This window comes from Zobellia sp. 1_MG-2023 (genome assembly GCF_030549125.1).
Lineage (GTDB): Bacteria > Bacteroidota > Bacteroidia > Flavobacteriales > Flavobacteriaceae > Zobellia > Zobellia russellii.
In genome coordinates, this window is sequence record NZ_JAUOSY010000003.1 from 461,371 (window position 1) to 519,041 (window position 57,671).

Consider the following 57,671-nt stretch of genomic DNA (forward strand, 5'->3'; position numbering starts at 1 on the left):
ACCTTGTTCACCACCCAATTTCTGAATAGCAGCTATACCGGCCGGAATGGATTTATGTTTCCAACCAGATGTTTTGGAAAAGACCAAAACTTTAGGCTTACCTTCTCTTTTTTGATTACCGTCACCACAACCGGCTAGAATCAGTCCTACCATCAGGACCAAAATGGATACTGTTTTTTTCATAAATGATATACTTGAATATGTTGGGTTAGTTTAGAAACAAGTTTTAAATGTAAGGATTAGCTTTCTAATCGCCCAAAAGGAAGTGTCAGAAATACAATTTTGGGATAAAATTAATACACTTTGACCTGAATTTTATAGTCATTGGAAATTTCGGATTAATTTCATGACAAAAAATACGATGAACGAACTGCGTACTTATTGGACACAACGTTACAAAGAAAACAACACGGGATGGGATATAGGCTACCCTTCCACCCCTATAAAAACATACGTTGATCAATTAACGGATAAAGACCTATCAATTTTAATACCTGGTGCCGGAAACGCCTATGAAGCCGAATATCTTTGGAAGCAAGGATTTAAGAATGTATATGTGATGGATATTTCCGACATTCCCTTGAAGAAATTTGAAGAGCGAAACCCTAAATTTCCAAAGAGCAATTTACTGCTTGAAAACTTCTTTCTCCACAAAGGACAGTACGACCTTATTTTGGAACAAACCTTTTTCTGCTCCTTTATTCCTACAGATGACAACCGCACATGCTATGCCCAGCAAATGGCCAGTCTTTTAAAACCTTTGGGGAAATTAGTAGGGGTTTGGTTTGATATTCCATTGACGGGTGACATGGAAAAACGCCCCTTTGGAGGTAATAAAGAATTGTATTTAAAATATTTGAGTTCGTTTTTCAAAACAAAAACTTTTTCAAAATGCCATAATTCTATACCGCCAAGGAGCGGTAATGAGCTATTTGGCATCTTCGAAAAAAAATAAGAGGTACTTTCTGTTAAGAATACCATCTTTTTGCCCTTATCCTGTCATCAATTGAAAAAAGGAACTATTTTTGCCCCATGAAGCAGTACGTAGTACTTTTCGTAACTTTTGTAATGATGGTCAAACCCCTTTGGCCAGTGGCCGAGTATATTGCCAACTACGATTATATTGTAAACGTACTCTGCGAGAACAAAGACAAACCAATGCTTAACTGTGACGGTAAATGTTATCTTGCCAAGCAGCTCGCCAAAGAATCCGAAGAAAATAGTAAAAACCCTTTTGGGGAAAAACAGTCAAAAGTAGAGATACAGACCGTTGTTTTCTTTCAATCTCTCCTACAAATAGATTTTGGTGTTGATACCTTTTACACACCACAAGGGAACTATAAAACTGAATCCAATTTAATTTCCCTTCTCTTAACTTCCGATATAGCCCAACCACCCGAGTTGGCTTAATCCATTTCTGCAGAATTGCTTTTATCCGTATTTTAAAAAACACGGATAAGCGCACATATTCAACATGCTTCACCTTTTTAGAATTGGAGCACCCCTTTCATAAACAATAATTCAAAAAAATCTATTGAATTCGGTTCCTGATGTAGAAAAAAATAGACTGCATTAGGAAAACCATTCAACATAATATATTTACCAATGAAAAAATCATTATTAGCCCTTTCAGTCATTTTCGCACTAGTTCTAACCTCTTGTTCAGACAATGATGACGTTAACGAGGAAACCCTAACCGGAAGTGGTGAAATATCTTTAAAATTTGACAATGGCTATAACGGCAACGACCTTGTCTTAGGGACTGCCAATACAGCTAATGCCAACGGCGAAGTAATTACCGTAAAACGTTTTAGCTACATTATAAGCAACATTAGTTTTATTAATAAAGACGGGGAAGAGTATATCTACGCTAAAGACGATAGTTATTTTATTATCAATCAAGAAACGGAAGAAGATCTAATTGCCCTTGCAGACATTCCTGCCGGCGAATACACTACCGTGAAATTTGGAGTTGGCGTTGACCAGGAAAAATATCTACAAGGTGCTGAAGGACAAGGTGATTTCTTAACGCTAGCCGAAGAAAACAATATGATGTGGTCTTGGCAAGCCGGCTACAAATTCTTGAACTTTGAAGGGACGTTTACCTCCGAGACTATAACCGAAGCCACAGAGTTTAAAATTCATATGGGAAGTCATGGGTCAAGTCTGGATAACTACAAAGAAGTTACCCTTGCACTACCGGAAAATGTAGTTGTTGGAGATGGAATAGATTCTAACATTCACCTAAAAATTGACGCCTCCAAAATATTGGTAGGTGGCACCAACAGTATTGAACTTACTGAAAAGCAAGTTATCATGGTTGATGCTGAAAAATCTCCTCAGATTGCCGTTAACACCTCTGAATTTTTTGTAGTAGACCATATTCATAACGGTAACGGTCACTAAAAAGGTCCTGCTATTACAGCAACAATAATTGGCAACCGGTTTTCGTATAGCCGGTTGCCTTAATTAGATTAAAATGCTTAAAACAATCCTATATACAGCATTACTATCGCTGGTTTTATATTCTTGTAGCGCTTCCAATGAAGATGAGTACCAAGCTATTAATGAACCATTGGAGTTCTCCGTACCTTCTAATTTTCCTGAGGCAACTTATAACTTGGAGGCCAATCCGCCCACCCAAATAGGCTTTGAGCTTGGAAAGAAGCTTTTTTATGATGGCCGCCTATCCAGCAATGGATTTATATCATGTGGTTTTTGTCACGAACAAAGAACTGCTTTTACGCATCATGGTCATCAATTTAGTCATGGTATAGATGATTTGGAAGGCGTTAGAAACACTCCTGCGATACAGAATGCCGCTTTTATGAAAGAATTTGCTTGGGACGGAGCCACAAATCATTTGGACTTGTTTCCTATCATACCCATTACCAATGAAGTAGAAATGGGTGAAACGGTAAGCAATGTCATAAACAAAATTAAAAGTGACGATGAATACAACCGTTTGTTTGCCTCCGCTTTTGAAGATGGGGAAGTAAACAACGAAAATTTCCTTAAAGCCCTTGCCCAGTTTATGGTTATGATGGTGTCCTCAAATTCTAAATATGATGCATACGTACGCCAAGAAGAAGGCGGGACTTTTACCGCGGAAGAATTGGAAGGACTATCCGTTTTTCAAAATAAATGTGTATCCTGCCACGCTACTGACCTTTTTAGCGATGATGCTTTTAGAAACAATGGTCTGCCTCCAAACCCTTCACTTAATGATATAGGCCGTGAAGAAGTTAGCGGAGATGCCGCAGATCGCTACAAATTTAAAGTGCCCAGTTTAAGAAATGTGGCCCTTACCGCTCCATATATGCACGATGGTAGATTTGGCACTTTAGAGGCGGTACTGGATTTTTACAGCGGGTCGGTTACTGATTCTCCTACTCTAGATCCTATTCTAAAACAAGACGGTATTTTGGGCATAGCCCTTACCGAAAACGAAAAAAATGTGCTGGTGGCTTTTTTAAACACACTAACCGATGAAACTTATATAAACGATGAACGATTTGCAGAATACTAAAACCTGGTGCCGGTTTTTAACTTGCCTATGTGTTGGCTTTTTTACGGCCATTTCTTACAGTAATGATAAAATTACAAACATAGACCCAACTCCAAACAATTGTGCTACCCACATACATTATGATGGTGAATATTTTGATTTTTGTGACACCTGCGGTTGCGGCAGTAGCGGAGGAAGTATGGGGTATGGCACCGGACTTAACAATAACTTTATAGGCATACGCTATATTGGGCAAGAATACCGATCTAGAGATGGTATTTTTGCTGATTCTCCTTGGATTACAGAAAACTTCAACACCATACAAGCATGGGCCAATATACCCATTACCAAGAGAGCCATCCTAAATGTCATTGTACCTTATCAATTCCACAACAGGGTTCTTCCGGATAATACGGAACAGAACATTAACGGTATTGGAGATATTAGTGTTCTAGGGTACTATAATTTACTAAAATCCACTCCGGACACTATCGTTTCCATTAAACCGGAACACTATTTTCAATTAGGAGGAGGTATTAAAATGCCTACCGGCAAATATGACAAAGACAATAATGAGGGGAGTGTTAACCCAAGCTTTCAACTGGGCAATGGTAGTTGGGATTATGTACTGGCCATGAATTACGGCTTCACCTATAGAAATTGGGGTATAAGCACTATGGCCAATTACACCATTAAGACCAAAAACCCCAAAGACTACCAATTTGGAAATCAATTAAATTTGGGAATTAACGCATTCAAAACCTATTATATCTCGGATTTCTCCATAACCCCAATTATTGGTGTGGCCGAAGAAATATATGGTACTAATAAAGAACTGGGATTTGATGTGGCGGATACCAAAGGTGATGTGTTCTTAGGAAAATTAAGTGTGGAAGCCAGTTACAATAGATACGCTTTGGGACTGACAGGAATGCTTCCTATTAGCCAGAATTTAAATAGCGATAAAGTAGAACTCCGAAATAGGGTCTCTGTTTACTTGAATATTAATTTATAGTTTATTTTTTGTTCCTAATCCTGCTTTCGGTATGTAGTAATCATTTGAAAGCAGGATGTTTTATTTATACATGGCAGCTACAACACCTCGGTAACAGGGCAAACCAAACTACATGAATTCCATTTTAAACGTACCACGTTTTATTTTTCCCTAACGTACACCTTCTCCTTAACACCCCTTTAAGAATTGAAACTCAAAGTTTTTGGTATATTTATGACTTTACCAAAAACTCAACATGTTTTCCAAGGAAAACCAAATCCCCGATTTTTAATGAAGCGAATTTTACTAAGTCTCACATTTCTATGTTCAATTTTTAGCAATGCCCAAGAAACTGGGGAGAACAGCCTAGGTAGTTGGCATATGTATTTTGGAACGAATAAAATATCTGAAAAACTCAGTATTCATACGGAAGGCCAACTACGTTATTACGAACAGGCAAAAAACTTCAATCAGCTATTATTGCGCACAGGACTAAACTACCATATTAACCCAAATGCCATAGCCACTATGGGTTACGGGTATATTACTACCGATGGCACTTTTGAGGAATTCCCGGATGAGACCAATTCCAAGGAACACCGTATTTTTGAGCAACTTATCCTAAAAAACAAGGTTGGCGATTTTCTATTTGAGCACCGTTATAGGCTTGAACAACGTTTTTTGGATTTTGGGGAAACTACGGATACCCAGCACAGAGCTAGATATAGATTGCAGGTCACCCTGCCCCTGACCAATACTTTTTTCCTGAATTTTTATGATGAGATTTTCTTGAATCTCCAAGATGAAGTTTTTGGGCAAAACCGCTTATATGCGGCCCTTGGCATAAATGTAACGCACAACCTTAGTGTACAGGCAGGTTATCTTAAAAATCACTTCCCTTCGGCAAATTTTGATAGATTGCAGATAGGTGTTTTCTATAATCCCGACCTAAGAGGTATATTCAATAAAAATGACAGTGGCAGTTTATAGCAAACCAAGGTGTCGTTTTACGAAAACAAGTGTAAATGAAACTTCAGAAGGTTACTTTTCAGAACAAAGACGGGCAGAGTCTAATAGGCAGGTTAGAATTGCCCGCCAACAGGCACCCGCATAATTTTGGCATTTTTGCGCATTGTTTCACCTGTACCAAAAATTTAGCTGCCGTACGTAATATAAGTAAGGCGCTTACCGCAAACGGATTTGGGGTTTTACGTTTTGATTTTACTGGTTTGGGAGAAAGCGAAGGAGACTTTGCCGACACTAATTTTTCCGGTAATGTTGAAGACCTTGTTGCCGCCGCGTCCTATCTAAAAGATAATTACAAAGCCCCTACCCTTTTGGTAGGCCATTCATTAGGAGGGGCCGCTGTTATATTTGCTGCCGATAAGATAAGTTCCGTTAACGCCCTAGCAACCATAGGAGCACCGTCTAAACCCGTTCATATAGAGCACCTACTGCAAAGTGGAATTCCAGAAATTGAGGAAACGGGAAAAGCGGTTATTAACCTTAGTGGTAGAGACTTTACCATTAAAAAACAGTTCTTGGACGACTTGCAGCACAAGTCGCTGCCACAAACATTGAGCAAACTCCGTAAACCTCTGCTTATTCTACATTCGCCCCAAGACAGCACAGTAGAAATAAAAAATGCCGAAGAAATATATGTAGCCGCCCACCATCCCAAAAGTTTTGTTTCCTTAGATGGCGCGGACCATTTGCTATCTAACAAAAAAGACTCGCTATATGCCGGTGAGGTCATTTCCGGATGGGCCAAACGATATCTAGAAATAGATACAGAGCGCGCTGAAGAACCAAAAACAAAACATCAAGTAGTGGCCAGTTTAGATTTTGATGATGATTTTTCCACTCAAATGAAAGTAGGCAACCATTTTATGCTGGCCGATGAACCTGTTGATGTAGGCGGTAACGATTTTGGACCTTCTCCTTACGAGTTGGTTTCTGCCGGTCTTTCGGCTTGTACGGCAATGACCGTTCAGATGTACGCCAAAAGAAAAGGGTGGAAAATAGACAATATAGAAGTGCATACTTCCTATAGTCGTAGTCACGCCGCAGATTGTAAAGATTGTGAATCAGATGCCGCAAAAATTGACACTTTTACAAGGGAAATAAAACTTACTGCCGATCTAGACGAAAAACAGAAATTACGTATTCTTCAAATTGCGGATAAGTGCCCCGTTCACAAGACCTTACATAGCAAAACACAGGTTGTAACCACACTTATAAAATGAGGCAAGAAATATCTTCTTTAAAAACTACGCACCCATTCAGTTTTATGTGTTAAAATCGTCTTGATCCTACCTTGGTTTCGCTCTAAGAATGATTAACTTTGATGCCAAACCTAAAAAATCACAGTGAACATGAAAAAAATTAAATTGATAGTCCTTGGACTACTGTTAGTTGGCGCTTTTAGCTGTAAAGAAGCTAAAAAAGAACAAGAGCAAAGTACCGAAGCACAAGCTGCGACAGAAACTTATAGCCTGGTACAGGACTCTACTAAGGTTAGCTTTACGGCCTATAAGACCACTGAAAAATTACCGGTTGGCGGCAAGTTCACAAAAATAAATATTACAAAAGCAGGCGAAGGTGATTCTCCTATAGCTGCTTTGGATGGTACGGAATTTAGCATTCCCGTAAGCAGTTTGTTTACCAACGACGCTACAGGCACGCGTGACCCAAAAATTCTGGAATTCTTTTTTGGAGTAATGGAGAACACTGAACTTATTTCTGGTGTATTCAATATTTCAGAAGATAACAATTACTTTATTGATGTTACACTTAACGGTAACACTGCAACTATTCCTTTGACTCATAAAGCCGTTTCGGATACCTCTCTAGTTTTTGACGGTGTTATGAATCTAGAAGAGTGGGATGCCCTAGATGCCGTTGCTTCCATCAACAAAGCCTGTGAAGCATTACATACGGGTAAGGATGGAGTTAGCAAAACATGGAGCGAAGTAGCCGTTCATGCAGAAGTATTGCTTCAAAAGAACTAAGAAATAAAAAGGAAGTACCTGAGTTTCCTTTAGTATCTCATAAAATTATCCTCTTACCAGTACTTATTTGGTAAGGGGATTTTTTATACCCTCTATTTTTTAACGCAATAAAAAAGAATCGTGCCGCATACGATTACGAAGGTTGAAAGCGCCCTAATTTCTTATTACATTTCAACTTAATCACAAAACATCAAGACAATGAAAAATATAAAACTAGGGGTTATAGCAATGCTTGCATTGACTATGATTAATTGCAAAGAGACCAAAAAGAATGCAGCAGACACATCTACAGATGGCATGAACAAAGGTGCAGAGCCAATGGAGAATAGTGCATCTGAAATGCAAACAGGGGACATGGACAATACACTAACCGTCATGATGACTTCTAAAAGCAATAGTAACATGAACGGTGAAATTACCTTTGTTCAAAATGGCGATAAAGTTGAAATGACAGCTAAATTTTCCGGTTTGGAAAAAGGTTCGCACGCCATACATTTACATGAAAACGCAGATTGTTCATCCGATGACGGTAAATCTGCTGGTGGTCATTGGAACCCTACTGACGAACCACATGGAAAATGGGGCGCGGACAAAGGATTCCATAAAGGTGACATAGGTAATTTTACAGCCGATGCAGACGGAAATGCTACCGTAGAGTTCTCTACCGATAAGTGGTGTATAGGTTGTGATGATGAAACTAAAAATATCATAGGGCGTTCGGTAATTGTACATAAAGGTCAAGACGATTTTACTTCTCAACCCAGTGGAGATGCAGGTTCTAGAATTGGTTGTGCCGGCATTACCAAATAATCGTATTAGTAGACTTTAACACCAAAAACCGCTGTTACCAGCGGTTTTTTCTATCTTTAACTCATTTACTATAAATTATGGATTTAGACACTTTGGTCGTTCGCTTCCAAAAAAAGGATATTCTGGCTTTTGAAAAGCTTTACGATATGTATTGGGAAAATATATGTGGCGTAATATACACTATTGTAAAGGATAGGGGCTTATCAGAGGAAATCTGTCAGGATGTTTTTGCCAAGGTTTGGAACAATTCGGACAGCTACAATGCTTCAAAAGGACGTTTTTTTACATGGATTTTGAATATTGCCCGAAATGCTGCCATCGATAAAGTGCGCTCAAAATCCTATAAAGACCAGAAAAAAAACCTATCGGCAGATTACTTCGTAGGTATTTTGAACAGAGCGGATAGTCCTGAAGAAAACAAAGAAGAGATAGACACTTCCGCGCTTAAAAAATTGGTTTTGAACCTTAAGGAAAAATGTCTGGAGATTATTGAAATGCTTTATTTCAAGGGTTACACCCAAACAGAAGCATCAAAAGAGCTGGACATTCCCTTAGGCACCGTAAAAACACGAAATAGAAGCTGTATTTCCCAATTACGGAAAAATGTTACATTAGAATGGAAGTAGACAAATATATAGCATCGGGAATTTTGGAACTCTACGTGGCGGGAGCGCTCACGGAAGAACAAAATATTGAGGTGTTTCAATATGCACGTGAGCATACTGAAATACGAGAAGAGATATTGGCTATAGAAGCATCTATTTTGGAGTTGACCAAAACCGTTGCTCCAAAATTGGCCAAAAGAAAAGGTTTTGATGATGTTAAGGTACGTATTGGTGAAAGAAAAGACACCAAAGTAGTTCAGTTTCCTAAGGAAAAATCCAATTGGAGCAGTTATACAGGTTGGGCCGCTGCCATTTTATTGGGTGTTGGTATGGCGTGGTTCTACAATGAAAATACACAACTTAAATCAGACATTAATGTTGTTGAACAACAGAACCAAATCCTGGAACAAGAAATTTTTGAAGCACGCGGGTCACTGGCCAATACCAATGAGTTGTTAACTAAACTTAGGGATAAAGACATTATCCTTACACCTTTGGGCGGTCAAGAAGTTTCTCCTACCTCCTATGCCAAGGCGTATTGGAACCAGAAGGAAGACAAAGTGTATATAGATGCGCAAGGTTTACCGGAACCTCCGGACGGTATGGTGTACCAAGTATGGTCTCTAAAACTAGACCCTTTAACGCCTACCAGCATGGGACTTCTAGAGGATTTCACCGAAGACGAAAACAAGATTTTTACTTTGGACAATCCAAACCAGACCGAAGCTTTTGGTATTACACTTGAGCCAGCAGGTGGTAGTGAATCACCTAATTTAGAGCAGCTCTATACATTAGGAGCAGTAGCATCTTCATAATAGATTATAACTCTGAGCTAAAAGAGCTTTGCCATTAACGGCAAAGCTCTTTTTATTCATAGGATTGTGCTATATACGCAAATAATTATCATGTCTTATGTTGATAGTCCCTATTAATAAGTGAATTGTGGACAAATTTTAGCCTATGGGAAGGAAGCCCCATTCTAAAGAGAATTACAAGTAATAGATTTGTTAGGTTTACGCGCAGGTAGGAGTTACTTTCATATTTTCTAGCAGAAACAATTAAATCACTGTTTACGATGGTGTACGGAATATGATTTTTTTTCATTCGTTTAAAAAATTCAAAATCCTCCATCAAAATCTGCCGCTCATTAAATTTGCCGAGCAGATCAAAAGTAGAGCGTTCTATAAAAAGGCATTGATCACCTCCACCCGTAAAGATGCCATCCTTACCGGTAAATGAAGCGTTAATATTCAATAAAAAACTCTTTTTATCAAACTGGTACGAGAAAAACCCAGCCTCATATTTTCCTCTCAATGCATTTTCTATATCACACAAAAATGTTTTGGGGGGTTTTACATCTGCATGCAAAAACGCCAAAATAGTCCCCTTTGCCAAAGCAGCACCCGTATTCATTTGTACTGCCCTACCCCTGTCTTTGCATCTAACAAATGAAATATGTGAAGAGACCTCCAAGTTCTCCGAGCCATCCATGCTATCACAAGAAAGCACCACAATAACCTCAAAAACAACCCCGTTAGAATTTAATTCAAGTGAAGGTAGTAGATGTAACAAATTCTGCCTTTCGTTGTGAGCAGGTATAACAATAGATATCATAGCGTTGTATAAGTTTTTTCAAGAGCTAATTTGTTAATCAATAAAATTGCTCTTACAAACCATATCTACGTAATTTTAAAAGAAAGGTTTCGCTATAATTAGCAACCAAACCTTTGGTTCCAATATTACGTAGGTAACAATAGTACAATTCTAAACAAGAACCCATGAACGGTATCCGATATAAAAGTCCTGTTATTTTATTATTCTTTATTTTGCTCATTGCCCCCATTTACGGGCAAACGGACAATAGCAAAATTTTAGACCTGAATATACTCTCGGAAACTTTTTTAACTAGGGTACGTAATAACCAGGAAACTAATGACATACAAGCCCAACTTTACAATACCACTTTAGAAAATCTGGAAGAAGGATTAAATACAGATGAAAAAAAAATAGCCTTTTGGGTCAATATTTACAATGCCTATATTCAAGTTATTCTATCCAACTACCCGGAAAAATATGAGAACCGAAGAACTTTTTTCAGTTCGGAACAAATACCCATAGCGGGCCGGCTGGTTTCTTTTGAGAAAATAGAGCACGGTATTATTAGAAAATCGCAGTGGAACTTGGGACTGGGCCTTATACGTAAATGGTTCCCGAATAAATTTGAACGGAAACTAAGGGTAGACCAAAGGGACTACAGAGTTCATTTTGCACTAAATTGTGGAGCAAAAGACTGTCCGCCAGTTGCGATATACAATCCGGACAAGCTAAACGAACAGCTCAACCAAAGTACCGCTGCACATTTAACAAAGACCTCTACTTATAACCAAAAAACCGGAGAAGTCGCTGTGACCACCCTATTCAGTTGGTTTAGGGGAGATTTTGGTTGTAAAAGTGGGGTGAAGGATATTTTAAAGGAATTTAATATTATTCCAACTACAAAAAATATTGATTTAAAGTATAAAGATTACGATTGGACCTTGGATTTAGATAATTGGACCAACCTTTAAACCCCGTTTCTAAAATGCTTCTTTTATCGTAAAATAGAAGTTACCTCCTTCGCTAGACATACCATAATCTGCGCGTATACGCACACCATCTCTCTTATTGATAATGTACCGGAGCCCAACTCCTGCCGCATTTTTATAGGCAGATGAAAACAGATTGTCAAACGAGGGCGCTACTGATCCAGTAGAACCAAAAACCGCTCCACCAAATCTTCCGGCAATTGGAAATCTATATTCCAAAGCCATACTCAATTCCGAATTATCCTGAAATCTTCTGTTATTGATACCTCGGGTACGCGGAGATCCCAAATAAAACAAATCGTAAAAAGGAGTACTCTTACTACTTCCCCCTAAAAAAACATTGGCAGCAACTACCTGTTTTTTTCCCACCTTCTGATAAAAGCGATTGTCCAATTGAAATTTAGAATACTTAAAGCTAGAACCCAAAATTTTACTAGAAGTATAAATGCTTCCCTGAATATAGAATCCTTTGGTTGGGAAAAAGATGTTATCCCGTGTATCGTAAAACGCCTGTATACCAATGTTTGATATTGTACCGTCTTTCTTTCCTGGAACATCCGAGGCTTCTAAAATTCCATCCTCTTTAATTTTCAGACTACTAAAGCTATCAAACTCATAACCCAATCCTATAGAAAAACTGGGAAGTACCTCACGCATCAAAGCCAAGCGCGCCCTAGGAAAGGTAACCTCATAGACTTCTTCGTCCTCCTCCTTACTATCAATTCCAACTCCATAAAAATTATAGAAGTACTTATAAAAACCCAATTCCCCTAAAAAACGCCATTTCTCATTATCCTTATAAAACTCAAAAGGCATATATAGTAAAAATTGACTTTTAGTAGTATAGCTTAGCCCCAACTGTATGGATGAAGGCCTCGTTTCTCTCTGTTCGTTTCTGAGCCAAAAATTGGCAATACCTATACCTCCAAACCCAAAAGCGGTTTCCGGTGTATAAAATGCTACGGGAAAAGCAGAAATTTTTAAATTCTTAACGATGGAGTCTTGACTACTTTGTTGCTGTTTTTGAGCAATTATAAAATTAAAGCTTAAGCAAAGTAACAAGGCGGGCAATATTCTCTGTATGTTGGTCATTCTTTGTTTTAAGATACCTTATGTTTTAGTAAAGTAATTGATTATCGTCTTTGAATGGGGTAATTTAGCGCTATAATTGTTCAGCAGATATTCCATATGCATAAATTACTTGCTTTAAAGAAAACCGTACTACTTGCCTTTGGTGTTTTGAGTGTTTTAGCGGCAATGTCTCTTAATGATTTAAAGTTCTCTTTTGATTTTAGTCAGTTTTTCCCACAAGGAGACCCGGACCTTGTTTTTTATAATGAATTTATTGACGAATTTGGTACCGATGATAATTTTCTACTAGTTGCCGTAGAAAATAATTCCGGTGTTTTTGAAGAAGAGTTTTTAGAACGTTTTCATGAACTATCAAAAGAATCCCGAAAGCTTCCGTACGTAACCGAATCCCAATCTCTTACAACTCTTTTTTATCCCTTAAAAACCTCATTTGGTTATACCAAATTACCCATTATCCATTTAGATGACCCTTCCCAGTATAAAACCGATCTAGAAAAAATACGGGAAGACAACCTATATGTTAATGCGCTAATAGATGAAAATGCCAAGTCTTTGGTACTGGCGTTGGAAACGGAGAACAAACTTGATTACGAGCAGAGCATTGTTCTTTTGACCGAAGTTAGAGCACTGTTGGCTAAATATGAGTTACCCGACCATCACCTTTTGGGCCGCGCCTATTTTTATGAGGCGTTGGTGGCCATGCAAAAACAAGAGGTCATAAAAACAAGTATCGCCTCCATTCTCTTGATATTCATTGTTTTACTATTGATTTACCGCAAAGTCATCATTGTTTTCATAGCCTTGTTTTCCATAACCATAGCGCTCTTGCTCTTTATGGGGCTATTGTCCGTATTAGGAAAGGAGCTTAATGCAATGGCTGCTTTCTACCCTATTTTAATGCTCATAGTGGGCACTTCTGATGTAATTCATATTGTAGATGATTATCTAAATAAACTTAAGACAGGGCTTTCCAAAGAGAACGCGTTATTATCTGCATTAAAAGAAGTAGGTACCTCAACGCTTTTAACCTCTGCCACTACCGCAATAGGGTTCGCATCATTACTAACGTCAAAATCCAGTAGTATTAGTGATTTTGGTATAAATGCTGCTTTGGGAGTCTTAACGGCTTTTGTTACAGTAATTTTTCTAACTAGTGCTCTTATATTACTACCAAAAAAAGAGCTATTATTACCTAAGGAGACAACATCTAACCTATGGCCTGGGCTACTGGGCAAGGTGAATGATTTCACCAAGAAAAGACACCGACCTATACTTTACGGAAGTTTTATATTTACACTAGTCTGTGCATTTGGAGTTACCAAAATAGATACCAACTATCAAATTAAAGAAAGCTTACCGACCAATAGCCCTATTGCCACAGATTTTCAATTCTTTCAAGACCACTATTCCGGTTTTAGGCCATTAGAAGTGGCTATCATGATCCAAGGTAGCAGCAAAATATCCGATTTTGATGTAATCCAACAAATTGAACTGGCAGAGCAACAACTGACGCAAGAGGCACCTATAAAAAACATACAATCCGTTACAACATTTTACAAAGCCCTTAACAAAGCTCACAACCTAAATAAAACGGAATATTTTACACTACCCCAAGACCATAAGACTTTTGACATTTATAAAAGAGACATCAAAAAAATGGCCCATAAACAGTACAATAAATATGTAAACGGAAACGAGACCAAAGCCAGAATAAAGGCGAGAGTACTAGATGTTGGCACAGATACTCTAAATCTACTATATAAAAGATTTGACAATTTTATCGCAAGTCAAACGGACTCCTCCAAAGTAAAATTTAAACTTACAGGAAGTGGGGTGCTCTTGGACAAAAACTCTTATTACATTCAAGATAGCCTCATATCCGGGCTTTTAGCAGGTTTACTGATTGTAGCTCTTATTATGACCCTTCTTTTCAGAAACTACAAACTGCTACTAATTTCATTACTGCCCAACCTAGTTCCCCTTTTGTTTGCAGGGGCTTTGTTAGGATATTTCGGTATTCCCTTGGAATCTACAATTTCCGTTGTTTTTGCTATTGTTTTTGGAATTGCCGTAGATGACACCATTCACTTTTTAGGAAGGTACAAGTTATGTAGAGATAGAGGGTTGGATAAAGAAGAAGCCCTAAACATAACTTTTTCGGAAACCGGTAGAGCGTTAATAATAACTACGCTTACCTTGTTCTTTGGCTTTTTAATCTTACTATTCTCAGCGCATGCCCCAAGCGTTACTATTGGTTTATTGGTAAGTGTAACCCTATTAACCGCACTGGTGCTGGATTTACTGCTATTGCCCGTTCTAATTAGATCTTGGTTGAAATAAGGACGGAAATGAGCAAAAACACAGCTTAAACAGAAAATACGCGTACAGTATCAACTTATGTTGTGAGTTCCAACAAAATGTAACTCTCCCGTCAATTCTGTATTATCGTAGAAAACGATAACGGTTATTTTTCAGTTTTAAGGGATTTTCTAAGGGCTCGTCGAGCTATTACGATGCGGTATAATAAAATAGACATAAATGAAAGCCAAGCGAAGAAAAGAATGTATTCCATAACACTACTAATTTTGGGGACTATTTAGGTTAAATCGTTCTTATTCAAGGTATAGTATAATACCATAGAATAGCATATGTGTAATTTGGAAGGTAAACATAATAATTAGTTTTGAAATTTCCTACACTAAAGTTAAAAAAAACACAATTAATTTGTTTTTTTCATTAAAAAAGGTGCCAAAACTACTGTTTTGACACCTTAAACAACAACTCTAATCTAAAAACCTCTATGAAAATCAAACAGTTGCGAAGTAAAACCTCAACAAGCCATTTATCTTTTACAAATTCATAATACTTTTTTCTGACGAAGGCCCTAATTCATAAACTGCACCAACCAATTCTGCTTTTATTTCTTCGGCCTTTTCTATCTGTCCGGTCGCCTTATAAATTTCAGCCGCATAAAGTAGTATACCGGGTTCAAAAGTTTTGCCTTCAATATACTCTTGAACAATTTCCAAGGCTTTCTCTTTATCTCCCTTTTTGAAATGACTATACGCTAACAAACTATAGGCTTCCGGAGTAGGTCTATTACCCACTTCCTCTCTTGAGAGCTGCAATGCTTTATCAAACTGGTCCGTACGATCTAAATAAAGTGAAACGTTATAGGCATTGTACATATCTCCATATGCCGGGTTTTTCACCATTTCAAAATATGCATCAAAATTGGATAGACTTTTTAAATCATCTCCCATAAAATCTGCAATCTCGGCCTTCAACAAATAATAATCCGGCGCTTTGTAAGTTTTTGTAACAGAATCAAGAATACGCATGGCTTCCTCTGCTTTTTTTTCGTGCGAGAACACGATCCATGCTATTCCTTTCTTGGCATATGCGTTACCAGGATCTAACTCCAATGCTTTTAAGTAGTGCTTGTATGAGTCTTCAATTCTTCCGGCATGACCGTAATAGTCTGCCAAATTGGTGTATGCCCATAGCCTTAACTCTTTATTTTTTGAATCATCGGCCTTTTGTTTTGCCTTTTCCATAAACCGTATGGTAGTATCCAAGTCGCCTTTGTAATCATTCCATTTTGCCAATCGAATGAGATATCCAAAATCGTTCATGTTCTTTAAACTATCCAAGTAACTTTCAGCTTTACTGTAGTTGCCCAGTTCCATATTCACATCAAACAAAAGCCCTAAAGTTTGGTCTACTCCACTGTTTACCGTTCGTGCTGAATCTGCAAGTTGCACGGCCTCTCTAAAACGGTGCTGCGATACATAATTTCTGGCCAAAGCCCTATAATAACCGGCCTTTCCTATAGCGGCTATATCTACCGCTTTTTTCAGAACCTGCTCGGCCTTTTTTAAGTATTGTATGTCTCCAGTATTTTTAAAATACCGGTTGTACTCCCCTCCTACTATACCAAAGCTCATAAGTTGCGAGCTATCCGGTTTTATCTTTGAATTCCAAAGTTCAAAATACTTTGAAGTTGTGTTGGCCGGTTGAGAGGTCAAATATTTATTATAATCTTCCTTATGTGTCAACAGGTCTTCTCCCTCGGTTTTACATGAGGAAAGAAAAAGCAACACAATGCATAGGGAAAGGGTAATGTATTTCATCTTCAAGTTTTTAAGGTTCGGAAATTATTGTTTTAAAAAAGGGAGGACGGGATTACCATCCTCCCCACTCCTTCTTTTTCATAGACTTGCGCCTTATTCAGGAGCTCCCAAATAAGGGAATGTACCTGTAGGTTGTGCAGTAAAAGCAACACCATCCGAAACTAATCTTGGAAAAGTACCTACACCTTCTACTTCTTGTCCGTTAAAACGTGCTCCATCACCTCCACCAAATAGTAGAATTAGAGAAACATCAATAACATCATCTTGTAACGTTCTACCCGTTAAACCAATAGCTCCTTCATAATTTGGAGCACCTGTACCCGGGTTAAAATAGGTAGTTGGCAAATCTGGAGCAACCTCCAGAACATCGTTCGCTAGAATTGTGGTTAAAAGTTCTGCACTCACAGGATTATCAGTAAAACCATCCTTATCAGGACCATTCAAAATATCTCCTAAAATATTAGGTTGATAATTAACGTCCTCCGGGTTAAGACCTAACAACTCTGCATACACATCATGCAAACCTTCCAATCTATTTTCAAAATCTTTTTGATAAAACTCAGCTATAGTAGATGGTACAGCTTGGTTGTAAGGATCTTTAAAATCAGGAATACTCAATACTGTATTGATTCCTGGTCTACCCATAAAATCTACTTGAGCGTAGGTTCCTGAAAAATCCGGAGGTGTAACCATCATTCCGTCACCACCATCTCCGTCACCGCCACCATCTTCGCACGGCTGACAAGAAGTACCACCACAATCTACACCGGTTTCGGTACCGTTCATAACACCATCCGTACAACTGGTCTCTACCATTTCTAAAGCGTCATCATCATCGCAAGCAACAAACATGGTAGCTGCACAAAGCGAGAGAAACATATATTTTAAAGTATGTAATTTCATTTTTATTGATTTTAAGATTAGTTATTATTGTTTTCTATTGGTAGTTACCCAAGTTTTGTACACTTTTAAACCTAATGCGTTAGTTGCCGTAGTCTCTCCTAGAATGCTATTAGGAATCTCCAACACCAAGGCCATTGTATTGGCTCCATCAAAAGTATCTACAGCCTCGCCCTCTGGTAAAAAACCTTCTGGTGCAGTACCGCCAATTACTTTATTGAATTGTCCAAAATCAAAAAAGAAAGCATCTTGTCTTGGTCCAGCAAAAAGAGAAACACCGTCTTCTGTAGTAGTCGTTAATGCACTTTCGCCAGATATAGCAACTTGCCCTAATGGAGTGTCAACCATAACACCACTGGTTTTTCCGGTTTCAGCAGGAACAACAGGACCAAAGAAATACATGGTATCTTTTCTAGGGATGGCCTGAATAACCAAATCCTCTATTAAGTCATTATTTGTATCAATATTGATTTCCGTTAATACATCTTCATCAAATGTTCCATATGCCAAATCAGGAAGTACGTTGGTCTGTAGATCTACAATAAATACCGTATTCTCTGGATTAGAAGGCGATTCAAATCCGTAGAAATCCGCAATATCCGCAGTATTGCCCGTTGTTCCTGGCGCATCAATATGATCCGCAGCCACTAGAACCGCACCAACAACGGCGAGGATTCCCATGCCAAATAAAAGTTTTGTCTTTTTCATTTTTAAGTTTTTAATGATTATTAATTCACCCCTACTTACGGGACTTTAGTAGCAGGGTTTGGTTTTAAATGTTAATAAAATGTTAAATGAAAAACAGCGGAAACATTTCCCTTAGAAGCCCTATTACTTTTTATACATAATTGAATCCTCTCATTATTAGTAATTTGACAATACCCAACCCCATATACACCTCGTTTTTAAAAATGGGCTATCTAAACATATTCTATTCCCAACGAGGATTGTTTTTATTCATTTTAGCGTAATTTGGCACTCTAAAAACCAATAAAACTATGAACCCTTCGGCTTCAGGTTGGATCAATAAATTCGGTTCGCTTGTAGAAAAAGAGCGAGACCGCTACTCTAGTTTTGATACACTCTACCGTGACTTAAGAAGCACCGGTTTCGTTTACGGTATCAACATGGGTATTCCACAATTCATTGTTGCCGAACATAAACTTTCCGAAGATGAGTGTGCAAAAATCAACCTTCTAAACGCACTCTACAGCACCTATACCCTGGAGACCAGCAAAACGGACTTCAAGGCTTTTCTAGAAGAAATTTTTCGGTTTTATAAAGAATTAGAGATTGGTCATATTTCTCTTCTTAGCAAAATACTTACCGGCTCACAAACGGCTGCGCATTTAGAAAAACTAATAGATTCTAGAGTTTCTCTTGGAGATAACTTAATTAGCAAGACATTCAACAGCATTATTACCAATTCATTATTGTTTATAGATGTCCTTCTATTTAAGCGGTACTTATGCAATTCTATAAATATAAGAGAGCAGGCACAATTGGTAGAGTACCTTACCATAAACATTACCTATCACGCCCTTAGCTCCAAAGAAAAGAACAAGAGCGATGAACGCTTGGCACAACTATTTGCGTCCTCATTGACCTTTATTGAAATTGATTCCCAAAATTTTGACGGTTCATACCGTGAAAAACTACTTGAGAACCGTTCCGAAATTGAAAACCGATATTTTTTAGATGTAGCCTGTTTAGCGGTATGGGAAGACAAGTCTTTAGAATACCAAGAATCAGAGTTTATATTTGGTCTTGGCAAGGACTTGAAATTAGCAGAAGAGGATATTCTTAATTCCCTTGAGGAAATTAAAATTTTCTTTATAAAAAATTCTAAAACTATACCCTTTTTAAAAGACACCAATCTAGCGATTCAGTTTTATGATAACATGTCCAAAATGGTAAATAAACTGATTTTAAGAAATAGCAAGCGCTTACAAAAAGAACTATCCGAAAGCAAAGAATTGGTCTACCTCATTTCAAAATCTACCTTAAAAGATCTTACCCCGGAAGAAAAGAAAAAGGTACAAAACCAACTGATCGATATTTTTAAAAGCATACCTTCCTTAGCTATTTTTATACTTCCGGGAGGTGCCGTGCTCTTGCCCATTTTTATAAAACTAATTCCAAAGTTACTCCCTTCGTCTTTTGATGAAAATCGTGTAGAAAAATAGATTTTTTTGCTAAAATACGCACTATAAGAAAAATCTATACAGACTATTAATAAACTTTAAATCAAATCATTAAATTAATTTACTCCAACCATAACTTAAAGTCTTTGACACGCTCCCTACTTACAATGACTTCTTGCTCATTAAAGTGATTTAACTTGATTTGAAGCCGAGAATTAGTGTAAGAAACAATGTCTTTTATATGATTTATATTGATGTAAAATTTGCGACTCACCCGAAAGAAAGTTTGAGGCTCCAATTCATTTTCCAGATTTTCCAAGGTGGTGTCCAAAAGGTAATTTCTACCATCCGAAGTTGCCGCATAAGTTCCTTTATTTTCACTATAAAAACTTTCAACTTCATCTGCATTGATTATTTTTAAGTGCTGCCCCACCCTTGCTGTGAATCGTTTTTTATATTCCCGCTCCAACGGGTTTACCAAGAGATTTTTTATATCATCAAAGTTGAGCGTCATAGGCTTGGTTTCAGGCCTTAAGGACCTATATTTTTCAACAGCCGCCTCCAGCTCCTCATCATCTATGGGTTTCAACAAATAATCAATGCTATTCAACTTAAAAGCTTGCAACGCATACTCATCAAAAGCAGTCGTAAAAATGATAGCACTTTTCACCTCTACGGTATCAAAAATCTCAAATGAAAGTCCGTCCGACAACTGAATATCCAAGAATATAAGGTCTGGATGCGTATTATTTTGAAACCATTCAACAGCCTCTTCAACAGAGTGAAGCATTTGCGACACTTCTACACCTAAATTCAACAACAAACGTGATAACCGCCTTGCCGAAGGCTTTTCATCTTCTATAATTATGGTCTTCATACTGGGTTGGGTTGGTTTAAATCTAGCTACCTAAAAGTACTTCTTCATTTCGTTTTTATCCGCCTCCATATATTTCTGAATTTGGCGCTCCTCCCATTTTTTACCAAAGAAAGGATTATACGAGAACACCTTAAAACCATGAAACAAAACCCCTATTCCCCAAAAGAAGAATGTAGAAAACGTTCCGAAATTAAAGAACGCCTCTGTAAAACTCTCGCCATTGTTCATGTTACCGATTACAGCTCCGGTCATAACCATGATATTCACCAAAACAAAAACAGTTAAATGAATATAAAACCCTTTTAATCGCTCCACCTGTTTCTTTGCCCTAGCCTGTTTACTCCTTCTATCTAATGATTGATCCATTTTAATTTGTTTTAACATTATACTTACTGCCATTTAGTTCTCTGCTCATCCTCCTGCATAAACTGCTTTATTTTGCGCTCTTCCCAATCACGTCCAAACAACGAATTATTTCCGAACGTTTTTATCGCACCCACAACAACACCTATTCCCCAACCAAATGCAGCCCAAAGAAACCAAGGGTAAGCAAAGCCGTTCGTCAAATAATTTATGGCCGCCAAAAAGCTTATGGCAACTACATAGGAAATTAACCCTGTATAAAATTTCTTCTCTGCCTCAACCCTTTCTTTTGCTCTAATGTATTTACTTTCCCTATCCATAATTTAAGTGTTTTATCGGTTATTGTTTACTGGGTCAAAATTCGTCCAAAATGCTCCATTTTTAAAATATTACTTCCTGAACTGTAATTTTTTAAGACCGAATTGCAAACTATTCATTTAAGTTATAAATCACCACTACAGCCGGACTAAAAGTTTTCATCATCCATATACTCCCGCATCTTTTTTTCCTCCCAACGTTTTCCCCAAAGCGGATTGGTACCAAAAGCTTCCATAGCGTGCATAGCCACTCCAAAACCCCATCCCATTACAGGAAAAATAACCCACGGAAAACTGGTCGTCCTATAATTCAAAAAAGCCAAGAAGGGGATTACAATACAATACGCCAATAAATTACCATAAAACCCTTTAATAGCCTCCACACGCTCTTTTGCCTTCTCATAGCGTTTATCCTGAATATACTCTTGTTGCACCTCCATAGTTGAAATTTGTTTTAAAAGTATAGGCAACCTGACACTGAACTCGGTTGCCGTTTTATCTATATGAACTTTCCTGTCCGTTAAAAGGGCATAGCGCTCTCGTATATTATACAAGCCCACACCACTGCTCTTCTTTACCACCTGTTTCTCCTGCAGGTTATTAATTACAATCAGTTCTCCTTCTTGCTCAAACACCCGTAAACGTAGTGGCTTGCTAGAGGTTACCACATTATGTTTTACCGCATTTTCAATCAATAACTGAAGTGACAATGGTACTATCTTGGATTCCGGGTTCAAGGCTGCTTCTGGGATATCAAAAACAATACTGTCCTCAAATCGCATTTTCAAGAGCTGCACGTACGTTCTGGCAAATTTAAGCTCCTCATCAACCAAAACCAGGTCTTTACTTTTTTGTTCAAGTACATACCTATAAACCTTTGATAAAGAAGAAGTAAACTTTTGTGCTTGATACGGGTCTTCCTCTATAAGACTAGACAACACATTTAAACTGTTGAACAAAAAATGAGGGTCTAATTGATTCTTTAATGCATCAAATTTTGCCGATGCCGTATTGGCTATTATTTTTTGCTCCTTAACCTTATTCTCTTGCCTATACCTGTAATAATAGATAGCGTAAAAAACCATAGCTATTATCAGGGAAATTGCAGTAGAGCGCAGGTAATTATCCGTTGAATGATATACCAAAGCCTCTTGAACAGACTTACCATAGAGGGAAACCATTGCAATAAAAGTGGCTACAAAAACACCAAAACAGGATATAACCGCATTTCCCAACACCGCGAACACCATTCGCTTTATGGTATATATATTTCTTTCATACTTCGTCAAAAGAAAATAGAACCAATACATATTTACAACATACAACACCACCGAAAATATGATGTTCACCATATACTCCCGCCAGACATCTTCGAAAATCAATTCAAATCTTTGCTCATTGGTAAAATACCAATATGTATTAAACCCAAAGAAGACTATGTTCCCAATAACAAAACCCCAAAAGAGCTCCTTTAAAATCCTACTGCCACCCATTTTTCTTGTTTTCTAAAAAACATCCATACCAATTAGCAATGTAAAGATGCCCAACCATAGCCCGTTTTAAAAATGAATATGACCCAACTGTAGATAAACCGCCCCAAACTGCAGTCCGCATCTACTAAAACGGAACACCATACCCTTGTTTTATAGTCCCAATTACAAAAGTGCTGTGCGCACTCCCTATATTATTTACAGCCCCCAAGGTGTTGATTACAAAGTCCTGATAATGCTTCATATCACGCACCAACACTTTCAGCCTAAAATCATAATCGCCGGAAATATTATAACATTCCGTTACTTCTTTTACCGCGCAAATATCCTCAACAAATTGATTTCCAATATCCTTTGTATGTTGTTTTAAGGTGATATCACAAAAAACAATCAGCTCTAGCCCCATTTTTCCTGCATCCAACAAAGCGGAATACCCTTTAATATACCCCTCTTTTTCCAATTTTCGCACTCGCTCATAAACCGGGGTTGGAGATAGATTAACATTAGCAGCCAGCTCTTTTGTAGTAATATTCGAGTTTTTTTGAAGCTGTTTTAATAATTTCAAATCGGTCAAATCCAAATTTTCCATAGATAAATCGTCTTTAAAACATCCTTTACAGAACATTTACTTTTCATTTACACTTTAAAAATACCTATTTACAGTTAAATATTCTTAATTAAAATCATAATTATGGATAAAATATCCTTTACAATAGCTTTGCATAGATATTAATTGAAAAACAACAGCATGAAAACTACCAACCTTGGTTATCCCCGAATTGGAAGTAAAAGAGAATTAAAAAGAGCCCTAGAACAATATTGGTCTGGAAAAACAGACCTTGAATCCCTGTTGGCTACAGCAAAAAACATCCGGAAAGAAAACTGGTTGTTACAAAAAGAACAAGGTATAGACCTGATTCCGAGTAACGACTTCTCCCTTTACGACCAAGTATTGGACCTTTCTACAACCTTAGGGTGTATTCCAGAGCGCTATACTGCACTGGCAAACAACCCGTCTTTCTCCGGCCATGACCTTTATTTTGCCATGGCAAGGGGTATTCAACAAGATGGAGCGGATATTACCGCTATGGAAATGACCAAGTGGTTTGACACCAACTACCATTACATTGTTCCAGAATTTACTAAAAACCAAGTGTTTAATGTTTCTCCTGATAAAATCATAAACGAGTACAAAGAAGCACTAGACTTAGGTATCAAAACCAAACCGGTACTGATCGGCCCTGTTTCTTTCCTTTTACTGGGAAAAGAAAAGGAAAATGGCTTTCATAGAATAGACCTTTTAGAAAGACTTCTTCCCGCGTATGAAGAAATTCTTCAGCAATTGGTTAATATTGATGCGGAATACGTTCAATTTGACGAACCTTATTTAGCGCTCAACCTTACGGAAAAAGAGCAGCGCGCCATACATCAAACCTATTCATATTTCGCCACCAAATTCCCTAGTTTAAAATTAACGGTCGCCAATTATTTTGACTGTTTTGGCGAAAATATAGATACAGCATTAGCTCTACCCGTACACACTTTACACTTAGATTTAGTGCGCTGTCCGTTGCAATTAGATGACATTATAGAATCAAAACAACTAAATAGTTACACTCATTTATCTTTAGGAGTAGTTGATGGTAGAAATATCTGGAAAAACGACTATGAGAAATCCCTTAAACTGGTTCAAAAAGCAATTGACCATGTGGGTGCCGAACGTGTTCTTATTGCGCCTTCCTGTTCCTTGCTACACTCCCCTTGCGATTTGGATTTAGAATCCAACGAAGAAAACCTAAGTGGAGAAATCAAGCAATGGCTAGCCTTTGCCAAACAAAAATTAGAAGAAGTTGCCACAATCAAACAGTTGGCCAATAAAGAGAACCTTTCCGGAAGTCTGGAAAAGCTAAAAAAGAATAGCGAAGCGCTTGCCAATAAAAAAACGGCAACGCTAATTCATAATCAAAAAGTAAAACAACGCGTAAGCGCCCTTACCGCCAAAGACGACCAAAGGGAAAGCACATTCCCAACCCGACAGAAACTTCAGAAAGAAGCTTTAGACCTTCCTTTGTTCCCTACCACTACCATTGGTTCTTTTCCACAAACCAAAGAAGTACGTAGCTGGAGGGCCAATTTCAAAAAAGGACACCTATCTGTTGAGGAGTACAATGTTCTTTTGGAAAAGGAAACAAAGGAAACCATAGAATTCCAAGAGCGTACGGGTATAGACGTACTTGTACATGGTGAATTTGAGCGAAACGACATGGTAGAATACTTTGGGGAACAACTAAACGGATTTGCCTTTACGAGCTTTGGTTGGGTACAGAGCTACGGTAGCAGATGCGTAAAGCCTCCTATTATTTACGGAGATGTATCCAGAGAAGCGCCTATGACGGTCAAATGGTCCGCTTTTGCACAATCCTTGACCAAGAAACCGGTAAAGGGAATGTTGACCGGCCCGGTTACCATTTTACAGTGGTCCTTTGTACGTAATGACCAACCACGTTCTGAAACCTGTACACAGATTGCGTTGGCCATCCGTGATGAAGTTGTAGACCTTGAAAAGGCCGGGTTACAGGTAATTCAAATTGATGAACCTGCTATTAGAGAGGGGCTACCCTTACGTAAAGAAGATTGGGATACTTATTTGAACTGGGCCATAAAAGCATTTAGAATTTCTGCTAGTGGTGTTAAGGATGAAACGCAAATCCACACCCACATGTGTTATTCCGAGTTCAATGATATCATTTCCAATATAGCGGATATGGATGCCGATGTCATTACTATTGAATGTTCAAGATCGCAAATGGAACTTTTAGACGTTTTTGCAACTTTTAAATATCCCAACGAGATTGGACCGGGAGTGTATGACATTCACTCACCACGAGTTCCGGAAAGGGCGGAGATGGTTGCTTTAATGGAAAAAGCCGCCAAACAGATTCCGGTAGAGCAACTTTGGATCAATCCGGATTGCGGGTTAAAGACCAGACACTGGCCAGAAACCAGGGAAGCCCTTATAGAAATGGTAGCCGCAGCTAGAGAATGCCGCCAAAATAGTGCCGTTCTAGCGTAACAAACCCAAATTAAAGTTCAAAAATGCATCCCACAATTCGTAGGATGCATTTTTTTATACCATAAAGCGCAGTAGCTTTGCACTATGGTAAGAAGAATTCAGTTACGCGTATCGTTAAAAGAGGAAAGCAAGCCCAATATCCTCTTACAGAAAACCGCCAAATATTTGAGTGAGGACGAGAAGAACATCACCATTAAGGTGTTGCGTAAATCTATTGATGCCCGTAAACCTACCATCTATTTCAATTACAAAATGGAGGTCTACATTAACGAAAAACCTTCAAAAGCTCCCGATTACGAATTTAAGTACCAAGATGTTTCCAATGCCAAGGAAGTTCATATCATTGGTTTTGGCCCGGCAGGCATGTGGGCGGCCCTACGCTGTCTGGAACTTGGATACAAACCTATTGTTCTAGAACGCGGGAACAACGTCCAAAACAGAAGACGGGATTTAAAAGCCATCAATCAGGACCATACGGTAAACGAAGATTCCAACTACTGCTTTGGCGAAGGCGGTGCCGGCACTTATTCTGATGGCAAATTATACACCCGCAGCCTTAAACGCGGAGACGTACGCCGTATTTTTGAAAGTTTGGTCCATCATGGCGCTACGGAAGAAATTTTGGTAGATGCACACCCCCATATCGGCACCAACAAGCTGCCTAAAATTGTTCAGAACATAAGGGAAACCATAATCGAGCATGGTGGCGAAGTCCATTTTAACACGAGACTTACCAATTTCATAGTAAAAAACAACAAGATAGAAAGTCTTCAGTTGCAGAACGGAAATGAAATGAAAGCGAATAGGGTTATCCTGGCCACGGGACATTCGGCGCGGGATATCTATTATTTACTGAATGACAAGAAAATCGGCCTGAAAGCCAAATCTTTCGCTATGGGCGTTCGGGTAGAACACCCCCAGCACATCATAGACTCCATTCAATACCATTGTTCGGGCGAGCGCAACGAGTTGCTTCCCGCTGCCGCATATAGTTTGGTAGAGCAAGTGAAGAATCGTGGAGTGTATTCCTTTTGTATGTGTCCCGGCGGATTTATCGTTCCTGCTGCGACGGCTCCCGGAGAGGTGGTCGTTAACGGTATGTCTCCCTCTAAACGAAACAACAAATTTGCCAATTCAGGTATCGTAGTAGAAATCAATGCCGATGAAGATTTGTACAAATATGAACGTTTTGGGGTCTTAAAGGGACTGGAATACCAGAAAGATTTGGAGCGATTGGCATTTACCGCGGGCGGAAGAACACAAACAGCACCCGCACAGCGTTTAACGGATTTTGTGGAAGGAAACCTTTCGGCAGACCTTAACCCTACTTCTTACCAACCTGGATTAAATTCCGCTCCGTTACATTCCTTACTTCCAAAACTGATCGGCGGAAGACTCAGACAAGGTTTTAAAGCTTTTGGCGATAAAATGAAAGGGTATTACACCACCGAAGCTAATATCGTAGGGGTAGAATCCCGAACATCATCCCCGGTTAATATTCCCAGAAATGAAAAACTGGAACACCCTGAAGTGGAAGGGCTTTTTCCTTGCGGAGAAGGCGGTGGCTATGCAGGCGGAATCGTTTCTGCCGCTATGGACGGTGAACGGTGTGCAGAGGCTGCCGTAGCGGGTCTATAATTAGTGTTTATAGGCTTATCCAAACATTAGCCGTATCTTTGCCGCTTATTAAATATACATGACATTTAAAGATTTAGGTATTGCTTTGCCTATACTCAAAGCTATTGAGGAACAAGGATACACAAACCCGACCCCCATACAGGAACAAGCCATTCCAATTTTACTTAACAAAAAAGACCTTTTAGGAGTTGCACAGACAGGAACCGGAAAAACTGCCGCGTTCAGCATTCCTATTATACATCATTTACACAAAAGTGAAGGACAGACCAAAGGTAAGCGTCGTATACGAACCCTTATCGTTACCCCTACACGCGAACTAGCGATTCAAATAGCCGATAACTTTACGGCCTACAGTAAGCATACCCACATTAAGAATACCGTGATATTTGGTGGTGTTAAGCAATCCCGACAGGTAAATGCCTTACGCAACGGGGTGGATGCGTTAATTGCCACACCAGGACGGTTATTAGATCTAATGAACCAGAACATTATCTCTTTACGGGATATTGAATTTGTAGTTTTGGACGAAGCTGACCAGATGCTGGATATGGGTTTCATTCACGATATTAAAAAAATAATTGCAAAACTGCCCAAGCAGAGACAGTCGCTTTTCTTTTCGGCGACCATGCCTTCTAGTATCGTAGAGCTTTCCAGAACGCTTTTAGGAGATTTTGAACGGGTTACCATAAAACCACAACAGGCCACGGCCGAAAAAGTGGAGCAAGGTGTTTATTTTGTTAGCAAACCTAACAAGCCCAAATTATTGGTGCACCTTATTAACGAGCGTCCTACGGATTCCGTTTTAGTGTTTTCACGTACAAAGCATGGTGCCAATAAAATAGTCAAGAAACTAGCGCAAGCAGATATAAAGTCCGCCGCCATACACGGTAACAAATCACAGACCGCTAGACAAAAAGCCCTGGGCGATTTTAAGGATGGGAAATTAAGGGTCTTGATCGCTACGGATATTGCCGCAAGGGGAATTGACGTTGAAGAACTCTCTTTAGTGGTAAATTACGATTTGCCCAATGTACCGGAAACCTATGTGCACCGTATTGGTAGAACAGGACGTGCGAGTGCCAGTGGTATTGCCCTTTCCTTTTGCGACAAGGAAGAACGCGCATATTTAAAGGACATTGAAAAATTGATCAAACAACAGGTACCGCGTATGCCGGAACATCAGTTTATTGATGGAGATGAAGGCGAAGAAACTACAGAGGAAAAAAGACCTCAGCAAAGACGCCCTTCAAACAATTCTAGAAACAATAGAAATAGAAACAGGAATAGAAATCGTTCTGGAAATTCCAACAACAGGAATTCAAATAATCGGAATCGTGGTAATTCCAGCAGGCCTTCCCGTAGAGAAGACTAAAAGTATCTCGTTCATTCTTGAACAATAAAAACTACCGTAAAATGTTTGGGCCGTATCATACAGCCTACTCATTTTACGGTTTTTCTTTTTCTGTTATTTAAAATAACAGTTTCCTAATTTTCCATTGGGAGAAGTGAAATACAAAATACTTAAATTGCCTTTGCAAACGAATATATCTCAACTAAATATGGCTTTAAAATCATTTTTTGCTTCGCTCCTATTTTTCACTCTTAGCATAACACATGCCCAAGATATAAAGGTAATGAGCTACAATATTAAATATGATAATGTGAACGATACCGTAAACAATTGGAACGACCGTAAAGCTCCTATGGTTAAGCTGCTACAGCATTATGCGCCCGAATTTGTGGGTATGCAGGAAGTGCTCTTTAGCCAATTAACTTATTTGGACGAGGCACTAAAAAACTATAACTACATTGGTGTAGGTAGGGATGACGGTAAGAAAAAAGGCGAGTTCTCCCCTATTCTTTACAATAGTAAAAAGTATAATCTATTACAATCCAATACATTTTGGTTGTCACCAACACCGGAAAAAATAAGTGTGGGTTGGGATGCCGCTATGGAACGAATTTGCACCTATGGCCTATTTGAAAATAAGATGAACAAACAAAGGTTCTGGGTTTTTAATACGCATTTTGACCATGTAGGAACGGAGGCCCGTGAAAAATCCGCTACACTTATAATCAAAAAAATCAATGAGATAAATACGGATAATATACCCGTGATACTTACTGGAGATTTTAACTTGAAACCAGAATCAAAACCTATTCAATTTCTAAAAAAGGAAATGACAGATGCCAAGGAAATTACCCAACAGCCTTTTTATGGTCCTCCTGGAACTTTTAACGGGTTTGACCATTCACGAGTACTAGACCATCGCATAGACTATATTTTTGTTAAAGGAGTGAAAGTTGAAAACTACCTTCACATAGATGACCGAATGGAAAATAACAAACATATTAGTGACCATCTTCCCGTAATGGCAACCGTTAGAAAATAGCATAATTCCAAAACAAAAAAAGCCCAAAACTTAACAAGTCTTGGGCTTTTTTGCGTTAAACCTTCGTTTACTTCTTCAGGAAAGAAATCAGAATTTCATTCAACTGATCGGCATGAGTTAGGTTTAAACCGTGCGGTGCACCTTTTATTACCTCATACTGACTACCCTTAATTCCCTCTGCCGCTTGATCGGCCGATGTTGCCTGAGGTACTGTAGCATCGGCATCACCATGTACAATAAGCGTGGGCACAGTAACATTTTTTAATTCAGGCCTAAAGTCCGTATGCATCCAAGCCAAAGCCGCCTGAATCGTTGCTCGTGGTGAAGCATGGGACGCTATGCTAAAGTCATACTCTAACTGAGCCTCGCTAACCTTATCCTTGTTGTCATCATAATTATAAAAACCGGTTAGGAATTTTTCCTTTAGGAATCCAGCGCGATCGTTCTGTAAAGCATCTTTGATTCCGTCAAGAGCCTCTTCGGGCACACCATCCGGATTATCATCTTTCTTCTTCACCAATGGAATTATGGAACTGATCAACGCAGCTTTTGCAATTTTATCCGTTCCATAGTCTGTCATGTAACGCACTACTTCTCCGCCTCCCATAGAAAATCCTACAATTACGGCGTCTTTCAGGTCCAAGTCCTCAATTATAGCATTCAAATCGCTGGCCAAGGCAGAATAATCATAATCGCCCCATGGAGCCGAAGACGCTCCAAAACCCCTTCTATCGTATGCTATGCATCGGTAGCCTTCCTCAACTATTTTCCAAACTTGCTGCTCCCAAGCTTTGTGGCTTAATGGCCAACCGTGAATAAGTATAACCGGCTGTCCGGACCCGTAATCTTCGTAAAATATATCTACTTCTTCTTTTCCTTTTCTGTTCTTTATAAATGGCATATATTTAATTTTAAAGTGAATTTAAATTTACAAGATTACTCGGAAAAGACCTCGCTTCATTCCTAATAATATTCCCCCAAAAAGATACTTTTGTAATTTCTTTAAGACCAGTTTCATTAGAATCAATATTCATACAGCCTATGTTCGTACCTGATCACCACCGTAACGATAATCCATCAGAAATAAGAGCCTTCTTAAAGGCCAACAGTTTTGGCATTCTTGTTAGCCAATACCAAAATAAACCTTGGGCTACCCATATTCCTTTGGAACTAGAAACTACTGAAGACGGAAAGGAAGTACTCACCGCCCATATTGCCAAAGCCAACCCGCAATGGCGCGAGTTTGACCAGAACGAAGAAGTACTCTGTATATTTAACGGTCCGCATTCCTATATATCTTCATCTTGGTACAAAGAAGAAGAGGTCCCCACCTGGAACTATATTGCCGTTCACGTGTATGGGAAGTTGAAAATTTTAAGCGAGGAAGAAGTCATGGCTTCCATGCACCGACTGGTAGATAAGTACGAAGCAAACTCCAAGAACCCAATTTCGCTAAAAAACATGTCTCCCCACACCTTAAAACAAGTAAAAGGTGTAGTAGGTTTTCAGATTGAGATTACGGATATCCAGGCCCAGTACAAGCTTTCCCGTACCCGGGAGCAAGACCACCCCAAAATAATTGCCGAGCTTGAGGACACCAAAGACCCCATGCGTATTGAAATTGCCAAAGCCATGAAAAATAAAGCCTAATTCCTTTTATATTGATTTATAAGCCTTGAGGATTCGTTCTATTTTATCATCTTTTTCCTGATTGATGATTTTATGCTGCGGATTTTCATTAAACCATTTTAAAGTTCTTCTTATGCCTTCCGAAAACGGAATGGTAGCTTTAAAGCCAGGAACAAAGGTCTTTATTTTACTATTGTCAAAAATGACACTTTCCCCTTTATCCGCCAATAGCGTACCGGTAAACGAAGGTTCCATTTTACAAATAAAATCAGAGGCTATATGTACCACCTTAGCTTCTTTGCCCAAGGCATCCGCTAGAATTTTATAAATCATATTCCAACTTAAGATTTCATCGGAAGTAATATGAAACGCATGGCCAATGGCCGTAGTTAACCCCAACAAGCCAACAAAACCCTTTGCAAAATCATCGGCATGGGTTACGGTCCATAACGAAGTACCATCTCCATGAACAATAATTTCCTTTCCTTTTAAAATACGGTCCGCCGTTGTCCATTCCCTAAAACCCCCAATGGCAATAGGAATTACCGTATCATAAGTTAGCGAGGGACGGACTATGGTAATAGGAAAACCGGTTTCTCTATAGGCCTTCATTAAACGGTCCTCACTTCTAATTTTATCGTGCGAGTAATCCCAAAGATTATTGCATAACGGGGTTGATTCGGTTATAATTGGATATTGCAACGGAGTCTGATAGCAAGATGCCGAACTAATGAATATATACTGTTTTGTCTTTCCTTGAAACAATTGAATATCACGCTCTATATCTTCGGGTGTAAAGGCAATCCAATTAACTACCACATCCCAGGTATGCTTTTGTAATTCAGTAAGTTCCTTTGGTTTATTTATATCGCCTAAAATTGTATTCACACCAGCCAGTCCCGCCTTATTTGTACCTCTGTTCAAATGATAAAGGTCAACACCTCTTTCCACCGCCAGAAGGCTAGATGCCGTACTTATATTTCCCGTTCCCCCAATAAATAAAACCTTCATTACGCTGTCATTTTTTGTTGTTCGAATATACTCATTAGTAATGGTAATCCCATAATGTTATAGGTTTGTTGAAATACCATGATACTCCAACCCTAGCGTCATAACCATTTAAAACAAAACTGTACTTTTGAATAACGGACAGACCTTTGCACTAACCTCCTTATCCTAAAAGATAAAATATGGCTTACGACGAATATCTTGCAGACCGATGTAGACAAATATTAAAGCAAAAATATGTGTATTCCCAAGAGAAGAAAATGATGGGCACCCTATGCTTTATGGTAGATGATAAAATGTGCTTTGCCATTACTATTGATAAGGACAGTGAGTCTTCTCGCATGATGGCAAGAATAGGAAAAGAAAATCAGAGCGAAATACTTCAATTACCGCATTGCAGACCTATGGATTTAACCGGCCGTAAGATGAAAGGTTATATTTATGTAGATGCGGATGGATTGGATACCGAAGAAGACTTAGAGCGTTGGATTCAACTTTGTCTGGATTTTAACCCATTGGCAAAAAAGAGCAAAAAGAAAAATAAGTAATAAAAAAATCCCCAATGAACCATAAGTCCATCGGGGATTTCTATCTATAATCACCTAAACTATATTTCTTCTGCCAACCAAGCTTTCATCATCCAAACTGTCTTTTCCTGACCGGTAATGAAATCGCTCATCATAGAGTTGGTTCCTTCATCTCCAGATTCATCCGAAGCATCTAGAATACGTCTCTCAATAATTAAAAGTTCCTTTAGGGAATCTACTATTAAACGAATAGCTTCTTCATCATGAGAAACATTCTTCCCAACAGGTACTTTTGCCTTTTCAATATAATCTTCAAAAGTGTGCAACGGCACTCCTCCCAAGGTTAATATACGTTCTGCAATTTCGTCTACATTAAGGTTTGCCTCGGTATACAATTCCTCAAATTTTGGGTGAAGTTCAAAGAAACGTTTCCCTTTAATGTTCCAGTGAATACCTCTTAAATTCTGATAATAACGCTGAAAATTAGCCAAAAGTTCGTTTAAATCATCACTTAATGATTTTGAATCTTTTTCGCTTAATCCTATACTATTTAGTTTCATGATTCTTGTTGTTTTTTCTATGGTACAAAGGTACTGAATAATAGCCCCTGTAATATGACAGTTATCATTGATAGTTTTTATATTTTTATCGTTCGAACTTATAGCAAATGACAATTACTCAACTACAGTACGTACTGGCCGTTGCCGAGTACAGAAATTTTACTTTAGCCGCCGAAAAAAGCTTCGTTACCCAACCTACTCTAAGTATGCAAGTACAGAAGTTGGAAGATGAGTTAGATATCTTAATTTTTGACCGAAGTAAAAAACCTATTTCTATTACAGAAGTGGGCGCAAAAATTGTTGCACAGGCCAAAAATATCGTAAACGAGGCCAGTAGAATCAAAGACGTGGTAGATCAGGAAAAAGGATTTATTGGCGGAGATTTTACTTTAGGTATTATACCTACCATTATGCCCACTTTGCTGCCCATGTTCCTAAAGTCTTTTATCAACAAGTACCCAAAGGTAAATTTGATCATAAAAGAACAAAGCACGGAAACGCTTATTAGAAATATTCAAGACGGACATATAGATGCCGCAATTGCTGCAACACCCTTGGGAATTGAATTTATAAAAGAACGCCCTCTATATTATGAACCCTTTGTGGGTTATGTACCCAAAGAACATAGATTGGGTAATTCCGAAACACTAAAACCCGAAGACCTTGATATTAGCGATGTTCTTCTTTTACAAGACGGCCATTGTTTTAGAGACAATGTAATTAACCTCTGCAAAGCCCCACGGAATTTAGACCATAAGCAGTTCCGTTTGGAAAGCGGCAGTTTTGAAACCCTAATTAATCTAGCGGACGAAAACCTGGGTATGACCCTTTTACCGTATTTGAACACCTTGGTTCTGGACGATAAGAAAAAAAGCAAACTAAAATACTTTGAAGCACCTTCTCCTGCCCGCGAAATAAGTCTTATATATCACAAAAGTGAGCTCAAAATTCAGATTACTGATGCTTTAAGAGATGTTATCTCCAGTATTGTACGAGGGGCTATCGCTTTTCAAGATGTACAAATCATAAGTCCTATTAACAAATAAATAGACCTAAATACAATAAACCCTTGTACTATACTAGGATATGATAACATAAGTCCATAAAAAAAGCCCTCCTAAAGGAGGGCTTTTTTATTATGCTTTTAAATAAATAAGAGTTTGTTTTAGCTCCGGTTTATCGGTTATAAACTGCTGTAACCAGAGTTTAAGTTCATCTACTTCTTCAGGTAGCAGCATTGAGACTGCTTTTTGTAGTTCTTTGATGAACAATTTTGCGTCAAAACTAACTTTTTTCAATACTGTTTTAGAGTATTCAAGCATAGCTCTAGCCATATTTCAAAATGTTTAAGTTATTAGTTGTTTAAGAGATATTCTCTCTCCATAAAGTTAAACATTAATGCATTTACTATATTGCATATGCGTTGTTAAATGTTAGCCAAATTCTTGTTAAATAGCCGTAACGCGGGCGTTAAGACACCATTAAAAATGAAAAACAGCCTATTGATTTTTGCTCTGCTTATATTTGCAACTAGCTGTACCTCATACAAAAAGACCATAAAAAAATCTACGGACGGTATAGTTCTTTCCAATTTTTACAAAAATCAGTTTGTAGGGCTACTAGTTTTGGACCCGGAAACGAACGACACTTTGTATGCCCACCAAAGTGAGAAATACTTTACGCCGGCCAGCAACACTAAAATCTTTACACTTTTTGCGGCTTTACAATTATTACCGGAGAAAGTTCCCGCCTTACGGTATAGTGTTAAAAACAATACGCTATATGTAGAAGGAACCGGAGACCCTTCATTTCTTCACCCGCATTTTCAAGATAGTACCGCATACCATTTTCTAAAGAAGTGCAAATCCATAGTTTTTAACCTGAATAACTATGTGGATGAAAAATTAGGCCAAGGTTGGGCGTGGGATGATTATCAATATTACTACCAACCGGAGATGACCTCATTTCCCCTCTACGGAAACGTTACGAGTATATCTAACACAAACGGTCTAAACGTAAAACCCGGTTTATTTAAAGATAGTGTTGTTCGTACATGGTATACGAAAAATAGGGAATTAGAGCGTAATACCTTCTACTTTTCGCCTTCTCGCAAGGACACTATTGAAATTCCTTTTAGAACCGATACCGTTTTGAGCAAACAACTCTTAGCATCTGCTTTAAACCAAAAAATAAGCCTATCCAATAAACCCATAACAGACAAAAAGGAAATACTTTACGGGCAAGCATCCGATTCTTTATACGTACGAATGATGCACGAAAGCGATAATTTTATTGCAGAACAACTACTTATAGTGTCTTCCTCTACCCTATCAGATACTTTAAGCGGCAAAAAAACGCGGGAGCATATACTTAAAAATGAACTTGCAAACCTTAAGCAACTACCAAGGTGGGTAGATGGTTCTGGACTTTCTAGGTACAATTTATTTACGCCAGAATCTATGGTCATGGTTCTTAACAAAATGTACCGGACCATACCACAACAACGATTATTCTCTATTTTTCCGCAGAACGGTGTTTCAGGAACATTAAAAGGATGGGATTACAATGCCGGGTACCCCAAGCTATATGCCAAATCTGGTAGTTTAAGCAACAACTACTGCTTAAGCGGTTACCTCATTACCAAAACCGGAAAAACCTTGATTTTTAGTTTTATGAACAATCACTATAAAAACCCAACCTCCGAAGTAAAAAGAAAAATGCAATTAGTACTCAAACAAATTGCGGATACTTACTAAAGGTTTAAAAGGTGATTATTCCAACAGCTTATGCACCGCTGCATACTGTAAAAGAAGTATTGTTTTTGCATCTTTAATTTCCCCTGAAGTTATCATGCCCATGGCAACTTGAAACGGGTATTCCAAAACCTCTATATTTTCGGTTTCATCATCCGCTCCTCCTCCTTCGCCAATTTTCATCTTTTCTTCATAGGCACCCACAAAAAAATGGAGTACCTCCGTAACCGAACCTGGAGACATATAAGATTCAAAAACTTTATGAACGTTTTCTATTTGGTAGCCGGTTTCCTCTTCTACCTCTTTACGGATACAATCTTCCGGGTTATCACCATCTAAAAGACCGGCACAGACCTCAATCATCATTCCGTTGGTATTGCCGTTTACATAGGTAGGCATACGAAATTGTCGTGTTAGAACAACTGTTCCTTTTTTCTTATTATACAGTAGAATTGCGGCCCCATTGCCCCGGTCATAGGCTTCCCTTTCTTGAGTTTCCCAAGAACCGTCTTCCTTTTGATATTCGTACACATATTTATTAAGGGTATACCAATTGTCCGATAATACTTCTTTCTTAATATTCTTGATTTTACCGTTCTTCACGTTGAAATTATATGAGATTATACAAGAGAGATTAGTTTAAAAAAAAAGAGAAACCTTACCGGGCTTCTTCTTTTTCTCCAAATATACGGCCTAAAGCTCTTTTTGAGATAGGCTTATCAAAATATCCTTTTACCTCGGGGTGGTGAGAGGCCCGTTGCCTTTCTTTGGTACTTAAAAATGCTGAAAGTATGTAAACGTCAGTAGTTTTTACATGCTCTGGCATTTCTTCAAGTTTTTGCAAAAATTCCCAACCATCCATTTTGGGCATTACCAAATCCAGTAAGATTATATCCGGGAGATTAGTGGAACCTTCAAGACTATCGGACAATACTTTAAGAGCAATTTCGGCGCTGTCAAAATCCACAACTATGTAAGGCTTCCCCAGTTGTTCTATGCCATACCTAGCCGCAAACAACGATACAAGATCGTCATCTATAATCCATATTGTTAACGGGGTAACTTCTTCAAATTCCATAATCGCTCAAAATATAGTCAGAAAAATCTTTCAAAACTAGAAAAATAATTCAAAAATGAAATCAAAATAGGTAAATCATTCATTTTTCTTTCATTTTTAAATCACAGTCACGGCTTTATTAAGATATCGCCTAAAGGGCAGCATTTCTTTGTATAAATTAACAACTTTATCCTCAAAACCGGACACAAATACCTCATTTGTAGAAAATTCATGTGCTACGGCAAATGTTTTATTCCTTAAAAGCTCGATATGCTCATGGGAATTGGAGAATCCTTTTGGGGCCTTTATGAGTTTTGCGTCTTCATAAAGGCCGCCAAACGCCTTTTGAAATGATTTTTTCTCCAGGATATCCTTTAATAAATCTCCATCATATTCAATACCTTCGCGGATACTCTTGAGCGTTCCTGAATCAGGCCGCCAAAAACCACCGGCCAAGATGCATCTTTCTATTCCTATTTCAATATAAAAATCGGCCGTAAAGGGTCTTTTGTCCAAGCCAGCTCCAAAGTGATCTTTGTATACCGGCTTGTTAGGATGAAACATAAGGTTATTGTTAATCCGGTTAATGCCCTTTTTACCCGGTGTATCATAATACTCTTGGTCTATTTCTGCCAAGATAAGATTCATATGGTCCAACCATTTTACAAAATCATCCCGTACTTCTTTATACCACTTACGATTGGCATCCATCCACTCTTTGGAATTGTTCCGTTGAAGTGCCTTTAAAAATTCGACCAGGTTTTTAAAATCCATTAAATTATCGCCATTAGAAGCGTTTACCATTTAAGTTATTTATATACGGTAAGACACCTAAAAACGATTATCCCCTCCTACTATATCTCCAAGCGTACCCAATATACTTCCTTCACCTTTATCCTTACCTCCTCTTGGCACCGATGCTAAAACACGGCCGGCAAGCCTACTGAACGGCAAAGATTGAACATAAACGGTTCCCGGACCTCTTAACGTGGCAAAGAAAAGACCCTCACCACCAAAAACCGTATTTTTTATTCCGCCTACAAATTCAATATCATAATCTACGGTTTGTGAAAAACCAACAATACAGCCGGTATCTACCTTAAGGACCTCACCTGCGGCAAGCTCCTTTTTGGCCATAGTACCACCTGCGTGTACAAAAGCCATGCCGTCTCCCTCTAATTTTTGCATGATAAACCCTTCACCACCAAATAGGCCACGACCTAGCTTTCTTGAAAATTCAATGCCAACGGATACGCCTTGAGCAGCGCAGAGAAAAGCATCTTTTTGACAAATGAACTTACCTTGCTTTTCAGATAGGTCTATGGGAAGTATTTTTCCTGGATAGGGCGATGCAAAGCTTACCTTTTTCTTGCCTCGCCCTATATTTAAAAAAGCGGTCATAAAAAGACTCTCTCCCGTAAGGATACGTTTACCTGCGGAAAAAATCTTACCTAAAACACCCGTTTCTTGGTTGGAGCCATCTCCAAAAATGGTATCCATCTTAATATCGGAATCCATCATCATAAAACTACCGGCCTCGGCCACTACGGCTTCCTGCGGGTCTAGTTCTATTTCAACATATTGCATTTCTTCACCATAAATCTGGTAGTCTATTTCGTGTGCGTTCATTTCTTTTCGTTTTTTATTGATGTATGTTAGTTAGCCATGAAGCGGAAAATGTTACAGATAGAGTGAAAATTTTTATTGTTTTACCCGCACAGTCCACTCAAAATTAAAGGTAGATACTACTACTCCATCTTCATTAACACCAACGGACTTCATCCAAAATGCCTGTCCCTCTCCTGTAGCAATAGTTTTGTCTATGGCTTCTTTTATGAGATGGCCATCCTCACACGTAAAGGTTATTTTTCCGGTTGCCTTTTTAGAAAAATTAGCATTGTTATTAGCTACTAGCATAGAAATTTTCTTTCCACTTTCTCTAATCTGGGTTATGACCATGGCCCCCGTACTTAGTTCTGCAGCCATACCTTGCACCGCCCAAAACATACTTTTAAACGGGTTTTGATTAAACCATTTATGGGTAACGGTTACAACAGCCTTCTTCTCATCCATATAACGCAACCTAACCCCACTCCACCATGCAGATGGTAATTTAAAAAATGTAAATGTGTTGAACTTGCCCGTAGATACTGCCATTTTCTTATATATTTTTCCTAAATGTAGATATTTTTTTTCTGTTTACAATTGTTAATATAATGTTAATATTTAGTACTTTGTTTTGCATAGTACCTTCTTTTAGATATATATTTGCATAAGAAATTACTAAGCCATGGAAAGTACAATAACAAAACATGAACGAAATTTAGCGGCAATCGTGCACGCTTCTTCTTTTTCAAAATTCTTTATTCCTTTCGGTAACTTTATAATTCCGTTAGTGTTATGGACCGCCAATAAAAAGGATTATGCGTTTGTGGACTACAACGGCAAACAGGTTTTAAACTTTCAGATTAGCCTTTTGCTCTACTCTATTGTCCTTGGTGCAATCAGCATTCCTATGTTTCTAGGTTTTTTTCCTGAATTGTTAAACAGTAGCTTTTTGGGGCTTGACCATTTAAACGATTACAACAATCTTAATCTTGATTTGAGTCAAGGTCTTAATTTTGGTTCTTGGCTATTTCCTTTGGGTATAGCAGGTTTAGCCCACGGTGCCCTTTTTGTAGTGAACGTAGTATACACTATACTTGCCGTTATCCGTACTAATGAGGGCCAAGAATTTTCATATCCGCTAACTATAAAGTTTTTAAAATAATGAGATTGTACGCATCCATAACCGCACTTGTTTTTGCTTCTAGCTTCTGGGGAGTGACAGCACAATCTCCTTCTGAAGAGGAATTAAGGGAAACAATTATCCGGTTAGATACCGAATATTTTGAGGCATACAATACCTGTAATATGGACAAACAAGCCGCGATGTATGCCGAAGATTTGGAGTTCTATCATGACAAAGGCGGATTATCCACATCAAAACAAGATTTGCTGGAAAGCTTAAAGAAGAACATCTGCGGAAAAGTAACACGCGAATTGGTTGAAGGCAGTATAGAGGTGTACCCCATAAGCGGGTTTGGCGCCGTAGAAATAGGAATGCACAAATTTCACAACAACCAGGAACCGGATGCTATTTCTAAGCCTGGTAAATTTATAATGATATGGAAAAACACAGATTCTAATTGGAAAATCACGAGGGTCATTAGCCTTCATTAATATAAAAAAGGGTACTCATCATACCCGATCAAAAAGGAGTTTATTCATCAATCAATTTATTCTAAATCCGCAACGGGTCCCACTAATCACGAGACATTAACCAAAACGGATTCGGAATAGCAAAAAAACGAACAATCAAACTATGCAGCGTACCATTTATGAACAATCACGTTCCCCCAATTTAAAGGAACTGCATAAAAAGCAAAAAGAAATTATGAATGTAGAAAATACAAAAGCACAAATGCGCAAGGGCGTTTTGGAGTACTGTATTCTGTCTATCCTTAACGGAAAGGACAAATACGCCTCTGAAATTCTTGAAACGCTAAAAGATGCAAAAATGCTTGTGGTAGAGGGCACTATTTACCCTTTGCTTACCCGTCTTAAAAATGCGGGACTACTCAGCTACCGCTGGGAAGAATCAACTTCTGGTCCCCCAAGAAAATATTATGCACTTACAGAAACCGGTAAACTTTTTCTAAAGGAACTGGACAGTACGTGGGACGAGCTAAGAACAGCAACAAATTTGGTAACCAATAATAAATAAACCTAAAAAACTACTCTGCAACATCATACTTACTATGCACTTACAGAGAAAAAACGACTAAAATGAACAAAACTATAAACATTAATCTAGCCAATATGCTCTTCCATATGGATGAAGACGCATATAACAAAATGCAGCGCTACTTAGAGTCCGTTAAACGGTCTTTTGCAAATACTCCCGGCAGTGATGAGATACTGGCAGATATTGAAGCCCGTATAGCGGAACTGTTCCATGAAAAGCTTGAGAACGAGCGCCAGGTCATTACCCAAAAACAGGTAGACGAGGTTATTGCCATCATGGGGCAACCAGAAGACTATATGGTTGACGAAGATATTTTTGAAGACGAACCCAATACAAGAAGTAGTTATTCGGAACCAAGAAAATCCAAGAAACTGTACCGAGATACAGAGCACAAATATGTTGCGGGCGTATCTTCCGGTCTGGCACATTACTTTAATATAGACCCACTTTGGGTGCGTTTAATATGGGTACTGTTAACCATTGGCTCTTCGGGTGGGTTTATTTTAATCTACGGCCTACTCTGGTTATTGATTCCCGAAGCAGTTACTACATCGCAAAAGTTGGATATGCGGGGGGAGGACATCAACATCAGCAATATAGAACGCAAGGTCAAGGAAGGCTTTGATGATGTTGCCCAAAAAATTAAGAGCGTTGATTATGAAGGTGTAGGTAACAAAGTAAAAAGTGGCGGTCAGTCGTTTTTTGACACTTTAGGAGATATCATAATGTTTTTCTTCAAAATCTTTGGAAAGTTTATCGGTATTCTCCTAATCCTTATTGGTGCGGCTACTATTATTGGGCTGTTTATAGGAATGATAACAGTAGGTATTGCAGATATGGTTCATGTACCAGGAATAAACATGTACCATATTGTGGATGCCAGTGACATGTCTATCTGGTTGATTTCACTACTTGGATTTTTTGCCATAGGTATTCCGTTTTTCTTTCTTCTTTATTTAGGATTGAAAATCTTGGTCAACAACCTTAAATCTATTGGAAGTATTGCTAAATTCTCATTATTAGGCCTTTGGTTGATTTCCATAATACTATTGATTGTTTTTGGAATAAAACAAGCTTCTGCACGGGCATTTTCTGAATCTACTGTAACTATGGAGAATATTCATTTTCCAACCACGGTAGATACCTTAGAAATCAACTTGGAATCCTACAACCGAAAATTCCGAAACAAGCGTAAAGTTGAAATGGGTAACGGAGTAACTATTAGCAGAAACGAATCTGGTGAAGAAGTAATGGTGTTAGATGATGTTAGCTTCTATTTGGAAAAATCAAAAGACACCATCACTAGAATAGAGATTATAAAAGAATCCGATGGCTCTTCTTTTGAGGTGGCAGAAAAATATGCCGAAGCTATCAATTATAGCTACAAGGTTGAAAACAGCACACTTTACCTTCAAGACTTTTTAACAACTGCCAGAGAGAATAAAATGATGAACCAAGAGGTTCGCATCAACCTTTACATTCCAGAAGGCACTGTTCTTAACTATGTAAATGATAGTGATTATAGATGCTGGCGCTTCCATATTCAAAACGATAGAAACTTGGATGCCTGCGATATAAGCGATTATACATGGAAAATGGGTTCTGATGGAGAATTAAAATGTCTAGAATGCCCGGAGTTTGTTGATGAGGACGATGATGATGATGTTGATGATAACAATAACGGAAGAAACAAAATCAGAATTAACGAAGGCGGTATTGACATAGACATTCAAGAAGATGGTGAATCATTTAAAATGAAAATAGGTGAAGACGGAGTACAAATAAAATCCAACGAAAATGGCTCTGATGGTAAAAACCGAATCAATATAGATGAAAACGGTATTGACATAGATATAGACGACAACCGTTCTGAACCTGAAGACACCAATTATAAAACATAATTATCAAGGCGATCTATCCAGTGTAATCAATTCAGTATCAAAATATGACGTTTGAGTCTGAAAATCTGGTCAGAACGCAACCAATAGTTCAATTTTACATCAATCTAAAAACAACAATCATGACAACATTAATTCGTATTGCAATAGCATTCTTAGTTGCGCTATTTCTATCATCCTGTGGGTTTGACATAAACATAGGAGATTTTGGAACAGGAGAAAAAGGAAACGGAACCGTAGTAACGGATAACCGAGAAGTAACGGGCGAGTTTACCAAAGTATCATCCTCTGAAGGGCTAATGGTGTACGTAACCCAAGCCGATGAATTTGATATTAAGGTAGAAGCGGATGAGAATATTATAGACCTCATTGCTACGGATATAAAAAATGGAAAATTGCGTATTCATGCCAGAGAGAACATTGGCAAAGCAACCAAAACTGTATATGTTTCGCTTCCCGTAATAACTAGTTTAAATGCTTCTAGCGGTTCTCAACTTCGTATTGAAAACACCATTGAAAGTGATGATCTAGAAATTGATGGCAGCAGTGGCGCTCAAATTAGCGTAGAACTTGTAGCAAATACCATTGAAATAGATGCCAGTAGTGGAGCCAATTTAAACATCTCCGGCCAAGCTAATCGTGCAGATGTAGATGTAAGTAGCGGTGGTAATATTAACGCAAAAACACTTTCTACTAAAACCTGTACCGCAGATGCCAGCAGTGGCGGTAACATGAAAATTCTAGTTTCAGAAACCCTAGTAGCCGATGCCAGCAGCGGTGGCAATGTTGCTTACTCCGGTAATGCCAGCGTAAAAACAAAAAAATCGGTTTCCGGTAGCGTACATAAATATTAAAATCAAAAAACGATCGACCATGAATGCAAGCTGTCAAATTTTTGGCAGCTTGTTTTTGGTTTAAAGGGGCTTTAATGTTAATCTTTTCTTCTTTCCGAAAAAAAGCGCGCAGAAAACTACAAACCCTATTTGTCTTTTTATATTAGTAGAAAGAATTGAACCATGCAGTTAGATTTGAAAAAATACGTCCTAGCCTTAAAACACACCTTTAGTATTTCTCGTGAATCACATGATTTTCAAGATACCCTTATCGTTGCACTTTCATTGAACGGCGAAACCGGTTACGGTGAAACTACCTCTAATCCGTACTATAAGATTACGGTTGAAAGTATGATGGCGGAAATTGAAGAAATCAGAACAGAAATAGAGGCGTTCAACATAGACCATCCGGAAAATTTCCACGCTTTCCTAAGCACAAAAAACCTTTCTAATTTTGCTATTTGCGCATTAGACCTGGCCGCATGGGACCTATATGGAAAACTCAACAAGAAACCATTGTATAGTATTTGGAATACCGGCAACGCCTCGTACCCCATAACCAACTATACCATTGGTATAGCTCCCGTCGAAAAAATGTTGGAGAAAATGAAAGAAATGCCATGGCCTATCTATAAAATAAAATTGGGAACGGAAGATGATGTTGCCATTGTAAGGGAACTGCGCAAGCATACGGATGCTATTTTTAGAATAGATGCCAACTGTGCATGGTCCGCTAATGAAACTATTGAGAATGCCCCACTTTTAAAAGAATTGGGCGTTGAATTTCTTGAACAACCTTTAAAGGCGGATGATTGGGAAGGAATGGAAAAAGTTATGCATCATAGCGTACTACCCGTTATTGCCGATGAAAGTTGCATTGTAGAGGCAGATGTAAAAAAATGCGCGCTGCATTACAGTGGAATAAATATAAAATTGACCAAATGTGGAGGCATAACCCCTGCTCTACGTATGATCGCCCAAGCAAAAGATATGGGTATAAAAGTTATGATCGGTTGCATGACGGAATCTACCGTAGGAATTTCAGCTATAGCGCAATTGGTTCCCCAACTGGATTATGTAGATATGGACGGCCCACTACTTTTAAAGGACGATATAGCCGATGGCGCTAAAATTTTGCCCAACGGAAAACTTGTTTTCCCTCAGTTGAACGGAACCGGAGTAAGCCTTAGGCCATGAATCATTATATAGATACATTTCCCGGAAGAAAAGTTATCATTAACGAAGTCCCCCATTTCTATTTTGGGGGCACCTCCTACCTTGCACTTCAAACGGACAGTGATTTTCAAAAACTGTTTATCAATAACATTAAAAGATATGGCACCAATTACGGAGCTTCTAGAAAATCCAATATTCGCTTAAGAGTATTTGATGAGGCCGAGCGTTATCTGGCCAATTTAGCTGGTAGCGAAGGATGCATAACGGTATCCTCAGGATATTTGGCCGGTCAGTTTTTAGCTCAGGCGCTCAATTCCAAAGAACATCACTTCTTTTATGCACCAAACACCCATTCTGCGCTATACCAAGTAAAACGGAAACCGTTCACCACCTTTGCCGCATTGAATATTGCCGTTCGCGAGCATTTAACTTCCAGTAAGACTACCCCGGTTGTATTTTTGGACAGTATTGATTTTTCAGGATGTAACTATCCTAGTTTTGAAGCATTACAAGTACTGCCGTTAGAAGAAATTATTTTAGTGGTAGACGACTCCCATGGATTGGGTGTAGTTGGGGAAAATGGAGGTGGCGTTTTCTCTATTTTATCCAAGTTAAAAATCAAAGAACTTATTGTTTGCGGGTCATTGGGCAAGGGTTTCGGGATTCAAGCAGGTGCCATTTTTGGTACGGATGAGCGCATCAATTCTTTAACCGAGACCTCTTTTTATGGTGGTGCAAGTCCGGCAACACCAGCAGCTATGGCCACTCTTGTAGAGGCGGATGTTATTTATGACCTAAAAAGAAAGCGACTACAACGAAATATGGAGCACTTTTTTAGGCATCTGAAAAAGCGAAAAAAATTCCATTTTATGCCGGGTCATCCTGCCTATTCCTTTTCGGACGTACAACTAACTGAATACCTTGAAGCCAATAGAATTATCGTTACCAGCTTTCCGTATCCAGATGAAAGCGCTCCCCTTATGAGCAGAATCGTATTGAGTGCCGCCCATAAAAAAAAGGATATTGAGCACGTATTACATTGCATCAATATCCTTCCTTAAAAAATATTCTTTAGTGGTTAATCCCTATCCCACCAAACAGGCTCACCTATATTCTTGGTTACGGCCTCTACTTGTTCGCCATTTCTAGTTTGCTCAGATGCTGGGTATTGAGCTCTTCTAACCCACTCTCCATTTAATATTTCATTATGTCCCACAGGCAATTCCAAGCCTATAAAAACATTGGGGTCAAAATCGTACCTTCTTAAATCAACAAAAGATTCCGGATTCAAAAAAGTAGCAATGAACTTTTCGCGCATAATCAACGCCATGGTTAAATTATCAGCACCAACAGCAACGGACGCATCGTTTAAGTAAGCCGCTTTATCGGCTGGCAAGACCCCCAGTTTATCCATATTAGCTTCAACTCCCGCCAAATAAGCATTGTAGGCTTCTACAGAACTACCAACAGAAGTAGCGTTGCCACCATTCTGAAGGAATAGAGCTTCCGCTTCCATGAATCTGAGTTCCGAATAACTTCCTAATAGTACCGGAGCTGTCTGTGAGGAATAAAAATTATTGGCTCCAAGGTCCGTGTTGGCACTTACTCCATCATCGTCTTCCGATGCGGCCAGCTCATGACTTCCTGCAGAACCATTAATAGCTCCTCTATACTCCGTATCATCACCTATAGTAGTAATTAGGGGCAAACGTGGATCTAGTTCTATAGTTGCAAATGGTATTGAAGTACCATCCATTAAGCTTACCAACTGATCGGACAATAACACTGAAAAATTTCCCGTATTGTTAGGCAAAACAACTCCTGAGTTCCATGGGTTAAAATTTCTTTCATTGTATACCAACTGAAAATCATCTTCATTACTAGAAAAGCTAGAAGATACATTGGCCAATACACCCTCAATTGCTTCGGTTTGGTTTACCTCGGATAAATGAAGCGCATACTTAGCTTTTAAGAAATAAGCCGTTTTTATCCATTTAGACAGGTCTCCGCTGTAAATCAAATCCGCTTCACCAATAGTACTGGAACCCGAAGCTTCCAATAAAGTGATTGCTTCATTTAACAAGCTGTTTATTTGAGTGTAAATACTTTCTTGGGAATCATAGGAAGGCTTAAAATCATCTTCGCCTTTTAAAGCCGACGAAAAAGGTACGTCTCCCCACTGATCCGTTGCAAGTCCTAAATTAAATGCCTGTAAAACCTTAGCCACACCTAAATAGTGGTTAGCACCGTTTTCTTCAGCTATTGCAACTACTTGACCCAAGTCTGCCAAGGCCTGCAAATAAATATTGCTCCATCCTCCACTGATTTGAACCTCTTCCTGAGTATCTGCCCCAGGCTCAAAATAAGAGGCCAATTGCTGAGAATATTGGCATATGCTTAAGGCTATACTGTAATGTGCAGAGGATGAATTATAAATAGCCGTAGGCAATAAATCTGCTTCCGTAACATTTTCAGGAAGCTCTTTGTTCGGGTCTACATTATCGCCCAAATAATCATCACAACCAATTAAAAAAGAGGTCGCTACCGTAACCGAGAATATATATTTTAAAACTTTCATTTTTCTAGAAATTAAGGTTAAGACCAAATATGAACGACTTTGTATTAGGAATATTAAGTCCGGTAAAGCCATAAGCATTTGTACCGGCACTAAACTGACTACCTTCTGGGTCATAACCTCTAAAAGGCGTATCTAACCAAAGGTTGGTGCCTGTAAAACTGAAGCCCATTGTTGTAAAAGGGGTATTCTTTATCAATTTACTAGGAAGGTCATAAGACAGGGTAACATTGCGCAAACGCCACCAAGAAGCATCTTGAACCAATATTTCTGAAGCACGATTGTACACAGAAGAACTTCTATAGTAATTTTCATCTATAAGCACAGGAATATTATTTGGGGAACCGTCTGCCAGAACACCGTCCAAAACAATTTCGGCATCACGGAATTCAGTAATGGCCAAAACCCCGTTACGGATACCGTTTCGTTGCCCTGAGTCATAAAGCTCACCTCCTTCTTTTCTTTCCAACAAAAATGATAATGCCAATCCTTTATACTTAACTGTGCTGCTTACACTTCCCAACCAATCTGGAAGCGCATTACCCACTTTAACACGATCAGAAGGGTTATTGGCCACGATGGTAGGAAAACCGTCATCACCAATTAACCGACTACCATTTTCATGTGTTGCATAAACATATCCAAAAAGGTCACCGGGAGCACCGCCAACTTCTAATTTGGAAACAACCCCGGGGAAACCACTATCGGCAAATATAATTTCGTCTATACCGTTAGGTAATGAAATAACTTCCGCTTCAACCTTAGACCAGTTTAGAGTAACATCCCACTGAAAATTATCGTTCCTTATGGGAACAATATTTACCAATGCTTCCAATCCTTTATTTTCAATTTCACCTGCATTTAGAACAAACGTATCAAAACCAGAAGATTGGGCTACGGGCACGGGTAGAATTTGATCCTTACTATTTTGTTTGTAGTAAGTAAAGTCTATTCCAAATCGATTATTGAAAAACTTAAACTCTCCACCAACTTCAATAGAAGCCGTGCGTTCCGGTTTTAGGGTACTTGAACCTCCGGAGCTATCTCGTGAAAGTCCATCTACAGTGCCAAACGGAAAATTAGAAGGTTGATCATAATAAACTCCTACATAAGCTGGGGCATCCTTACCAACTTCAGCATAAGAGGCCCTAAATTTGGCATAGGTTAAAAAGTCCGGTAAGCTTCCTGCATCTTGAAGAGTTTGAGATAGAACGTAACTTAAATTGAAAGATGGATAAAAGAAACTTCTATTCTCTTTTGGTAGTGTAGACGACCAGTCGTTTCTACCCGTTACGTTCAAAAACAAGGTATTCTTATACTCCAGCCTTGCATCTCCGAACACACCAACAATCTTACGTTCGGCACCACCAATATCCTCAAAGAAGTTATTTGCCTGGCCAAAGGCTGTTAAGTTGTTTGGATCAAGACCTTCGGCACGTAACGTAAGCCTTCTTGTTTTTGTATCGGATATTTGGTTTCCTACGAGGATAGACCCAGAAAAATCTTCGTTAAAATCCTTTGATAGTGTAACGAACAAATTAGATGTTAGTTCATTGTAATTTAAAGCTTCATCAACAATAAAACCTTGGGTTGCGGAACCGGGGTCAATATCCGGCGGAACAAAACGAAGCCTTGAATCATGATAATTGTCTACACCCAACTGATATTGCACGAAAGCCCAATCATTAAATTTATAGTTGAACTTTGTATTGGCTAAAATTCTGTTTACCCTACTGTCCAGGTAGCTTACTTCAGCAAAATAACGAGGATTGTCTACCACACCTGCCGTATAATTTTTTTCGTTTCCGTTAGGCAGGATATAATCATTTACATCTATTGTAGGGGACCAATAGGACAGAGAACTCATTATAGACTTATCGCCACCATTTGGTAATCTCCCATCTGAAATAATGTATGAAAAAGAGGGTTCTACCGTAAACTTATCGGTTATATTAAAAGTACCTGAAAGCTTAAGGGAGGTTCTATCAAAATAGGTGTTGGGTACCAAGCCCTCATCATCTGACCGCGATATGGAACCAAAATAAGTATAACTCTCACCACCACCACTTATATTTAAAGAACTACTAGTAGTAAAAGCCCTATTGAAAAAATTCTTGAAATTATCGTAATTCTTGTCGTTTGGGCCATACTCAGGACCTAGTGTCCAAAACCCAAAACTGTTGTCACCTGCAAAATCATATCCGTCAGGGGCGTTGTTATTGGATGTAGAAATAATCTCACCACCTCTTCCTTCGCGCCATTTGGTTTGAACATCAGGCGTTTTATTTACTTCCTGCCAACCAATACTTGTTCTCAGGTTAAATTTGGTTTCTCCATTCTTTCCTTTCTTGGTAGTAATTACCACTACCCCGTTAGCTGCCCTTACACCATATAAAGCTGTAGCAGCAGGACCCTTTAATATGGAGACACTTTCTATATCATTAGGGTTTATATCCGCCCCTCTGTTCGTAAAAGAAAACTGCTCTGAGGAAGAGGGTGCATTAGACCCTGTGCTTGGCAAAAGATTACCCGTTGTAGCTTCATTACTTATAGGTATACCATCTACAACAAATAATGGCTGATTGTTTGCTGAAGGATTCAAAGAAGTAATACCCCTTATTATAATGCTAGAACCAGCTCCTGCAGCACCGCTACTAGAGTTGATATTGACCCCGGCAACTTTACCTTGTATTCCACTTAAAACATCTCCGTTGTTATCCCTATTAAGCTCATCGGAACCTATTTCCTGAATGGCATAACCAACAGAGCGTTTTTCCTTTTTAATACCCAAGGCCGTAACCACAACCTCATTAAGTTGTTGGGCGTCTTCTTCTAAGACCACATTAATGGTTTGGTCCGCGCCAATAGTGACAGTCTTACTTTTCATACCTATATAGGAAAAGTTGAGTACATCACCCTCCGAAGCTGATATGGTATAATTACCATCAAAATCCGTTGTGGCACCTTTGTTAGTTCTTACGACCACAATAGAAACACCCGGCAAGGGCACCTCTTTTGTGTCAGTAACATTTCCTGAAATTGTTTGGCCAAACGATGTATATGAACAAAGCAAGGCAAAAATTACGAGTGTAATATTCTTCATGTGTTTTGGAGTTAGTTTATCTATTAAATTTAGGGATTTTTTGCCCAAAACATCAGGCTAAAGAGCAGAAATGACACATCTATAATATACAATCGTCAATTTATCAATATGCTATTTTATTCAATTTAGATTTACAAATACCCATAATTGAAGATTTTACCTACACTAAGAATACCCTATTTTTTTGTTACAAAAAATACGATTTTCACAAAATTTGTTGTAACTTATTGGTACAAAACCGCTTATCCATTTAAACTACTTTATTATGAAAAAACTATTAGGATTGGCCTTATTGATGCTTCTACTCATCTCCGCAACAGGAACTACTACTGTTAAAACTGAACTTCACCCTTCAATTGAAGGCACATGGGAACTGGTTAGCCGCTACAACTATGATGGTGAGAATGTTACAGATACACTAACCCCGGAAAAGGGCTTCAGCCAAATTAAAATGTACTATAACGGTAAAGTCATGTGGACACGCTACACGCCAAACAAAACGGTAGAATGGTTTGGTTACGGCTCATACGAAGCCACGGAAAACACACTTACAGAAAAACTAGAGTATATGTCTGCCTCCATGCGCAAAATTGCCAACCCGGATATGCAATGGAGTATGGAGCTACAATTGAAAAACAACGCATTTACCCAAATCTCATTAGATGAAGATGGTGGGCGAATTGCTTCTGAAAATTATAGGCGCATTGATTAATTAAGAACCATAAAGCTAATGCCTCTTAGTTGGTTTTATCAAAACGTAAACAACATTTAAAACACTTAGCCATGAAAAAATTAATTACTATAATCTGTATTTCTTTTTTACTTGTTTCCGCTACTAACTTGGAACCACCATCCACTCCCTACCACCCTTCTATTGAGGGGACTTGGGAACTTGTTAGCCACTACAACTACAATGATGGCGTACACCCTTCCGATACACTCCTTGCGGTTGACGGGTACCGGCAAATTAAAATGTATTATAACGGTAAGGTCATGTGGACCCGCTACGTACCCAACGATTCCGTAGAGTGGTTCGGGTATGGTTCTTATGAAACTACGGACAGTACCTTAACGGAAAAGTTAGAGTACATGTCTGCCTCCATGAGAAAAATTGCCAATTCCGATATGAAATGGCACATGGAATTACATTTGGAAAAAGATAGGTACAGTCAAATTTTTAGGGATGAAGAAGGAAATAGGATAAACTCTGAAAATTATAAACGTTTGGATTAACAACTACCCATAAAAAAAGCTGCGTAAAGCAGCTTTTTTCTAATTTATATCCTACAATTCTTAGATTGCTTCCTGCGGAGTTTCTACCGTAGCCAAATAACGCTCTGCATCCAACGCTGCCATACAACCTGTACCTGCTGCGGTCACAGCCTGTCGGTACTCCTTGTCCTGAGCATCTCCACTGGCAAAAACACCAGGTTTGTTAGTTTTGGTAGATTTTCCCTTGGTTATGATATACCCGGTTTCGTCCATATCTAATTGACCTTTAAATATATCGGTATTCGGTTTATGGCCAATAGCTATAAAAAGTCCTGTGATAGCAATATCCTCTTTTGCCCCTGTCTGGTTGTTCACCATACGTAAACCTTCTACTACTTGTTCACCTAGAACCTCATCAACCTCTGTGTTATATCTAATTTCAATATTTTTGATACTTTCAACACGGTGTTGCATTGCTTTTGAAGCACGCATATGGTCCTTACGCACCAACATAGTAACCTTGTTACAAATATTAGCTAAATATGAAGCTTCTTCCGCTGCAGTATCTCCCGCACCTACAATAGCCACATCTTGACCTTTGTAAAAGAATCCGTCACAAACGGCACATGCCGAAACACCACCTCCACGTAAACGTTGTTCACTAGGGATATTAAGGTATTTTGCAGAAGCTCCCGTAGAGATAATGATAGTCTCTGCTTCTATAGTCTTAGAATCGTCAATAGTAACTTTGTGTATACCTCCAACGGTATCACTCAACTCAACAGCGGTAGCCATGCCAATACGTACCTCAGTACCAAAGCGTTCTGCTTGCTGTTGTAATTGTACCATCATGCTTGGTCCGTCTATACCTTCAGGGTAGCCTGGAAAATTATCGACCTCAGTTGTAGTGGTCAATTGTCCTCCTGGCTCCATTCCAGTATAAACAACCGGTTTTAAATCTGCTCGGGCCGCATAAATAGCCGCAGTATAACCTGCAGGTCCCGATCCTATAATCAACGTTTTAAGCCTTTCTATTTTCTCAGACATAATCAAATACTCATTTTAAAATAGTTAAAAAACAAAAATAGCCTTTTTGCAAAAAGACCCTTCTAAAAGTTATTAAAAGTTTTAGGGATTGGTCGTATTTGTTCTGCTTACTTACAATGCCGCAGACCTTCAATAAACACTAAGGTTTTAAACTTTCCTTATTTAAAAACTAAAGATGAATTAACAAAAAGTTCTTGAAAAACCAAACCCTTCATATGCGCATCTCGTAAATACTGGTTGAAAAAGAACAAGCTATTATGGAAAATTTAAAGTTGACATGTGCAATTATTGAAGATTCTCCTGCTCACGCCAAGCAACTGGAAAAATTAATTCATCAACACACGAGTTTAAAGTTTAAAAAAACCTATAGAAACGCAATAGAAGCAAAAAACCATAGAGCGAACGAAAATGTTGACCTCCTTTTTTTGACTGTGGAATTACCGTTGATAACCGGTTTTGATTTAATTGAAAGCTTTAAAAAAAGTCCGCAAATTATATTGGTAAGCAGTAAACCAGATTATGCCTTTAGGGCATTTGATTATGAAGTAACCGATTATTTACTGAAACCTATTTTGTCCTCACGATTTAACAAATCAATTGAAAAAGCACTGCGAAATTCTAAACTGACAGCAATCTTGCAAGATGAAGCGCATTTCTTTGTGAAAAGCAACTCAAGAAAAGTAAAAATAAACTACAAGGATATTAAATGGATAGAAGCTTTAGGGGATTACGTAAAATTAGTCACCGAAAAATCTAACCACATTGTATTGTCCTCTATGAAAGCTTTTGAAGGAAAACTACCTACTTCGCAATTTGTACGTATTCACAAATCTTATATCATCAACTTAAAAAGAATAGAAAAATTCAATAACACCATGGTAGAGGTTGAAGGTAAAAAAATAACCCTAAGCAGAAGCCGAAGGGATTCTTTTATGAACGCCATAGGAACTTCCTAAAGACACCTCTTGGTTTAGTTGGCCACTGGCACCACCAAAAAAGGTATTTCTACGCAAAAGCTTACTTTTTTGATTACAGGCTCTCTCATTAAACCCTCAAGAAAGTCATGATCATGTTTGATCATGGCCAAAATATCAATATCCAACTCCTTGAGAAAAACCTGAATACTCTTTGTCTTGTTTGTAAAATTGGGCATCCAATGGTAGGAGAGTTTATACTTTGATAAATACGCTTCTAAGGTATTTCTATTGGAAATCTGTATAGAATCTAACCGCTCTTCCTCATTTATATGCATTACATGCATACTGGCTTCGTACTTATTGAGTACTTCTTTTATAGGCTCCAAAACGTCTGCGGAGAAGTTTCTTTTAAAATGAGTTGCCAATGCTATTTTCTTAGGCTCTTTATAAAAGCATCCATTAGGAATTACTAGTACCGGACAGGCCGCTATCTTAATTACGTTTACCGTTCTCGTACTTAAAAAAACAGATTTTGCTCCTGTAGCCCCTTGGGTACCCATAACAATACGATCTATTTTTTCTTTTGCAGATAACTTTAGAATTTCGGTTAACAAGGATTCCAAAGCTATGTGTTCAATAAATGTATGCCTTGGGTTTTGGTTCTCCTCTGCAATGTTGGTACAGAAATCATGCATTTGACTTTCTGCTTCCAATTGCCAATTATCTCCCAATCCTACCTGTGCGGGCGAACCTAAGATGTAATCTATTCTATAAGCTGCCGGAGTATAGGTGTGCAAGAAATAAAAGACACACTCTGTATGCTCATACAATCGCATGGCATAATCAATGGCATTTCTAGAATTTTCGGAAAAATCTGTGGGCAAAAGAACTTTTAGCATGACTTTTGATTTGATTTAATAAAACTATATCCTTTTAAACAGAAAAAACATGACATCTATCAGCTTTGAATGAAATATTCGGAATTTTACGGGTGTCAAGTCTAATTTTAAATGAGCTGGGGAGCCAATAAATTTTTAAACTATATATTTGTAATAGCTAACCTATTTTATCTGGCCCCACAACTGTTAAAAGAAGGTGATTAGTTAATTAATATTTAACCTCTTTAAGAAGTTACATACTTTTTAAGCAATCCTCTTATTATGAACTCTGTAAAATTAACGTGCGTAGTTATAGATGACTCTAAAACACAACGTACCGCAGTTGCCAAGCTTATAAAAAATCATATTAACCTGCGTTTTCTAGCCGACTACAAGAATGCGGTAGAAGCTCAAAAACATATGGAGAAGAACAATGTTGACCTTGTTTTTCTTGATATAGAAATGCCGCTCATTAACGGGTTTCAATTTTTGGATTCTTTAAAAAATCGTCCGCAGATCATTTTAATTTCGGCAAAAGAAGAATACGCCATGCAGGCCTTTGATTACGATGTAACGGATTATCTTCTCAAACCCATTGGCCAAAGCCGTTTTAACACTGCTATAAAAAGAGCCCTTCAAAATAATATTGAAGTTGAAGAAAATGAGGACGATTACATTTATGTAAACAGCAAACTCAAAAAATTAAAGCTCGTTCTTGGCGATATTAAATGGATCGAAGGTCTTGGAGATTACATAAAGGTGGTAACCGAAGAAAAGAATATTTTAATCTTATCCACCATGAAATCTTTTGCCGAGAAGCTACCTAAGGATAGGTTCTTGCGCGTACACAAATCCTATATTATCAATTTAGATAGGGTTGATAAATTTAACGGCTCCCAAGTTGAAGTATGCGGGCATTCCATTCCGCTAAGCAGACATAAAAAATTAGCATTGGAAGATGCACTTATGAACTCTCAGGCGTAAAGTCTATTGTTTAAAACAAAAAAAAGGCCGATTTTTTAAATCGGCCTTTTTAATTATATAGCGGAAGTACCGCCACTTGGCCGGACTTCAAAAGCTTCAAGAGTAATATTAAACTTATCTTTATATGCTTTGGTTGCAGCTCTTACAAAATCTTCTACCGCACTATCATGTACAATATTCAAAGTACAGCCTCCAAAACCGCCACCGGTCTGTCTAGCGCCTAAAACCTGATCGTTACCTTTAGAGAAATCTACCAAGAAATCAGATTCCGGACAGCTCACCTCATACTCCTTACTAATACCCTCATGAGCTTTGTATAGAATCTGCCCCACTTCTTTAAGATCATTCTCCTTTAAGGCTTTAACCATTTCCAATACCCTATCGTTTTCCTTTACAATAAACGAACACCTATTATAAACTATAGAATCCATCTCTTCTTTAGAAGCTAAGAGCATTTCGCTATCAACATCCCTTAGTGATTTTATGTTTGGGTGTTTTTTCTGAATAATGGCTACCCCCTGTTCACATTCTTGCTTACGTGTATTATATTCGCTGGAAGCTAAATTATGAGACACTTTCGTGTTTAATAGTATGATTTTATATGGATTTAAATCTATGGGAATGTGGTCGTAATCCAATGAACGGCAATCCAATAAAATAACATTACCGGCCTCACTCATAACCGATGCAAATTGATCCATAATTCCACACTGCGTGCCCACATAGGTATGTTCCGCGGTTTGTGAAAGCTGAACCATTTCTATTTTTGATAGTCCAAGGTCAAAAATTTCGTTAAGACCAAAAGCCAAACCACATTCTAAGGCCGCAGATGAACTAAGACCTGAACCCGTAGGCAAATTACTTTCTACAACACAATCAAAACCTCTTACCTTATCGGTTCTTTTTGAAATTTCGTTCAGCACGCCAAGGATATAATTCTCCCATTCTACCTTGCTTACGGCTATTTTATTCAAATCTATCTCAAAACCCGTATCGTAAGTTTTGCTATACACATGGCATTGGTTGGCAGAACCGTTCTTTCTAAAACTAAAAGTTATGTTTTTTTCTATGGCCGTAGGCAACACATACCCCATGTTGTAGTCCGTATGTTCACCTATAAGGTTAATTCTACCCGGTGATGATATAACCAGTTCTGGCTGAAAATTTTCTAAAAATTGCATAAGAGAAGTTGTTTATTTTGAATTGCGGACCATATCGGGCGTTGCAACAGTTCTAAAACCCAAATGTTCCAATGATGAATCTAAACTTGTAGCCATACGAGACGATATCCTATAACTGGCGCAATAACTGGCATTGCACAAGAACGAACCACCTTTCATAACTTTCTCCCTAGCATAAGGGTCTCTTTCATTGTAGGCTTGATCCGCTCCCAACGGGTTTTTAGCCACCGGATATGTTGCACTTAACTCTTTATAGTAATTGGTGTTATACCAGTCATTGGTCCATTCCCAAACATTTCCGGCCATATCATAAAGACCAAAATCATTGGCAGGATATGATTTTACAGGTGCCCGAAGTCCAAAACCATCCGTTTCTACATTGGTTACCGGAAACTCACCCTCCCAGGTGTTCGCTTTTTCCGATAATTTCGTATCCTCATCTCCCCAGAAATAAGTTGTAGTTAAGTGATTGCCACGTGCAGCACGTTCCCATTCCGCTTCGGTAGGCAAACGTCTGTTGGCCCACTCGCAATAAGCCAAGGCATCTTCATAAGCAATATGCACTACGGGATAATTCCCTTTTCCTTTAATGGAACTATTGGGTCCGTTAGGA

The 57,671-nt window shown here is 38.5% G+C and carries 59 protein-coding genes (2 of these 59 only partly in view); 33 read left to right on the forward strand and 26 right to left on the reverse strand.

The features are described 5' to 3' along the window. Positions 1–183, reverse strand: the beginning of a protein-coding gene (locus Q4597_RS09365) for a ThuA domain-containing protein (RefSeq protein ID WP_303405990.1). It extends 2,850 nt beyond the left edge of the window; 183 of the gene's 3,033 nt are visible here — the first part of the coding sequence; its start codon is at positions 181–183; the stop codon falls past the left edge of the window. 163 nt (positions 184–346) lie between these two features. Here Q4597_RS09365 and Q4597_RS09370 point away from each other — a divergent pair, with 163 nt between their 5' ends. The 11 genes from Q4597_RS09370 to Q4597_RS09420 all read left to right on the forward strand — a co-directional run bounded on the left by Q4597_RS09370 (position 347) and on the right by Q4597_RS09420 (position 9,743). Beyond that, positions 347–955: a methyltransferase domain-containing protein gene (locus Q4597_RS09370; protein ID WP_303405991.1), complete on the forward strand. Its 609-nt coding sequence runs from the start codon at positions 347–349 to the stop codon at positions 953–955. A gap of 77 nt (positions 956–1,032) precedes the next feature. Then, positions 1,033–1,410 carry a hypothetical protein gene (locus Q4597_RS09375; protein ID WP_289040385.1) on the forward strand — a complete coding sequence of 126 codons (378 nt, stop codon included), beginning with the start codon at positions 1,033–1,035 and terminating at the stop codon, positions 1,408–1,410. A gap of 195 nt (positions 1,411–1,605) precedes the next feature. Beyond that, positions 1,606–2,406: an MbnP family protein gene (locus Q4597_RS09380; protein WP_303405992.1), complete on the forward strand. Its 801-nt coding sequence runs from the start codon at positions 1,606–1,608 to the stop codon at positions 2,404–2,406. Between the two features lie 73 nt (positions 2,407–2,479). After that, on the forward strand, positions 2,480–3,529 hold the full coding sequence (locus Q4597_RS09385) for a cytochrome-c peroxidase (RefSeq protein WP_303405993.1): 1,050 nt from the start codon (positions 2,480–2,482) through the stop codon (positions 3,527–3,529). Then, positions 3,507–4,523 carry a transporter gene (locus Q4597_RS09390; protein WP_303405994.1) on the forward strand — a complete coding sequence of 339 codons (1,017 nt, stop codon included), beginning with the start codon at positions 3,507–3,509 and terminating at the stop codon, positions 4,521–4,523. The genes Q4597_RS09385 and Q4597_RS09390 overlap by 23 nt, the downstream gene beginning before the upstream one ends. Before the next feature lie 270 nt (positions 4,524–4,793). Beyond that, positions 4,794–5,492, forward strand: coding sequence for a DUF2490 domain-containing protein (locus Q4597_RS09395; protein WP_303405995.1), 699 nt, complete (start codon positions 4,794–4,796; stop codon positions 5,490–5,492). Between the two features lie 35 nt (positions 5,493–5,527). Then, on the forward strand, positions 5,528–6,748 hold the full coding sequence (locus tag Q4597_RS09400) for a bifunctional alpha/beta hydrolase/OsmC family protein (protein WP_303405996.1): 1,221 nt from the start codon (positions 5,528–5,530) through the stop codon (positions 6,746–6,748). A 129-nt stretch (positions 6,749–6,877) separates the two neighbouring features. Further along, positions 6,878–7,513 carry a hypothetical protein gene (locus Q4597_RS09405; protein ID WP_303405997.1) on the forward strand — a complete coding sequence of 212 codons (636 nt, stop codon included), beginning with the start codon at positions 6,878–6,880 and terminating at the stop codon, positions 7,511–7,513. A 198-nt stretch (positions 7,514–7,711) separates the two neighbouring features. Then, positions 7,712–8,323: a superoxide dismutase family protein gene (locus tag Q4597_RS09410; protein WP_303405998.1), complete on the forward strand. Its 612-nt coding sequence runs from the start codon at positions 7,712–7,714 to the stop codon at positions 8,321–8,323. A 77-nt stretch (positions 8,324–8,400) separates the two neighbouring features. After that, positions 8,401–8,949: an RNA polymerase sigma factor gene (locus tag Q4597_RS09415; RefSeq protein ID WP_215914676.1), complete on the forward strand. Its 549-nt coding sequence runs from the start codon at positions 8,401–8,403 to the stop codon at positions 8,947–8,949. Next, positions 8,940–9,743 (forward strand): anti-sigma factor, encoded by an 804-nt coding sequence (locus tag Q4597_RS09420; RefSeq protein WP_303405999.1) that lies wholly within the window; start codon positions 8,940–8,942, stop codon positions 9,741–9,743. Before Q4597_RS09415 ends, Q4597_RS09420 begins: the two co-directional genes overlap by 10 nt. Before the next feature lie 88 nt (positions 9,744–9,831). Here the strand turns inward: Q4597_RS09420 and Q4597_RS09425 are convergent, their stop codons facing one another. Beyond that, a complete protein-coding gene (locus tag Q4597_RS09425) occupies positions 9,832–10,542 on the reverse strand; it encodes a TIGR04283 family arsenosugar biosynthesis glycosyltransferase (RefSeq protein WP_303406000.1) in 711 nt (236 codons plus the stop codon). Between the two features lie 164 nt (positions 10,543–10,706). Here Q4597_RS09425 and Q4597_RS09430 point away from each other — a divergent pair, with 164 nt between their 5' ends. Next, on the forward strand, positions 10,707–11,495 hold the full coding sequence (locus Q4597_RS09430) for a DUF547 domain-containing protein (RefSeq protein ID WP_303406001.1): 789 nt from the start codon (positions 10,707–10,709) through the stop codon (positions 11,493–11,495). A 9-nt stretch (positions 11,496–11,504) separates the two neighbouring features. Here the strand turns inward: Q4597_RS09430 and Q4597_RS09435 are convergent, their stop codons facing one another. Continuing rightward, entirely contained in the window at positions 11,505–12,605 is a 1,101-nt protein-coding gene (locus Q4597_RS09435; RefSeq protein ID WP_303406002.1) for a BamA/TamA family outer membrane protein, read from the reverse strand. 96 nt (positions 12,606–12,701) lie between these two features. Between Q4597_RS09435 and Q4597_RS09440 the strand changes: the two genes are divergently transcribed. Beyond that, positions 12,702–14,945, forward strand: coding sequence for an RND family transporter (locus tag Q4597_RS09440; protein WP_303406003.1), 2,244 nt, complete (start codon positions 12,702–12,704; stop codon positions 14,943–14,945). 509 nt (positions 14,946–15,454) lie between these two features. On the opposite strand, the gene Q4597_RS09445 is transcribed toward Q4597_RS09440, so the two are convergent. The 3 genes from Q4597_RS09445 to Q4597_RS09455 all read right to left on the reverse strand — a co-directional run bounded on the left by Q4597_RS09445 (position 15,455) and on the right by Q4597_RS09455 (position 18,346). Further along, positions 15,455–16,738 (reverse strand): tetratricopeptide repeat protein, encoded by a 1,284-nt coding sequence (locus Q4597_RS09445; RefSeq protein ID WP_303406004.1) that lies wholly within the window; start codon positions 16,736–16,738, stop codon positions 15,455–15,457. Between the two features lie 93 nt (positions 16,739–16,831). Continuing rightward, positions 16,832–17,641: a DUF4331 family protein gene (locus Q4597_RS09450; protein WP_303406005.1), complete on the reverse strand. Its 810-nt coding sequence runs from the start codon at positions 17,639–17,641 to the stop codon at positions 16,832–16,834. Positions 17,642–17,665: 24 nt separating this feature from the next. Continuing rightward, positions 17,666–18,346 carry a DUF4331 family protein gene (locus Q4597_RS09455; protein WP_303406006.1) on the reverse strand — a complete coding sequence of 227 codons (681 nt, stop codon included), beginning with the start codon at positions 18,344–18,346 and terminating at the stop codon, positions 17,666–17,668. 290 nt (positions 18,347–18,636) lie between these two features. Between Q4597_RS09455 and Q4597_RS09460 the strand changes: the two genes are divergently transcribed. After that, positions 18,637–19,824, forward strand: a complete 1,188-nt coding sequence (locus tag Q4597_RS09460; protein ID WP_303406007.1) for an LETM1-related biofilm-associated protein — start codon at positions 18,637–18,639, stop codon at positions 19,822–19,824. A gap of 79 nt (positions 19,825–19,903) precedes the next feature. Here the strand turns inward: Q4597_RS09460 and Q4597_RS09465 are convergent, their stop codons facing one another. The 5 genes from Q4597_RS09465 to Q4597_RS09485 all read right to left on the reverse strand — a co-directional run bounded on the left by Q4597_RS09465 (position 19,904) and on the right by Q4597_RS09485 (position 23,418). Continuing rightward, entirely contained in the window at positions 19,904–20,659 is a 756-nt protein-coding gene (locus Q4597_RS09465; RefSeq protein ID WP_303406008.1) for a LytTR family DNA-binding domain-containing protein, read from the reverse strand. A 30-nt stretch (positions 20,660–20,689) separates the two neighbouring features. Then, a complete protein-coding gene (locus Q4597_RS09470) occupies positions 20,690–21,025 on the reverse strand; it encodes a 2TM domain-containing protein (protein WP_303406009.1) in 336 nt (111 codons plus the stop codon). A 23-nt stretch (positions 21,026–21,048) separates the two neighbouring features. Continuing rightward, positions 21,049–21,342 (reverse strand): 2TM domain-containing protein, encoded by a 294-nt coding sequence (locus tag Q4597_RS09475; protein WP_215914686.1) that lies wholly within the window; start codon positions 21,340–21,342, stop codon positions 21,049–21,051. Positions 21,343–21,488: 146 nt separating this feature from the next. Continuing rightward, entirely contained in the window at positions 21,489–22,832 is a 1,344-nt protein-coding gene (locus Q4597_RS09480; protein WP_303406010.1) for a 2TM domain-containing protein, read from the reverse strand. Positions 22,833–22,956: 124 nt separating this feature from the next. Further along, positions 22,957–23,418 carry an Lrp/AsnC family transcriptional regulator gene (locus Q4597_RS09485; protein ID WP_215914851.1) on the reverse strand — a complete coding sequence of 154 codons (462 nt, stop codon included), beginning with the start codon at positions 23,416–23,418 and terminating at the stop codon, positions 22,957–22,959. 159 nt (positions 23,419–23,577) lie between these two features. On the opposite strand from Q4597_RS09485, the gene metE reads away from it, so the two are divergent. The 4 genes from metE to Q4597_RS09505 all read left to right on the forward strand — a co-directional run bounded on the left by metE (position 23,578) and on the right by Q4597_RS09505 (position 29,933). Next, on the forward strand, positions 23,578–25,902 hold the full coding sequence (gene metE / locus Q4597_RS09490) for a 5-methyltetrahydropteroyltriglutamate--homocysteine S-methyltransferase (protein ID WP_303406011.1): 2,325 nt from the start codon (positions 23,578–23,580) through the stop codon (positions 25,900–25,902). Between the two features lie 84 nt (positions 25,903–25,986). Beyond that, positions 25,987–27,540 carry an NAD(P)/FAD-dependent oxidoreductase gene (locus tag Q4597_RS09495; protein WP_303406012.1) on the forward strand — a complete coding sequence of 518 codons (1,554 nt, stop codon included), beginning with the start codon at positions 25,987–25,989 and terminating at the stop codon, positions 27,538–27,540. A 58-nt stretch (positions 27,541–27,598) separates the two neighbouring features. Continuing rightward, positions 27,599–28,912, forward strand: coding sequence for a DEAD/DEAH box helicase (locus Q4597_RS09500; RefSeq protein ID WP_303406013.1), 1,314 nt, complete (start codon positions 27,599–27,601; stop codon positions 28,910–28,912). Between the two features lie 262 nt (positions 28,913–29,174). Next, positions 29,175–29,933, forward strand: coding sequence for an endonuclease/exonuclease/phosphatase family protein (locus Q4597_RS09505; protein WP_303406014.1), 759 nt, complete (start codon positions 29,175–29,177; stop codon positions 29,931–29,933). A gap of 67 nt (positions 29,934–30,000) precedes the next feature. Here the strand turns inward: Q4597_RS09505 and Q4597_RS09510 are convergent, their stop codons facing one another. Then, entirely contained in the window at positions 30,001–30,834 is an 834-nt protein-coding gene (locus Q4597_RS09510) for an alpha/beta fold hydrolase (protein ID WP_303406015.1), read from the reverse strand. Between the two features lie 140 nt (positions 30,835–30,974). Between Q4597_RS09510 and Q4597_RS09515 the strand changes: the two genes are divergently transcribed. After that, positions 30,975–31,583 carry an FMN-binding negative transcriptional regulator gene (locus Q4597_RS09515; protein WP_303406016.1) on the forward strand — a complete coding sequence of 203 codons (609 nt, stop codon included), beginning with the start codon at positions 30,975–30,977 and terminating at the stop codon, positions 31,581–31,583. Between the two features lie 6 nt (positions 31,584–31,589). On the opposite strand, the gene Q4597_RS09520 is transcribed toward Q4597_RS09515, so the two are convergent. Next, positions 31,590–32,573, reverse strand: a complete 984-nt coding sequence (locus Q4597_RS09520) for an NAD-dependent epimerase/dehydratase family protein (protein WP_303406017.1) — start codon at positions 32,571–32,573, stop codon at positions 31,590–31,592. Between the two features lie 179 nt (positions 32,574–32,752). Here Q4597_RS09520 and Q4597_RS09525 point away from each other — a divergent pair, with 179 nt between their 5' ends. After that, positions 32,753–33,118 carry a TfoX/Sxy family protein gene (locus Q4597_RS09525; protein WP_303406018.1) on the forward strand — a complete coding sequence of 122 codons (366 nt, stop codon included), beginning with the start codon at positions 32,753–32,755 and terminating at the stop codon, positions 33,116–33,118. A gap of 59 nt (positions 33,119–33,177) precedes the next feature. Here the strand turns inward: Q4597_RS09525 and Q4597_RS09530 are convergent, their stop codons facing one another. Further along, positions 33,178–33,657 (reverse strand): Dps family protein, encoded by a 480-nt coding sequence (locus Q4597_RS09530; RefSeq protein ID WP_215914695.1) that lies wholly within the window; start codon positions 33,655–33,657, stop codon positions 33,178–33,180. A gap of 107 nt (positions 33,658–33,764) precedes the next feature. Between Q4597_RS09530 and Q4597_RS09535 the strand changes: the two genes are divergently transcribed. After that, entirely contained in the window at positions 33,765–34,703 is a 939-nt protein-coding gene (locus Q4597_RS09535) for a hydrogen peroxide-inducible genes activator (protein ID WP_215438897.1), read from the forward strand. Positions 34,704–34,793: 90 nt separating this feature from the next. Here Q4597_RS09535 and Q4597_RS09540 read toward each other — a convergent pair whose 3' ends face one another. After that, entirely contained in the window at positions 34,794–34,991 is a 198-nt protein-coding gene (locus Q4597_RS09540; protein ID WP_215438895.1) for a hypothetical protein, read from the reverse strand. Positions 34,992–35,144: 153 nt separating this feature from the next. Between Q4597_RS09540 and Q4597_RS09545 the strand changes: the two genes are divergently transcribed. Beyond that, complete coding sequence (locus tag Q4597_RS09545; protein ID WP_303406019.1) at positions 35,145–36,413, forward strand: D-alanyl-D-alanine carboxypeptidase/D-alanyl-D-alanine-endopeptidase; 1,269 nt, start codon at positions 35,145–35,147, stop codon at positions 36,411–36,413. A gap of 15 nt (positions 36,414–36,428) precedes the next feature. Here the strand turns inward: Q4597_RS09545 and nudK are convergent, their stop codons facing one another. From nudK to Q4597_RS09570, 5 genes are all read right to left on the reverse strand, one after another. Then, a complete protein-coding gene (nudK, locus tag Q4597_RS09550; RefSeq protein WP_215438892.1) occupies positions 36,429–37,013 on the reverse strand; it encodes a GDP-mannose pyrophosphatase NudK in 585 nt (194 codons plus the stop codon). Between the two features lie 55 nt (positions 37,014–37,068). Beyond that, positions 37,069–37,488, reverse strand: coding sequence for a two-component system response regulator (locus tag Q4597_RS09555; RefSeq protein WP_303406020.1), 420 nt, complete (start codon positions 37,486–37,488; stop codon positions 37,069–37,071). 96 nt (positions 37,489–37,584) lie between these two features. After that, entirely contained in the window at positions 37,585–38,241 is a 657-nt protein-coding gene (locus tag Q4597_RS09560; protein ID WP_303406059.1) for a DUF2461 domain-containing protein, read from the reverse strand. A gap of 57 nt (positions 38,242–38,298) precedes the next feature. Further along, positions 38,299–39,096, reverse strand: coding sequence for a TIGR00266 family protein (locus Q4597_RS09565; protein ID WP_215914698.1), 798 nt, complete (start codon positions 39,094–39,096; stop codon positions 38,299–38,301). A 72-nt stretch (positions 39,097–39,168) separates the two neighbouring features. Continuing rightward, a complete protein-coding gene (locus Q4597_RS09570; protein ID WP_289063489.1) occupies positions 39,169–39,624 on the reverse strand; it encodes a DUF4442 domain-containing protein in 456 nt (151 codons plus the stop codon). A 133-nt stretch (positions 39,625–39,757) separates the two neighbouring features. On the opposite strand from Q4597_RS09570, the gene Q4597_RS09575 reads away from it, so the two are divergent. From Q4597_RS09575 to Q4597_RS09605, 7 genes are all read left to right on the forward strand, one after another. Next, positions 39,758–40,237, forward strand: coding sequence for a DUF4870 domain-containing protein (locus Q4597_RS09575; RefSeq protein WP_215438886.1), 480 nt, complete (start codon positions 39,758–39,760; stop codon positions 40,235–40,237). Continuing rightward, positions 40,237–40,689 (forward strand): nuclear transport factor 2 family protein, encoded by a 453-nt coding sequence (locus tag Q4597_RS09580; protein ID WP_303406021.1) that lies wholly within the window; start codon positions 40,237–40,239, stop codon positions 40,687–40,689. The genes Q4597_RS09575 and Q4597_RS09580 overlap by 1 nt, the downstream gene beginning before the upstream one ends. Positions 40,690–40,903: 214 nt before the next feature. Further along, positions 40,904–41,233, forward strand: a complete 330-nt coding sequence (locus Q4597_RS09585; RefSeq protein WP_215439474.1) for a PadR family transcriptional regulator — start codon at positions 40,904–40,906, stop codon at positions 41,231–41,233. 62 nt (positions 41,234–41,295) lie between these two features. After that, on the forward strand, positions 41,296–43,155 hold the full coding sequence (locus Q4597_RS09590) for a PspC domain-containing protein (RefSeq protein ID WP_303406022.1): 1,860 nt from the start codon (positions 41,296–41,298) through the stop codon (positions 43,153–43,155). 119 nt (positions 43,156–43,274) lie between these two features. Beyond that, positions 43,275–44,006 carry a head GIN domain-containing protein gene (locus tag Q4597_RS09595; RefSeq protein WP_215914700.1) on the forward strand — a complete coding sequence of 244 codons (732 nt, stop codon included), beginning with the start codon at positions 43,275–43,277 and terminating at the stop codon, positions 44,004–44,006. Positions 44,007–44,168: 162 nt separating this feature from the next. Further along, a complete protein-coding gene (locus Q4597_RS09600; protein WP_303406023.1) occupies positions 44,169–45,182 on the forward strand; it encodes a dipeptide epimerase in 1,014 nt (337 codons plus the stop codon). Continuing rightward, positions 45,179–46,222, forward strand: coding sequence for an aminotransferase class I/II-fold pyridoxal phosphate-dependent enzyme (locus Q4597_RS09605; protein WP_303406024.1), 1,044 nt, complete (start codon positions 45,179–45,181; stop codon positions 46,220–46,222). The genes Q4597_RS09600 and Q4597_RS09605 overlap by 4 nt, the downstream gene beginning before the upstream one ends. Before the next feature lie 17 nt (positions 46,223–46,239). On the opposite strand, the gene Q4597_RS09610 is transcribed toward Q4597_RS09605, so the two are convergent. Together Q4597_RS09610 and Q4597_RS09615 are read right to left on the reverse strand one after the other, a co-directional pair. Next, positions 46,240–47,739: a SusD/RagB family nutrient-binding outer membrane lipoprotein gene (locus Q4597_RS09610; RefSeq protein WP_303406025.1), complete on the reverse strand. Its 1,500-nt coding sequence runs from the start codon at positions 47,737–47,739 to the stop codon at positions 46,240–46,242. A 4-nt stretch (positions 47,740–47,743) separates the two neighbouring features. Next, complete coding sequence (locus Q4597_RS09615; protein WP_303406026.1) at positions 47,744–50,839, reverse strand: SusC/RagA family TonB-linked outer membrane protein; 3,096 nt, start codon at positions 50,837–50,839, stop codon at positions 47,744–47,746. 265 nt (positions 50,840–51,104) lie between these two features. On the opposite strand from Q4597_RS09615, the gene Q4597_RS09620 reads away from it, so the two are divergent. Together Q4597_RS09620 and Q4597_RS09625 are read left to right on the forward strand one after the other, a co-directional pair. Continuing rightward, complete coding sequence (locus tag Q4597_RS09620; protein WP_289063473.1) at positions 51,105–51,551, forward strand: hypothetical protein; 447 nt, start codon at positions 51,105–51,107, stop codon at positions 51,549–51,551. Positions 51,552–51,622: 71 nt separating this feature from the next. Beyond that, positions 51,623–52,072 (forward strand): hypothetical protein, encoded by a 450-nt coding sequence (locus Q4597_RS09625; RefSeq protein WP_215438871.1) that lies wholly within the window; start codon positions 51,623–51,625, stop codon positions 52,070–52,072. Between the two features lie 60 nt (positions 52,073–52,132). On the opposite strand, the gene trxB is transcribed toward Q4597_RS09625, so the two are convergent. Next, entirely contained in the window at positions 52,133–53,098 is a 966-nt protein-coding gene (gene trxB / locus Q4597_RS09630) for a thioredoxin-disulfide reductase (protein WP_215438869.1), read from the reverse strand. 257 nt (positions 53,099–53,355) lie between these two features. On the opposite strand from trxB, the gene Q4597_RS09635 reads away from it, so the two are divergent. Beyond that, on the forward strand, positions 53,356–54,054 hold the full coding sequence (locus Q4597_RS09635) for a LytTR family DNA-binding domain-containing protein (RefSeq protein ID WP_303406027.1): 699 nt from the start codon (positions 53,356–53,358) through the stop codon (positions 54,052–54,054). Positions 54,055–54,068: 14 nt separating this feature from the next. On the opposite strand, the gene Q4597_RS09640 is transcribed toward Q4597_RS09635, so the two are convergent. After that, positions 54,069–54,914: a universal stress protein gene (locus Q4597_RS09640; RefSeq protein ID WP_303406028.1), complete on the reverse strand. Its 846-nt coding sequence runs from the start codon at positions 54,912–54,914 to the stop codon at positions 54,069–54,071. 261 nt (positions 54,915–55,175) lie between these two features. Here Q4597_RS09640 and Q4597_RS09645 point away from each other — a divergent pair, with 261 nt between their 5' ends. After that, positions 55,176–55,877 carry a LytTR family DNA-binding domain-containing protein gene (locus Q4597_RS09645; protein ID WP_215914708.1) on the forward strand — a complete coding sequence of 234 codons (702 nt, stop codon included), beginning with the start codon at positions 55,176–55,178 and terminating at the stop codon, positions 55,875–55,877. Positions 55,878–55,930: 53 nt separating this feature from the next. Here the strand turns inward: Q4597_RS09645 and galK are convergent, their stop codons facing one another. Together galK and Q4597_RS09655 are read right to left on the reverse strand one after the other, a co-directional pair. After that, positions 55,931–57,058, reverse strand: coding sequence for a galactokinase (gene galK / locus Q4597_RS09650; protein ID WP_303406029.1), 1,128 nt, complete (start codon positions 57,056–57,058; stop codon positions 55,931–55,933). A 12-nt stretch (positions 57,059–57,070) separates the two neighbouring features. Next, a protein-coding gene (locus tag Q4597_RS09655; protein ID WP_303406030.1) for a formylglycine-generating enzyme family protein crosses the window boundary here: on the reverse strand, positions 57,071–57,671 show its 3' portion. It continues 542 nt past the right edge of the window; 601 of the gene's 1,143 nt are visible here — the last part of the coding sequence; its start codon lies off the right edge, out of view; the stop codon is at positions 57,071–57,073.

Coding starts and splice junctions, on each gene's coding strand:
- Q4597_RS09470 (WP_303406009.1), bottom strand. CDS start 21,025: ATGGATCAATCATTAGATAGAAGGAGTAAACAGGCTAGGGCAAAGAAA.
- Q4597_RS09565 (WP_215914698.1), bottom strand. CDS start 39,096: ATGAACGCACACGAAATAGACTACCAGATTTATGGTGAAGAAATGCAA.
- Q4597_RS09615 (WP_303406026.1), bottom strand. CDS start 50,839: ATGAAGAATATTACACTCGTAATTTTTGCCTTGCTTTGTTCATATACA.
- trxB (WP_215438869.1), bottom strand. CDS start 53,098: ATGTCTGAGAAAATAGAAAGGCTTAAAACGTTGATTATAGGATCGGGA.
- Q4597_RS09465 (WP_303406008.1), bottom strand. CDS start 20,659: ATGAAGACCATAATTATAGAAGATGAAAAGCCTTCGGCAAGGCGGTTA.
- Q4597_RS09610 (WP_303406025.1), bottom strand. CDS start 47,739: ATGAAAGTTTTAAAATATATATTCTCGGTTACGGTAGCGACCTCTTTT.
- Q4597_RS09595 (WP_215914700.1), top strand. CDS start 43,275: ATGACAACATTAATTCGTATTGCAATAGCATTCTTAGTTGCGCTATTT.
- Q4597_RS09425 (WP_303406000.1), bottom strand. CDS start 10,542: ATGATATCTATTGTTATACCTGCTCACAACGAAAGGCAGAATTTGTTA.
- Q4597_RS09605 (WP_303406024.1), top strand. CDS start 45,179: ATGAATCATTATATAGATACATTTCCCGGAAGAAAAGTTATCATTAAC.
- Q4597_RS09445 (WP_303406004.1), bottom strand. CDS start 16,738: ATGAAATACATTACCCTTTCCCTATGCATTGTGTTGCTTTTTCTTTCC.
- Q4597_RS09570 (WP_289063489.1), bottom strand. CDS start 39,624: ATGGCAGTATCTACGGGCAAGTTCAACACATTTACATTTTTTAAATTA.
- Q4597_RS09530 (WP_215914695.1), bottom strand. CDS start 33,657: ATGAAACTAAATAGTATAGGATTAAGCGAAAAAGATTCAAAATCATTA.
- Q4597_RS09540 (WP_215438895.1), bottom strand. CDS start 34,991: ATGGCTAGAGCTATGCTTGAATACTCTAAAACAGTATTGAAAAAAGTT.
- Q4597_RS09395 (WP_303405995.1), top strand. CDS start 4,794: ATGAAGCGAATTTTACTAAGTCTCACATTTCTATGTTCAATTTTTAGC.
- Q4597_RS09590 (WP_303406022.1), top strand. CDS start 41,296: ATGAACAAAACTATAAACATTAATCTAGCCAATATGCTCTTCCATATG.
- Q4597_RS09535 (WP_215438897.1), top strand. CDS start 33,765: ATGACAATTACTCAACTACAGTACGTACTGGCCGTTGCCGAGTACAGA.
- Q4597_RS09510 (WP_303406015.1), bottom strand. CDS start 30,834: ATGCCATTTATAAAGAACAGAAAAGGAAAAGAAGAAGTAGATATATTT.
- Q4597_RS09450 (WP_303406005.1), bottom strand. CDS start 17,641: ATGAAATTACATACTTTAAAATATATGTTTCTCTCGCTTTGTGCAGCT.
- Q4597_RS09410 (WP_303405998.1), top strand. CDS start 7,712: ATGAAAAATATAAAACTAGGGGTTATAGCAATGCTTGCATTGACTATG.
- Q4597_RS09525 (WP_303406018.1), top strand. CDS start 32,753: ATGGCTTACGACGAATATCTTGCAGACCGATGTAGACAAATATTAAAG.
- Q4597_RS09635 (WP_303406027.1), top strand. CDS start 53,356: ATGGAAAATTTAAAGTTGACATGTGCAATTATTGAAGATTCTCCTGCT.
- Q4597_RS09480 (WP_303406010.1), bottom strand. CDS start 22,832: ATGGGTGGCAGTAGGATTTTAAAGGAGCTCTTTTGGGGTTTTGTTATT.
- Q4597_RS09505 (WP_303406014.1), top strand. CDS start 29,175: ATGAGCTACAATATTAAATATGATAATGTGAACGATACCGTAAACAAT.
- Q4597_RS09555 (WP_303406020.1), bottom strand. CDS start 37,488: ATGGAATTTGAAGAAGTTACCCCGTTAACAATATGGATTATAGATGAC.
- Q4597_RS09640 (WP_303406028.1), bottom strand. CDS start 54,914: ATGCTAAAAGTTCTTTTGCCCACAGATTTTTCCGAAAATTCTAGAAAT.
- Q4597_RS09585 (WP_215439474.1), top strand. CDS start 40,904: ATGAATGTAGAAAATACAAAAGCACAAATGCGCAAGGGCGTTTTGGAG.
- Q4597_RS09580 (WP_303406021.1), top strand. CDS start 40,237: ATGAGATTGTACGCATCCATAACCGCACTTGTTTTTGCTTCTAGCTTC.
- Q4597_RS09620 (WP_289063473.1), top strand. CDS start 51,105: ATGAAAAAACTATTAGGATTGGCCTTATTGATGCTTCTACTCATCTCC.
- Q4597_RS09370 (WP_303405991.1), top strand. CDS start 347: ATGACAAAAAATACGATGAACGAACTGCGTACTTATTGGACACAACGT.
- Q4597_RS09475 (WP_215914686.1), bottom strand. CDS start 21,342: ATGGATAGGGAAAGTAAATACATTAGAGCAAAAGAAAGGGTTGAGGCA.
- Q4597_RS09380 (WP_303405992.1), top strand. CDS start 1,606: ATGAAAAAATCATTATTAGCCCTTTCAGTCATTTTCGCACTAGTTCTA.
- Q4597_RS09485 (WP_215914851.1), bottom strand. CDS start 23,418: ATGGAAAATTTGGATTTGACCGATTTGAAATTATTAAAACAGCTTCAA.
- Q4597_RS09575 (WP_215438886.1), top strand. CDS start 39,758: ATGGAAAGTACAATAACAAAACATGAACGAAATTTAGCGGCAATCGTG.
- Q4597_RS09385 (WP_303405993.1), top strand. CDS start 2,480: ATGCTTAAAACAATCCTATATACAGCATTACTATCGCTGGTTTTATAT.
- Q4597_RS09440 (WP_303406003.1), top strand. CDS start 12,702: ATGCATAAATTACTTGCTTTAAAGAAAACCGTACTACTTGCCTTTGGT.
- Q4597_RS09600 (WP_303406023.1), top strand. CDS start 44,169: ATGCAGTTAGATTTGAAAAAATACGTCCTAGCCTTAAAACACACCTTT.
- Q4597_RS09420 (WP_303405999.1), top strand. CDS start 8,940: ATGGAAGTAGACAAATATATAGCATCGGGAATTTTGGAACTCTACGTG.
- Q4597_RS09520 (WP_303406017.1), bottom strand. CDS start 32,573: ATGAAGGTTTTATTTATTGGGGGAACGGGAAATATAAGTACGGCATCT.
- galK (WP_303406029.1), bottom strand. CDS start 57,058: ATGCAATTTTTAGAAAATTTTCAGCCAGAACTGGTTATATCATCACCG.
- Q4597_RS09495 (WP_303406012.1), top strand. CDS start 25,987: ATGGTAAGAAGAATTCAGTTACGCGTATCGTTAAAAGAGGAAAGCAAG.
- Q4597_RS09430 (WP_303406001.1), top strand. CDS start 10,707: ATGAACGGTATCCGATATAAAAGTCCTGTTATTTTATTATTCTTTATT.
- Q4597_RS09645 (WP_215914708.1), top strand. CDS start 55,176: ATGAACTCTGTAAAATTAACGTGCGTAGTTATAGATGACTCTAAAACA.
- Q4597_RS09390 (WP_303405994.1), top strand. CDS start 3,507: ATGAACGATTTGCAGAATACTAAAACCTGGTGCCGGTTTTTAACTTGC.
- Q4597_RS09545 (WP_303406019.1), top strand. CDS start 35,145: ATGAAAAACAGCCTATTGATTTTTGCTCTGCTTATATTTGCAACTAGC.
- Q4597_RS09415 (WP_215914676.1), top strand. CDS start 8,401: ATGGATTTAGACACTTTGGTCGTTCGCTTCCAAAAAAAGGATATTCTG.
- Q4597_RS09435 (WP_303406002.1), bottom strand. CDS start 12,605: ATGACCAACATACAGAGAATATTGCCCGCCTTGTTACTTTGCTTAAGC.
- Q4597_RS09455 (WP_303406006.1), bottom strand. CDS start 18,346: ATGAAAAAGACAAAACTTTTATTTGGCATGGGAATCCTCGCCGTTGTT.
- Q4597_RS09515 (WP_303406016.1), top strand. CDS start 30,975: ATGTTCGTACCTGATCACCACCGTAACGATAATCCATCAGAAATAAGA.
- metE (WP_303406011.1), top strand. CDS start 23,578: ATGAAAACTACCAACCTTGGTTATCCCCGAATTGGAAGTAAAAGAGAA.
- Q4597_RS09460 (WP_303406007.1), top strand. CDS start 18,637: ATGAACCCTTCGGCTTCAGGTTGGATCAATAAATTCGGTTCGCTTGTA.
- Q4597_RS09405 (WP_303405997.1), top strand. CDS start 6,878: ATGAAAAAAATTAAATTGATAGTCCTTGGACTACTGTTAGTTGGCGCT.
- Q4597_RS09400 (WP_303405996.1), top strand. CDS start 5,528: ATGAAACTTCAGAAGGTTACTTTTCAGAACAAAGACGGGCAGAGTCTA.
- Q4597_RS09625 (WP_215438871.1), top strand. CDS start 51,623: ATGAAAAAATTAATTACTATAATCTGTATTTCTTTTTTACTTGTTTCC.
- Q4597_RS09375 (WP_289040385.1), top strand. CDS start 1,033: ATGAAGCAGTACGTAGTACTTTTCGTAACTTTTGTAATGATGGTCAAA.
- Q4597_RS09500 (WP_303406013.1), top strand. CDS start 27,599: ATGACATTTAAAGATTTAGGTATTGCTTTGCCTATACTCAAAGCTATT.
- Q4597_RS09560 (WP_303406059.1), bottom strand. CDS start 38,241: ATGGATTTTAAAAACCTGGTCGAATTTTTAAAGGCACTTCAACGGAAC.